This is a genomic window from Pirellulales bacterium, assembly GCA_033762255.1.
Classification (GTDB): domain Bacteria; phylum Planctomycetota; class Planctomycetia; order Pirellulales; family JALHPA01; genus JANRLT01.
The window spans coordinates 1-57671 of the sequence record JANRLT010000022.1 but is presented as its reverse complement, the minus strand read 5'-3'; the positions used below and the strand labels follow the sequence as shown (position 1 = coordinate 57671).

33 protein-coding genes (1 of these 33 running past the window's edge) are annotated in these 57671 nt (G+C 55.9%); 14 read left to right on the top strand and 19 right to left on the bottom strand.

Annotation, left to right across the window (positions count from 1 at the left end):
• Positions 1 to 371, bottom strand: partial view of a DUF1559 domain-containing protein gene (locus tag SFX18_07085; GenBank protein MDX1962898.1) — the beginning only. It extends 586 nt beyond the left edge of the window; 371 of the gene's 957 nt are visible here — the first part of the coding sequence; it begins with the start codon at positions 369 to 371; its stop codon lies beyond the left edge, outside the window.
• A 530-nt stretch (positions 372 to 901) separates the two neighbouring features.
• On the opposite strand from SFX18_07085, the gene SFX18_07080 reads away from it, so the two are divergent.
• Positions 902 to 9577: a DNRLRE domain-containing protein gene (locus SFX18_07080; protein MDX1962897.1), complete on the top strand. Its 8676-nt coding sequence runs from the start codon at positions 902 to 904 to the stop codon at positions 9575 to 9577.
• A 90-nt stretch (positions 9578 to 9667) separates the two neighbouring features.
• On the opposite strand, the gene SFX18_07075 is transcribed toward SFX18_07080, so the two are convergent.
• Positions 9668 to 10363, bottom strand: a complete 696-nt coding sequence (locus SFX18_07075) for a pirin family protein (protein MDX1962896.1) — start codon at positions 10361 to 10363, stop codon at positions 9668 to 9670.
• 225 nt (positions 10364 to 10588) lie between these two features.
• On the opposite strand from SFX18_07075, the gene deoC reads away from it, so the two are divergent.
• Positions 10589 to 11314, top strand: coding sequence for a deoxyribose-phosphate aldolase (deoC, locus tag SFX18_07070; protein ID MDX1962895.1), 726 nt, complete (start codon positions 10589 to 10591; stop codon positions 11312 to 11314).
• 37 nt (positions 11315 to 11351) lie between these two features.
• Here the strand turns inward: deoC and SFX18_07065 are convergent, their stop codons facing one another.
• The 4 genes from SFX18_07065 to SFX18_07050 all read right to left on the bottom strand — a co-directional run bounded on the left by SFX18_07065 (position 11352) and on the right by SFX18_07050 (position 16318).
• Entirely contained in the window at positions 11352 to 12152 is an 801-nt protein-coding gene (locus SFX18_07065) for a PPC domain-containing protein (GenBank protein MDX1962894.1), read from the bottom strand.
• Positions 12153 to 12215: 63 nt separating this feature from the next.
• Entirely contained in the window at positions 12216 to 13559 is a 1344-nt protein-coding gene (locus tag SFX18_07060) for a DUF1501 domain-containing protein (protein MDX1962893.1), read from the bottom strand.
• A 26-nt stretch (positions 13560 to 13585) separates the two neighbouring features.
• The gene (locus tag SFX18_07055) at positions 13586 to 15874 is read right to left on the bottom strand and encodes a DUF1549 domain-containing protein (protein ID MDX1962892.1); all 2289 of its coding nucleotides are present in this window, start codon (positions 15872 to 15874) and stop codon (positions 13586 to 13588) included.
• A gap of 204 nt (positions 15875 to 16078) precedes the next feature.
• Positions 16079 to 16318 carry a hypothetical protein gene (locus SFX18_07050; protein ID MDX1962891.1) on the bottom strand — a complete coding sequence of 80 codons (240 nt, stop codon included), beginning with the start codon at positions 16316 to 16318 and terminating at the stop codon, positions 16079 to 16081.
• A 337-nt stretch (positions 16319 to 16655) separates the two neighbouring features.
• Between SFX18_07050 and SFX18_07045 the strand changes: the two genes are divergently transcribed.
• From SFX18_07045 to SFX18_07015, 7 genes are all read left to right on the top strand, one after another.
• Positions 16656 to 16955: a hypothetical protein gene (locus SFX18_07045; protein MDX1962890.1), complete on the top strand. Its 300-nt coding sequence runs from the start codon at positions 16656 to 16658 to the stop codon at positions 16953 to 16955.
• A 79-nt stretch (positions 16956 to 17034) separates the two neighbouring features.
• Complete coding sequence (locus SFX18_07040) at positions 17035 to 17523, top strand: hypothetical protein (protein MDX1962889.1); 489 nt, start codon at positions 17035 to 17037, stop codon at positions 17521 to 17523.
• 6 nt (positions 17524 to 17529) lie between these two features.
• On the top strand, positions 17530 to 17982 hold the full coding sequence (locus tag SFX18_07035) for a DUF421 domain-containing protein (GenBank protein MDX1962888.1): 453 nt from the start codon (positions 17530 to 17532) through the stop codon (positions 17980 to 17982).
• A 353-nt stretch (positions 17983 to 18335) separates the two neighbouring features.
• A complete protein-coding gene (locus SFX18_07030; protein MDX1962887.1) occupies positions 18336 to 19634 on the top strand; it encodes a PEP-CTERM sorting domain-containing protein in 1299 nt (432 codons plus the stop codon).
• A gap of 249 nt (positions 19635 to 19883) precedes the next feature.
• Positions 19884 to 20519, top strand: coding sequence for a uracil phosphoribosyltransferase (gene upp, locus SFX18_07025; protein MDX1962886.1), 636 nt, complete (start codon positions 19884 to 19886; stop codon positions 20517 to 20519).
• A 232-nt stretch (positions 20520 to 20751) separates the two neighbouring features.
• A complete protein-coding gene (locus SFX18_07020) occupies positions 20752 to 21672 on the top strand; it encodes an HD domain-containing protein (protein MDX1962885.1) in 921 nt (306 codons plus the stop codon).
• Between the two features lie 7 nt (positions 21673 to 21679).
• On the top strand, positions 21680 to 22063 hold the full coding sequence (locus SFX18_07015) for a PilZ domain-containing protein (protein MDX1962884.1): 384 nt from the start codon (positions 21680 to 21682) through the stop codon (positions 22061 to 22063).
• Here SFX18_07015 and SFX18_07010 read toward each other — a convergent pair.
• A complete protein-coding gene (locus tag SFX18_07010) occupies positions 22015 to 24039 on the bottom strand; it encodes a phospho-sugar mutase (GenBank protein ID MDX1962883.1) in 2025 nt (674 codons plus the stop codon). The genes SFX18_07015 and SFX18_07010 overlap by 49 nt on opposite strands.
• Positions 24040 to 24378: 339 nt before the next feature.
• Between SFX18_07010 and SFX18_07005 the strand changes: the two genes are divergently transcribed.
• Positions 24379 to 26199, top strand: a complete 1821-nt coding sequence (locus SFX18_07005; protein MDX1962882.1) for a nucleoside transporter C-terminal domain-containing protein — start codon at positions 24379 to 24381, stop codon at positions 26197 to 26199.
• Positions 26200 to 26217: 18 nt separating this feature from the next.
• Here the strand turns inward: SFX18_07005 and cdd are convergent, their stop codons facing one another.
• The 6 genes from cdd to SFX18_06975 form a co-directional block, all read right to left on the bottom strand.
• Entirely contained in the window at positions 26218 to 26622 is a 405-nt protein-coding gene (gene cdd, locus SFX18_07000; GenBank protein ID MDX1962881.1) for a cytidine deaminase, read from the bottom strand.
• A 63-nt stretch (positions 26623 to 26685) separates the two neighbouring features.
• Positions 26686 to 27984 carry a glutamate-1-semialdehyde 2,1-aminomutase gene (gene hemL / locus SFX18_06995; GenBank protein MDX1962880.1) on the bottom strand — a complete coding sequence of 433 codons (1299 nt, stop codon included), beginning with the start codon at positions 27982 to 27984 and terminating at the stop codon, positions 26686 to 26688.
• A 45-nt stretch (positions 27985 to 28029) separates the two neighbouring features.
• A complete protein-coding gene (hemB, locus tag SFX18_06990; protein MDX1962879.1) occupies positions 28030 to 29043 on the bottom strand; it encodes a porphobilinogen synthase in 1014 nt (337 codons plus the stop codon).
• Positions 29044 to 29048: 5 nt separating this feature from the next.
• Positions 29049 to 30971, bottom strand: a complete 1923-nt coding sequence (locus SFX18_06985) for a serine/threonine-protein kinase (protein ID MDX1962878.1) — start codon at positions 30969 to 30971, stop codon at positions 29049 to 29051.
• Between the two features lie 204 nt (positions 30972 to 31175).
• Positions 31176 to 31916 carry a hypothetical protein gene (locus tag SFX18_06980; GenBank protein ID MDX1962877.1) on the bottom strand — a complete coding sequence of 247 codons (741 nt, stop codon included), beginning with the start codon at positions 31914 to 31916 and terminating at the stop codon, positions 31176 to 31178.
• 370 nt (positions 31917 to 32286) lie between these two features.
• On the bottom strand, positions 32287 to 41118 hold the full coding sequence (locus SFX18_06975) for an MG2 domain-containing protein (protein ID MDX1962876.1): 8832 nt from the start codon (positions 41116 to 41118) through the stop codon (positions 32287 to 32289).
• 570 nt (positions 41119 to 41688) lie between these two features.
• On the opposite strand from SFX18_06975, the gene SFX18_06970 reads away from it, so the two are divergent.
• The 3 genes from SFX18_06970 to SFX18_06960 all read left to right on the top strand — a co-directional run bounded on the left by SFX18_06970 (position 41689) and on the right by SFX18_06960 (position 44664).
• A complete protein-coding gene (locus SFX18_06970; GenBank protein ID MDX1962875.1) occupies positions 41689 to 42702 on the top strand; it encodes a redoxin family protein in 1014 nt (337 codons plus the stop codon).
• Positions 42703 to 42941: 239 nt separating this feature from the next.
• Positions 42942 to 43754 (top strand): DUF4105 domain-containing protein, encoded by an 813-nt coding sequence (locus tag SFX18_06965; protein MDX1962874.1) that lies wholly within the window; start codon positions 42942 to 42944, stop codon positions 43752 to 43754.
• A gap of 253 nt (positions 43755 to 44007) precedes the next feature.
• On the top strand, positions 44008 to 44664 hold the full coding sequence (locus tag SFX18_06960) for a DUF1080 domain-containing protein (GenBank protein ID MDX1962873.1): 657 nt from the start codon (positions 44008 to 44010) through the stop codon (positions 44662 to 44664).
• A gap of 1 nt (position 44665) precedes the next feature.
• Here the strand turns inward: SFX18_06960 and SFX18_06955 are convergent, their stop codons facing one another.
• The gene (locus SFX18_06955) at positions 44666 to 45505 is read right to left on the bottom strand and encodes a purine-nucleoside phosphorylase (GenBank protein MDX1962872.1); all 840 of its coding nucleotides are present in this window, start codon (positions 45503 to 45505) and stop codon (positions 44666 to 44668) included.
• Positions 45506 to 45634: 129 nt separating this feature from the next.
• Between SFX18_06955 and SFX18_06950 the strand changes: the two genes are divergently transcribed.
• Positions 45635 to 45949: a DUF971 domain-containing protein gene (locus tag SFX18_06950; GenBank protein ID MDX1962871.1), complete on the top strand. Its 315-nt coding sequence runs from the start codon at positions 45635 to 45637 to the stop codon at positions 45947 to 45949.
• A 124-nt stretch (positions 45950 to 46073) separates the two neighbouring features.
• On the opposite strand, the gene SFX18_06945 is transcribed toward SFX18_06950, so the two are convergent.
• The 5 genes from SFX18_06945 to SFX18_06925 all read right to left on the bottom strand — a co-directional run.
• Positions 46074 to 47702 carry a M20/M25/M40 family metallo-hydrolase gene (locus tag SFX18_06945; GenBank protein MDX1962870.1) on the bottom strand — a complete coding sequence of 543 codons (1629 nt, stop codon included), beginning with the start codon at positions 47700 to 47702 and terminating at the stop codon, positions 46074 to 46076.
• Positions 47703 to 47786: 84 nt separating this feature from the next.
• On the bottom strand, positions 47787 to 53963 hold the full coding sequence (locus tag SFX18_06940; protein MDX1962869.1) for an amino acid adenylation domain-containing protein: 6177 nt from the start codon (positions 53961 to 53963) through the stop codon (positions 47787 to 47789).
• A 198-nt stretch (positions 53964 to 54161) separates the two neighbouring features.
• Positions 54162 to 55706 carry a hypothetical protein gene (locus SFX18_06935; protein MDX1962868.1) on the bottom strand — a complete coding sequence of 515 codons (1545 nt, stop codon included), beginning with the start codon at positions 55704 to 55706 and terminating at the stop codon, positions 54162 to 54164.
• Between the two features lie 126 nt (positions 55707 to 55832).
• Positions 55833 to 57176, bottom strand: a complete 1344-nt coding sequence (locus SFX18_06930) for a glycosyltransferase family 4 protein (protein MDX1962867.1) — start codon at positions 57174 to 57176, stop codon at positions 55833 to 55835.
• Positions 57173 to 57671 (bottom strand): hypothetical protein (locus tag SFX18_06925; GenBank protein ID MDX1962866.1); only part of this gene is annotated, 499 nt, incomplete at its 5' end. The genes SFX18_06925 and SFX18_06930, both read right to left, overlap by 4 nt.

Below are 57671 nucleotides of genomic sequence, written 5' to 3'. Positions count from 1 at the left end.
TCGACATCGGTGGCGCGGCGGTTGGCGGCATCATTCCAGTTCACTTTAAAGTTATAAATTTTGGCGATATTGGATTCTTCGATATATTGCAGCATCAACGTGTGAAAACTGGTGTCCCGGAGGTTTGGTCGCAGCGTGGCGTTGTACTCTAAGTACGCAGGGGGTAAGGCTTTATGGATGCCCATGTAGTTGTGGCAGGCCAAGCCGAGTTGCCGCATGTTATTGATGCAACTGCTGCGGCGAGCGGCCTCGCGGGCGGACTGGATCGCGGGTAAGAGCAGCGCGACTAAGATGCCGATAATGGCGATGACAACTAATAGTTCGACCAGAGTAAAGCCACGCTTCGTGCGAGTGCTAAAAATCAAATTCATGGATTCCAATCCCGGGGGGCTAATAAACAAAAACGCTCCTACACAAATGATAGGAGTATTGCAGCGAAATGTCAGTGTGACTTGAGTTTGCCAACTCGATTTACGCAGAAGAATTTTAACCAGCCAATGTGTCGTTTGATTTGAGATAGTGTTAGGCTTGTGTGAATAATTACAAAATCTGGATCACTGCAGTTTTAGGCTCTTCAAAAAAATTAACAAAGCTATTTAAATTCGCATCAATGTTAAACTGCGCAGGCTAAAATTGCGTTAAACGGCGGAAATCCGCAAAAACATCATCGCGCTACTCACGCTTATTTAACAGTAATCAAATCGAATTGACATTCAGCTTTTAGCGTATCTTAACAATTCGCCATTAAACTTACTCTCACCGGTAGAGGTAAACCGGCTCGTCATGTCAATGGTTTATCGCGAATCTTTTCGCAGTAGATGATTGGCTGGATTCTTGGAGCAGTTACATCGGTTTTTTAACAGAGAATTTGCGCGCTTTCTACTTACTTAAGGATGACTTCATGGTGACCCGCACACTGGCTCGTTTGTTCGCCCGTAACCGTCAAACCGCCAACCTTCGTCACGGATCGACACGTTCTCAAGAGACTTTGCACCCGGCTCGGCAGGCTTTAAGCCGCAAAATTTCGCTGGAAAACCTGGAGGAACGCTTTGCCCTGTCAACCACCAGCACGTTCCAGGAAGGGGTGGATGGCTATATGGGGACGGCGGATACGCAGCTTTTGCAAGCCAACGCGGCCGCTCCCCAGGGTGCCACTGCTGGTATTTTGATTGACTTTACGGACGCTAATGCAAATAACGCCGGACATGGGTTGCTGCGATTTGACAATATCTTTGGCAATGGCGCGGGACAAGTTCCGCTCGGTTCTAGAATCATCTCCGCCCGTGTTGAATTCACAACTTTCAACGGTGGTGACGGCGGCCAGCTTTATCGGGTGTTAAACGCTTGGGATGAATCCACCGCGACTTGGGATTCCTTTACCGATGGCCTCGCCAATGACGGTATCGAGCTTAATACCGTCTCTTTTGCCCATGTGGGGAATGCCAGCCGCAACGCCGACGCCCCCAATGGCGTCGTTTATCCCGCCTTTGTCACCGAAGATGTCCAGGCCTGGTCGGATGGCACCGCCAATCACGGTTGGGGATTTATCCCCTGGGCCAGCGGCACCGACGGTTGGGAATTTCGTACCAAAGAGCATGGCACGGTTACCCAACGACCCCGCTTGGTCGTGGAATGGGAGCCAGCCGGGACCAACTTTATCACATTCCAAAATGGTGTTGGGGGCTACCAGGGAACCCAAGACACCTGGATTCAGCAAAATGTCCCCGCAGCGTTTACGGCGGGAACGCAGACCACCACCATTTTCTCGGATTTTACCGAACCAAATGCCAACGCCAATCATCAGCTTCTGATCCGTTTTGACAATATTTTTGGCAATGGCCCCAACCAAATTCCTTATGGTTCGACCATTAATGGCGCCAGCATGATGTTGCGCAGCTTTGGCAGCAACGCGGCGGGTGACGGCGGCACATTTCACCGGATGAAAATCGACTGGAATCAACTGACAGCCACGTACAACTCCCTGGGTGGCGGAGTCAACATCGACGGGGTAGAAGCGGAAACCGCTTTCAATACCCAAGCCGGCGTGGTCGCCCGCAATCCTAATTCTCAGGCTGGATTTCAACAGTTTGACATCTTGACGGACTTGCAAGCCTGGTCGAATGGCACACCCAATTACGGTTGGGTGATCAATCCCTGGGTGGATGGCACGGATGGTTGGGGGATCGAGCCTTCGGAGACGACTTTAGCGGCTTCGCAGCCCAAGTTATACATTTCGTTCACTCCCCCCGCAGCACCAGCCGGCACCACGCTTGATTTTAATAGCGGAGCGGTGACCTACAGCGCTGGAGCGGGACAAAACAACACCCTGGCGATCAGTTCGGATGGAACAACCTACACCCTTGCCGATTCCCAGCCAATCACGCTAACCGCCGCCGCGATCACCGCGGGTTGGACGGGAAGCGGCACCAACATCGTTACCGGTCCCGTGGCGGGCGTCACCAGCCTGAGTATCGATACCAATGACGGGGATGACGCCGTCACGCTTAATAGCGCGAGCAACACACTGTCGATTGCCGGCGGCGGCCAAGCGGGTGACACCTTTACCCTGGCCAACACCCTGAATCTGGCGGCCAATGTCACCATTTCCGAATTCAACAGCATCACCCGGACCGGTGCCGCCAGCTTTAATTTGGGTTCGGCCACATTGTCGCTGCAAGGTACGGGCATCGGTAGCAGCGGCTCACCCATTCTGTCTGCCGCGGGCAAATTGATCCTGACCGGCGGAGCAAATAGTGTGTTTGTTACCGAGGCGGACGGCGCGGACCTTACCGCGGTAGTCACCAATGATGGCAATTTAACCGTCTTAAATAGCGCGGGGACATTGCGGTTGGTTGGTCAAACCAGCGTGAACGGGGATGGCATGGTGGTGGGGGGGGATGCCGTGATCACCAGCAATGATGCCTTGGAATTAGCCCTCGACGCGGCGATTGCCATGTTTGATACCAGTTCCACGCTGACCCTGAATGCCAATGCCGACGGAATTGGCTCCGAGGGTTTCTTGCAAGGCGCCCAATATCAGGGGACAGCCGCCAATACCCAGGTTACCGTGTCAAATATTACCTCACGCAGCACCAGCGCCAACGCGGTGACGATCAATGTCAATACTGCTGGCGGCGGCACGGGCAACGCGGTCCTGGCTAATGCCACCGTCGCGGGGGGGGGGTATAATGTGCAAAGCAATAACGGTTCCATCTTGTGGAATCCCGCGATCGATGTCCCTGGTCGGACCGCAGGAAGCATCAACTTTATCACTTCCCGGTTGCTCTCGTTAAAGAATAGCCCGACTGGCAATGGCTCGATCGGGACACTGGCCGCTCCCATCCAAACCAACAGCGCGACCGAGGCGACCTCCGCCGCGGATTACCTGGCGGGCACGGGGGGTATCTTTATTCAAGAATGGAATGACGCAGATCTGACGATTGGTTCGGCCGGGGCAATCGCCGCTGGTGGCGATATCCAGATTTACCTCTCAGATGCCAATGGCCACAATTTGAGCATCAATGGTCCAGTCTATACGCCAAATGGCAATATCCGGCTCCAGGCCGATGACACCTTGAATGTGAATGCCGTCATTGGCAAGCCGGATGCCCTTTCTGGCAGCGTGACCAGCGGCACGATCACCATCGAAGCGAATTTGGACGGAGTTTCGGACGGACACCGCCTGGATATGACCAACTCCCCCGGTGTGTTCACGACTAATAACACCGCGAACGCAGTTACTCTGTCCCTCTCCGCGACTTCCGTCAGCAGCAACTTTAGCGCGATTATTATCAGCAATGTGGAAGTCGGCAACGGTGGCACGATCACGATCAACGCCGCGGCGGGTACCAACCCGGCCCGCGCGGGAAGTATCCTCAATGCCAGCATGGTCAACACGCTGAATGCCGGAGCGACGGGGACCGTGATCCTCAACGGCGGCGGCGGTGGTTCCGGTGGTTCCATTGGCGATAATCTGAACAGCATTCGCACAACCGCTGGCACGATTATTGCCACCACCACCCAGGATGGCATTTACATCACGGAAACGGACGGTGCGGATCTGACGGTCAATACCTCGGTTCCAGGTGGTTCAACGATTTCCGTTCCTTCGGTCGTCGTCAATAACCTATCGGGGCTGTTGCGAGTCACTGGTCCGTCGGCCAATGACAGCTTCACCGGCAGCGTGTTTTTCTTGCAAAGCCCGGGGGGAATTGAACTTGCCGCCCAGGTGGGAGATGCCAATAGCGGCCCGATCATTCTGGACGCCATGTCCGGCGATGTCTTTGCCTCCGCCCCGTGGAACATCCTCAATAATACCGTCACCGTGACGGATGGAAATGTTGTTCAGCTTGGCCCCACGACCACGCTGGGCGGAGGGATTCTGGTCTCGGCCACTGGTTTTGAAGTTGGTTCCGGCGAAAGCCTTCTGGGCTTTGGAACGGTGAGCGGGCCGTTGAGCATTCTTGCCGGAGGTACTGTTGCCCCCGGTCTTTCCCCCATTGGGTTGATCACCGACGATTTGACCCTGACCGCGGGTTCCACGGCCAGTTTTGACCTGAATGGCGTCACGGCCGGTAGCTTATACGACCAAATCAATACCGACAATTTCACCTTGGGTGGGGCGACGCTGGCACTAACGCTGGGCTATATGCCGACGTTGGGCGACTCGTTTACCTTGATTAATAACATGGGGACGGTTAGCGGCACCTTTGCCCAAGGGTCGAGCATCATCCTGGACACCTACTTCTTTACCATCAATTACGCCGGTGGCGATGGTAATGACGTGGTCTTAACCTATACCAAGACCGTGCCGGTCGTGGACGTGGTCAATGTCTTCCCCGATCCGCGTAATAGCTCGGTCGCGTCGATCCAGGTCAACTTTACCGAGGCGGTGAATGGCTTTGACATCAGTGATTTGACGCTTACCCGCAATTCATTGCCGGTATCGCTGACAGGAGTCACCGTTACCACCTCTAATAATATTAACTGGACGATCAACAACCTGACGGTGCCGACCAATCTGGATGGCAGCTACGTCCTAACGGTCACTGCCAATGGCACGATTGTCAGCCAGGATGATAATACCCCGCTGGCCGCCAGTGGTAACGAAGATTGGGTCAAGTCTGCCAGTGTCAATGCCGCTCCGGTCCTCGATAACACCGGGAACATGAGTCTGGGCGCAATCAACGAGGATACTATTTCCAATAGCGGCTCGCTGGTGTCGGCTATTATCAGCAGTGCGGGTGGCGATCGCATCACGGACCTGGATGGCGACCCCGAAGGGATTGCCGTGATTGGCGTTAGCAACTCCAACGGCGCCTGGGAATACTCGCTGGATAACGGAGCGACCTGGGCCAGCTTGGCGGGAGTGACGGCAAATTCCGCCCGCTTGTTGGCGTCGGACGCCACGACACGCGTGCGGTTTATCCCCAGCCCAAATTACAATGGTACCGTTTCCACGGGTTTGACCTTCCGCGCGTGGGATCAAAGCCAGGGTGTCAATGGCGATTTGTTTGATGCCTCGCTCAGTGGCTTTACCACTCCGTTTAGCGTGGCGACAGAAACTGCCAGCATCACTGTTACCCCCACCTTTGACAATCCGCTGATCAACAATTCGATCTTCTTGCAAGGGTTTAACGGCTACACCGGCACGGTGGACACGGTGATCCAAGCCGCCAACCCAACCGCCGACAACAGCGCCGCGACCACGCTCAGCGTCTCGCCGACCTCGGGTACTCAGCAAACGACGTTGCTCCGTTACGAGAATCTGTTCGGCAACGGGCCGGGCCAGATTCCGTTTGGTGCAAAAATCATTGATGCCTACTTAACACTGAACTCCACTGCAGCCAACCTGGGGGGACAACTGCACCGCATGGTTAGCAGCTGGTCCGCCACGGATAACTGGAACACATTTGGCGGAAACGGCATCCAAAATAACAATGTCGAGGCCCGCACGGCGTTTAATTCGTTTGCTGGCAGTGCCGCTGGCGGGGCGGGTGTCAATGCTGGTCAGGCAAATTTTGGCGTGCGGGATGACCTGCAAGCCTGGTCGAATGGCGAAACCAATAATGGTTGGGCTTTCTTGCCAATTTCACCCAATCCCTACACCTGGAGCCTGGATTCCTCCGAGGCGGCTATTGTGGGTAATCGCCCGCAACTGGTAGTCACCTGGATCACTCCCGGCACCCAAACGCTGGTGTTGCAGCAAAATGTGAATGGCTACACTGCCGGCTTTGACACCCAGGTATCGCAGAATGCCCCGGATGCCGATGCATCCAATGCCCAAACGATCCTGATTGACTTTACCGATGGGGGCAATAACGCCGCGCACGGAATTATTAAGTATGGCGATTTGGTGGGGAACGCGATCAATCAGATTCCCGCTGGTTCGACAATTCTAGGCGCCAGTTTGATGCTGTTTTCCAATTCAGGTAACTCCCGCGGTGATGGTGGACGGTTCTTCCGCTTGAACACCGACTTTGGGTTAAATCCAACCTGGAATACCACCGTTGAGGGTATTGATCCAGCAACCGAAACCACTGGCATTTACAGTGACCAGGCGGGACAAGCGGCTCTCTCCCCCAATGAACAGTCCGCCCGCAATTACTACAACGTCACTAACGATGTTCAGGCTTGGGTGAATGGCGAAGCCAACAATGGTTGGGGTATTGTTCCCTGGGCGGGTGGCAGCGATGGTTGGATCTTTAATAGTATGAATGCCACCACGGCGGACACCCGTCCGGAATTAACGATTTTCTACTTGCCACCTTCGGCCACGGCGGTTGCCGCGACGCTGGATGTGGTGGACGGTGTCCTGGCGTACTCCGCTGGAACGGGCTTTGCCAACAATGTTGTCATCAATGCGGCAAGCGGGGTCTACACGATCAGCGACAGTGGCGAGCCGATCACCCTGACCGCCGCCGCGATTGCCAACGGCTGGACATTGTCCGATGCCAACACCGCGACCGGGCCTTCTAGCAGCGTCAACCTGCTCAAGGTCAACACGGGAGACGGCGTGGATTCCGTCACGCTGCAAGCGATCGAGGATTCCTTGCAAATTGTCGGCGGCGGGCAACTAGGCGACTCACTCACCATCCTGGGCAATACGACCGCAGCCGGTGGCGAGGTTTCCATCAACAGCTTTTCCACCGTTACCCAAACCGCCGGCACCTTGATTAATGTGGGGAATGGCTTTGTGGATATCCGGGCGGGAGCGATCGGCACCAGCACGGACCCCATTCGCACACAGGCGGGGGCGATCACGGCCTTGGCTGGTGAAGGGGGAGCTTACGTCACCGAGTTGGATGGAGCCAGTATTCGCGGTTTGGCCATTGGAACGGGAGATGTCTCCTTTACCAATTTGTCTGGTATCTTGGCCGTCGACAGTGCCCTGCAGACCTACCAGGGAAATATTTTCCTAAGTAGCGATGACGGGATTGTGGTGAACGCCGATATCGGTAACTTGAGTATGTTGGGAACCATTACCATCAACGCCAACACCGATAATACCGGAGCCGAAGGCTACAGCCAAAGCCCGGTGGCAACCGTTTCCACGGATAACACGACCAATGCGGCGATCACGATTACGGTTGGCGGCGCGGGTGATGCCCGGTTGGCCCGGATGTCCACCGGCGGCGGTGTTTCCCCCAGCGTGGGCCGTCTGACCGTGAATGCCGGAGGTTCGATCCTGTTGGCCGAAGGCATTCCCACGCCGGATCGCCTCCTGACAAACTCCACCACCATCCGCGCCGCCGAGTTCTACCTGACCAGCGGCGCCAATGGCTCCATCGGAACGGTATCCAGTCCGCTCCCGTTGGATGCGGCGATTTCCATCAATCCCCAAACCGAGTTGGTGCATGGCCTGTACGGCACCGCGGGGACCGGCGGGTTATATGTGAATGCCTGGGGACCGAATGATTTCGCCGTGTTCAATGCCACCGCCACAGGTGGCGGGGTGACAGTGATGACCACTAACTCCACCGGCCATGATCTGACGATCCGCGGGCCGGTGACCACCCAAGGTCCGGGCGCGATTATCTTGCAGGCTGATGACAGCGTGTTCATTTACAGCGCTATTGGGGGTGCGGGCTTTGCCGGTACAGTCCAGATCGACACCAATTTAGATGGCGTCAGCACGGGCCATCAATTACTCATGGATCCCGCCAGCAGCATCACGACTAGCAACACCACCGCCAACGCAGTGTTGCTGACTGTCTCTGCCGAAGGGAATAGCCAAATTGTGCTCAACAATGTCACCACTGGCGATGGCGGCACGGTAACGGTGGATCCTTTGGCCCGAACCAGCGCCAGCCGGGCTGGCGGCATCACGATGCAACCGGGAGCCGTGGTCAATGTCGGCAGCGGCACCGTGGTATTGCTGGCCGATGAAAATAACATCGGCAGCCCCACCCAGCCGGTTCGCACCCAGGCGGGCACGGTTGTGGCGACCAACATTAATGGTGGCATCTACTTGAGCGAAGTGGATGGCGCGAGCTTTACCGCTAATACCACCAGCGGCAACGCGACCCATGACATTGTGATTACCAATGACGCCGGCGTCCTGCGGATTGGTGGAGCCACTGGTACGGACAGCGGCGCGCCGATCAGTCTGACTAGCGCAGGGGGAGTCACCCTCAGTGCCAATATCACCGATATCGACAGCGGGTCGCTGACCATTGCCGCCGCCGCGGGCGTCACGGTCGATGGCACGGTCTCTATCGCGAAAAACGTCAACCTGGTAGATACCGATCCCCTGCCCTTGGTTGACACCCGCGATGTCACGATCACCGTTGGCTCTGGCCTGACGGTAAATGGTTTGCGTGGCGACGCGCTTTCGTTATTGGGAAATGCCAGCCGCTTGACAATCCGTGAAAACGGCTTGGCCAACGGCCTGTTGGTGTTGAATAGCCTGGCGATGAGCGGCGAAAGCCTGATTGACCTGAACGATAACGATTTGGTCTTGAATTATGATCCGTTGGGGACCAACCCCACGGGTGATATTACGGCCTTTATCGATAACTATTACTCGTTTGGCCTTATCGCCACCGGCAGCGGTGTGCCCGTCATCGGCAGCACCACAGTCGACAACTCTGGAGGCGGCCGGATCATCATTGCGGTGGATAACGCCAACAGCCAGTTCGGCGACGTTGGTAATCCCTTCTACGATCTGACCTTGGGTAATTCGACCTTTGGAACCGGATTTAATCAAACGATTATCCGCTTTACCTATCCGGGCGATTATAACCTCGATGGCCAGGTCGATGGAGCCGATTACACCGTGGTTGATTCCTTCTTGGGATCCACCACGCCGGGCCTCTCCGGTGGATGGACTCTGGGCGATGGGGATTTTGACGGATTGGTCACACCAGCTGACTACCTGCCCATCGACTCGAACTTTGGTTCGGGCGTGGGGAATCCGCTGGCCGCCGGGGATGTGATCGCCTTGTTTAGCGAAAGCGATGTTGAAAGCCTGGTGGGAGCGGATGTTCTGGCCGGAGCCGTTTGGCATCAGGCGGAAGAATCCACCACCAAGTCAGCCCGCGGACTCGCCGTGGCGGACTTCTTTGGCGAGTTCTAAACAATACTCCCCGATTGTTGCATTTGCCAATCGATTTCATTGTCATTGAATCCCGTTCCACTAACGCCCGGAGTTCTCCGGGCGTTTTTTTTATGCCAGATCAAACAGCAGCGCTTGGGCGGGTTGGACACATGTTAGACTTAGTCGCGCCGGTCCCGCTCCATACAAGGCATCGCCGGCTGCCAGCATCTGGCCGTTCACGGTGATTTCGCCCGTGGCCACATGTAGCCACAAGTGTCGAGACTCGTTGAGAGAATGGAAAACTTCTTGACCGGTATTCAATTTGCCGATCCACAAATCGGCGTCCTGGTGAATCAAGATCGACCCCGCGCGGCCATCCGCGCTGGCGACCAGCCGCAACGTTCCGGGTTGTTGATCCGTTAATGACATTTCCGCATAGCGGGGAGCGACTCCACGGGTGTCGGGCTTGATCCAAATTTGGAGCAAGTGCGTCGGCGTGGCGGGATTGGGGTTAAATTCACTGTGGAGGATTCCCGTTCCCGCCGCCATGTACTGCACGTCTCCCGCGCGCAAGATTCGCCCATTCCCCAGGGAATCGCGGTGTTCCAGTTCTCCCTCCAGCATGTAGGTAATGATTTCCATGTCGCGGTGGGGATGTTGTCCAAAGCCCTGTCCGGGCATAATCCAGTCATCATTGATAACGCGCAGATGGCGGTAGCCGGTCCATTGGGGATCGTGGTAATCGGCAAAGCTAAACGTGTGAAAAGACTCCAGCCAACCATGCTGAACATGGCCGCGCGCGTTCGATTTTCTAACCTGAAACATAAGGCTTATCCAGGGGGAAAACAGAAAGATTGGCATTCAATCCACTGAAATCAATCATTCGGAGGCAAAGCGCGAAAATCAAGCGATGCACAAAATCATCCCCCATCCCCGCTTGACACCTTGAAATTGCCCTGTCCAATGGTGAGATCCCTGCGGTTTCCCCGCATTTGCCTAAAATCGCGGGGAAGCGCTATAAAGATAATTCCCTGGCGTAGAGTTAAAACCATGTCGTGGACATACGCGGAAATCGCCAAGTTGATCGATCATGCCCTATTGACCCCCGCGTTAAAAGAGGAGCAATTAGACGCGGGCTGTCGTCTGGCGCTCGATTATGATGTGGCTAGCGTCTGCATTTTGCCCTATGCCGTTACCCGCTGCGCGAACATTTTGCGCGGCGGCACGGTGCGGGTAAGCACGGTGATTGGCTTTCCCCACGGGGGACAACATGCCTCGGTCAAGCTGGCCGAGGCCCGCCAGGCCCTGGCCGATGGCTGCGAGGAACTGGATGTGGTCATCAATATCAGCCAGGCGGTCAGCGAGCGCTGGAATTATTTGACGGCGGAATTAGCCCCCATCATTCAGACCACCCACGACGCGGGCCAAAAAGTAAAAGTCATTTTTGAAAATTGCTATCTCACCGACGCGCACAAACGCGAATTGTGCAAAATCTGCTCGGATTTGGGCGCGGATTGGGTAAAGACCTCGACGGGATTCGGCAGCGGCGGCGCCACGCTGGACGATTTGCGGCTGATGCGGGCTTATGCCGCCCCGCATGTGCAGATAAAAGCGGCCGGGGGACTGCGCGACCTGGACATGGTCCTAGCCGCGCGGGAATTGGGCGCGACCCGCTGCGGCACGAGCCGGACGGCGGAAATCCTAGATGAATGCCGCAAAAGGCTGAATTTGACCCCGTTGGCGGCAACCACCAGCGCTCCCGCCGGGGGGTATTAGGGACTTGCCGCCAGGGTAAATGGAACGGGGCTAATGATTACTCCGCCCGCAAACTTAGCACATAGTCGTGTATATTGCTTCCCAAATCGTTGGCGTCAATCACCGATAAATAATAAACGCCATCCGTCGCGACCGTATACTCCAACCGCGGATCGCGCGTCCCCGGGGCATCGTCATTGACGACCAGGATCCGCCCGCGGTCATCAAAGAGGGTCAAATGGGCATCCAAGGGAGAACCGCGCCTAGCGGCACTAAGTTCTAGCACATATTTCTTTCCACTCATGAGTTGAAGGCGAAACACGTCCACATCGCGCGGAGCATCGATTTTTCCCACAACCACTTGATCAAGTGGCAAATCCTGGGCGTCTTTAAATCCCCCGGCCGGTTCCCGTTGTTCCAAATATTTCTCACGCGGGATCACTTGTGTTTGATAGGTGGCCTCTCCCTGATCCGTAACCACGGTTAAGGGGATTTCCCCGGCATCAAGAGGGGCGGAAAGCTGCAATTCCAGCTCGACGAATGAATCTCCCGCGACGGACGCTTCGACATCTTGTGGCGGTTTAGAAGCCTCAGCCTTTACTAGTTTTACCGTGACGCCGCCCTGCGCGGACTTTACTTCTTTGCAGGATTGCAGCCGTTGTCCGCGCAAAATCAACATGCCTTGATAGTCATGCGGAATCGCCAATGGTACGGACAGCTTCAACTCTGGGGGTTTGGGGGCTTTGTCTTTGTCCGGAGTTTCTTCCGCCCCCAAGGGGGCCGCCGCTAGGCATACGCCAACTAGTCCGCTTCCCAGCCAGCGGCACATCGGTAACAAAAAAGGCGAGTTGGCCGCCATAATGGCTCCTGGGGGTGGTGGTTAGAAAATTAAAAATGAATCAAGGCAATGACATGGACCTGACTAAACAAACAGTTCCCGCACAAATTCCCCTTTATCTAGAATGGGAATGATCCGTCCATCCGGCGTGGTCAGTTCGATATCGGGGTTGATGCCCAGGGCCGTTAAAATAGTATGGGCCACATCCGCCGGGGCGATAGGCTGTTCCAGGACTTGCGATCCGGTGCGGTCGGTCTGGCCGATAATTTTGCCCCGCGCGATCCCCGCCCCCGCGAACAACAGCGATGCCGCCGGTCCCCAGTGGTCGCGCCCCGCGTCTTTGTTAATTTTGGGTGTTCGGCCAAACTCACCCATGCACACGACCAGGGTGTCTTTGAGCAGGCCGCGCTGGTCCAGATCTTCAATCAAGGCGGAAAAGCCGCGGTCAAACTCCGGGAGTTTGTTGTCAAGATTTTCAAAGATTTTGCCGTGGTGGTCCCAGCCGCCATAGTTCACGGTGGCAAAGCGAATGTTGTGCTCGATCAAGCGCCGAGCCAAGAGGCAGCTTTGGCCAAAAGTGTTGCGGCCATATCGATCACGCAGGGTTTCATCCTCGCTTTTGATATCAAATGCCTTTTTGGCCTCGGGCGTTAAGACCATGTTGGCTGCGCGTCTGCGAAACTCATCATAAGTGGCGATTTGATCATTTCCCTCGACTTGGCGTTGCAGGCTATCAACCGCGGCAAGCAGTGATTCACGCCGTTCCAGGCGCGTCCCGGCGGCGTTTCCCGCGGGACTGAGGTCGCGGACCTGGAAATTTTGGTTGTTTGGGTCCCCCGTGGCAAAGGATTCATACCGCCCCCCCAGGAACGCGCTTTTTCCCAGTTCCCATGTAAAGGACGGGTTTTTCGGGATGGCCATATAGGGGGGGAGCACGCCGCGAAAGCCCAATTGCTGCGAAACGACCGCGCCAATGGCGGGAAAGTCGCCAAAAGGGGAGCCAAAACGCCCCGATAGCACCCAATTGGTGGCGGTCTCGTGATGGTCGTTATGATGCGCGCCGCTGCGTACCAGCGTCAGCCGGTCCATGACATCCGCCATTTTCGGTAGTAATTCGCAAATGGACAGACCGGGGATCTTGGTGGGTATAGAGCCGTATTTGCCGCGGATTTCCGCGGGAGCGCCGGGCTTCATATCAAAGGTGTCGTGGTGGGATAGCCCTCCGCCTAAAAACACTAAAATGACGCTTTTAGCGCGGGGCGCGCTAGGCGTTCCCTGGATATGGGCTTCTTGGGCGCAGGCCTCCAACTTTAAAATGTCCGCCAACCCCAGGCCCAACATACCTAGGCCCCCCACGCGCATAAAGTCCCGTCGCGTGGTTCCAGAGCAGAACGATCGCTTATCCCGGCCAAGATAAAAATCAAGCATGGTCGACCGCCAGAAGGCTAAGGTTGTTAGTGATTAAAGGAAAACTCTTTGCTATTTAGCAGAGCCCAAAACAGGTCTTGAAAAAATTCGGTTTTGTTATGGGAGGACTGTCTTACCTGCCTAAGTTTTTTCATTTCCGCCCCCTCCGGAAATCGTGACAGCGTGTGCAGGTATAGTTCTTCGATCATGGCCTGTTCGGCGCTCTCCGGCAATTCTGATGTAGTTGTGCTGGCAGCGGCTGGGTCGCCGGGTGCCAGCAATTTTGCCAGCCGTCCCTCCCCCGCGGTCACTTTGTCCCATAGTTCCGGACCACATTGCAGATGCAAGAGCTGCGTCACGCTTAAATCATTTTTACGCTCGCATGCGCAGGCGGTCACGCGATCAGAACGACCAAATTGGCTGAGGAAATACGATTCGACTTTTGGCTCGGGTAATTGAATGGCCCGCAGGCCGCGCGGATAGCCAGCGAAATCCTGAGCTTGGTCGGTCGCCTGGCAGATTGCGTCAAAGAGAACTTCCGCTGGTAAGCGCCGCGCCGCATAGTGTGAGTAAAACTTGGAATCGGCCGCGTTGCCCGGGAGGGTTCGCGAGGATAACTGATAAGCGCGGGAATTCGCCATCTCCCGCAGGAGCGCCTTTACATCGTAGTTGTGCGAGATAAAAAAGTCCGTCAGGGCATGCATTAATTCGGGGTGGCTGGGAGGATTGCTGGCCCGCAGGTCATCCACGGGTTCCACTAATCCCGTCCCATACATATGTCGCCACAGGCGATTGACCATGGCCGAGGCAAATTGCTCTTTGCCAGCACCGGTGATCCATTTTGCTAGATTCTCCCGCGGGTCCAGCTTATCCCCCATCTCCGCCGGTTGGCGATCCAAGGTTTGCGGCGGCATCATTTTGCCGGTGCGCGGTTGGCGGGCCGCTATTTTTTGATTTTTATCCTGCCATTCAAATGTAAGCTCTGTTGCCCCCGCGCGGCTGTTTTCCCGTTTTAGTTTTAACGAGGCAAAGAATGCGGCAAAGTGGTAGTAGTCATCCTGTGTGTAACGCTCGAGCGGATGATTATGGCATTGAGCGCAGCCAATCCGCGTTCCCAAGAACGCCTGGGCGACGCTGGCGACCACTTCAGATTCGTCCGCGCGTTGTTTTTCACCGACCGTAACCACAAAGTACCCCACGGCAGGATGCTCATCCGCGCTTCCCTGGCTGGTTAGAACCTCCCGCGCCAGTTGATCCCAGGGGGTGTTGTCCGCGACCTTTTGGCGTATCCAGGCCTGAAATCGGCGGACATCCTTGGCCCCGCGAACATCATGGTCACGTTCGCGGCGATTTTGCAACAGATCGGCATAAAACAACGTCCAATAGTCAATGTATTCCGGTCGTGCCAATAATTGATCAATTAACTGTTCCCGCTTGTTGGTCGAGGGGTTTTGTATAAATTGGCGGACTTCCGCTGCCGTGGGCAACGTGCCAATCAGATCCAGATAAACGCGGCGCATAAATTCCACATCGGTGGCGTCGGGCGAAGCCGGTATTCGTAGCGCTGACAGCTTTTTAAAGATCCATTCATCGATAAATCCCGCGGGGGTCGGCATGGTGGCGGTATCAGCCTGGGTGTCAGCAACACCCGGCATGGGCACGGTCATGACGCAGGTCTCCACCTGCGTCATAAAATGCGCCCGAATGCTGGTCTCGCCGGGACGCACCGCTGTTAATAGCCCGGTCGGCTGAATATCGATGACATTTCCATCATTGCTAAAAAATTGCGTGAGCCAGGTAACGTCGCGCACGGTGTTATCCGTGTAGCGTGCCTGTACCCGAATTTGCCGTTGATCACCCACGTTCAGGATTTGTGGTCCCGGGGTAAGTTCCAAGGAACTGACTTGAGGCTCGTTGCCGGTTAAGGAAGGCGCGCCGGCGGCGATCCATTGTTTGAGCAGATCATAGCCGGGGGAGTCAACGGGCAATAGCGCGCCGCCGCCATGCGGAACTTGACCGCTGGCCTTGCGTAACAGCAAACTTTGCTCCGGAGCCGCCAAATTGATTCGCCGTCCGCGTGATTCCTTGACCAAGCGTTCCCAATCCCAATCGGGGGCATACCCCCGCAGTGATAGCTTAAAGCCGTTGCGACCGTCATTTTTGCCGTGGCAGGCTCCTTGGTTGCAGCTAGCTTTGGTTAATAGCGGGACGATATCATTGGCAAAGGAAGGAGGTTCCGCGGCGAATACGGTCCCCGCGATCAATACGGTAAATAGGAATAAGCCATAGCGGATACAGTTGCGGTGACAGCACAAAAATGCAAAAGCTGCGCGCATAGGTGCAAATGACCAAAAGTGGGACACAACAGTCACGATAGTTGCCGTGGGCAATAAGCGGGGCAACCAAAAAGGTGGGAAGAACCGAGGTTTGGCATGTCAACCATCAACCGCGGGCCTCAATAGATTATGCCCGATCCCCTGGCCTAAAAGCAAGCAGAAATTCTAAAGAAATATTTTCCAAAAAAGCGATTGTTTGCTGAATTATCCGGATCGTTTTTTGCGAGCCGCTTTTCGTTTTGTGGTGCCTTTTGTGGAAATTTTAGGCTTGCCATAGCCTCCTCCGCCTGGTTTTTCACCCCCCTGGCTGGTTTTATTCACGGTTGCCCAGGCTCTGCTTTTGGCGGTTTTTTTGCCAACACCCCGTTTGGCATAGGACTCGGCAATATGCTCGGCTTGGCGCTTTTGTTTATCAGTGTACTTGTCTTTTGAACCGCGCGGCATGATTTGTCTCCTTAATGTTTGTAAGAAAATGTGCAGTTATCATGCCAGCTTTAAAACGATAGAAAGATCATCCACCGATAACAAGGGAAAGGCCGTACCAAATAATAAAAGTGGCTAGTTTATGAACTAAGCGGTTTGAATTTGTCCACAACCCTCGCGGACGTTATTCAACAATTTATTCAAAGAACGTTAATTGCAAGATTCATGCGCGCTCCATGAGGCTGCGGCACAAAAAATGCAGGTGGCTTATTGGCACGTTCCGCCATCGGTCGAATTTCCAAACTCACCAAAACACGTTCGCCATTAACGCACGCCATTATTTTAAGGAGTACTCAGCATGTCACCCACATCCACTCGCAACGCCGGTACAAACTGGTCGGGAATATCCGGCAATGAGCCTTCCCGCCATGAACATCGCGAAGGACAGGTCGCGCGCACCATTGAACAGCAAACAGCCAAATTGCCATCCGACCTTTTTTTGTGGGCGGCCACGGCCTCCATTGGCACATCATTGGTTTTACAATTATGCGGCCGTCGTCAAGCCAGCGTATTTGTGGGCCAATGGGCTCCGACTTTTTTAATTTTGGGTTTATATAACAAGCTGGTCAAAGTCGCGGGAACCGACGCGGCATCATAAGTGCCCCCCTCATGGGAATCACCCAATAACTCCGGCGGATGCCAGAGACCCCTGAGCTGGCATTCGCTGGAGATTTTTTATGGATACATTGGACTTGGAGCAGCCGAAAAAGTTGCAGTGGCAAAAAATGGAGTTTTATGTCTTTCGGGGCGCTTGGTTGATATTTAGCTTGGCACTTTTGGCGGGTTTGGCGGGGGGATTTGGTCAAGGGTGGATTTCCGGGGCAACGGCACGGGGTAAATCCGCGACGATTGAATATGACTGGCTAGCCCGGTATGCCGCCCCCGCAAAACTTCAGATATTTCTGGGTGACTTGGAACACCAAGAAACCTGCGAACTTGCGCTGGCAAATAATTTTATACGAGGGGTTGAAATTGATGAATTCAAGCCGCAACCCTTGCGAACCAGGGTGGGGGAAGACCGTGTAACTTTCGTATTTGCAACGGATGGCGCTGACAAAATTGCCATTACTTGCGATTACCAACACCAGCAAGCGGGTTGGCACGAATCTCTTATTTGGCCCGATGGCGATGAACCCTTACGTTTACGGCAATGGGTCTATCCATAAATCGCCATGGACACAATTATTCGCGGCACCGTGGTTTATCTATTTGTGTTTGTCATTTTTCGCGTGGCGGGAAAGCGTACGCTGTCGCAAGCGACTGTCTTTGACTTGGTACTGGTTCTCCTTATTAGTGAAACCACACAACAAGCCATGGTGGGAAGCGATCATTCCCTCACAAACAGTATATTACTAATTATGACGTTGGTGGGTTGGGATGTGGCTTTGTCCCTCGTTAAATTTTATTTACCGGTGACCGAACCGCTTTTGGATGGCAACGCCCTCATTTTGCTCAAAGATGGCAAACTGCAAGAGGATCGTTTACGCCTGGAACTAATTCATCCGGACGATATTTTAGAGGCGGCGCGGAATCAATTAGGTTTAGAAAACCTATCCCAAGTTAAGATGGCGGTCCTGGAGAAAGGGGGCAAAATCAGCATTGTGCCGTGGGAAAAGAAAGTTTGATGGGAGCGCTTCTTTAAATACCCTGCAACTTTAGCGGCAAAATGGTTTGTGATTAATTGAGTTGCTATTAAATTCTAATGAACAAATGCCAGGAAATTACTGGCCTCTTATTATTTTATTTTCTAAATAACACAAAGATTTATGCGCCAAATTGTTGTGCTCTTGTCAAGGGGTGGGTACATTGCAATCAACAGTAATGCGGGAAAACGCAAATCTTTGGTATTAAGTAGTTACACGCCTCCAAAAATACGTTTCTGTGATTGCTGATTAGCACTAATGTGGGTCTGTGCGGCAAGGGCCAAGCCACATCGACCATTCTTTGCCTGGCCCTGTTCCTGAAAGGAGCGAGTCTAATGAATCGCAAGCTGAAACAATTGATTCGTGTTGCGCCGTTGGTCTCTTTGCTGTATGCCGGTCCTGTTTTGGCGACCATTCCCTACACCCCGGTCATGCTGCCGCCGGGTGCCTTTCCAGCCGTGGGCAAGGGAGTGATTGACCCCGCCTTGGTCTTTGGCAAGGAATATTCCCACGATATTGACTTAAACATTGCCCCGATCCCGGACCCGGAACAAGTCATTGCCTGGGATGGTATCGGCGGGGTGCTGGATGGGGTCGATTTTAGCGGGACGCGCGGGCCGAACTTTCCCCGGGAACAAGAAGTTGACGCCCTGGGAAACAGCGGTGACGCCCTCTACACCGAGCTTTTGCAGTTTACCCCGCGTGGGGTCATTTATCCCGATCGCGCGCATTTGATTTTTTCGATTGATGACACCGTCGCACGTTATATTGCAACGCCCACGGCGGGACGGATTTTGGAAAAACCCTCGACCATTCCTCTGATTCCGTTTTCCGGTCCGGTGTTGTTGACCAATGGTAATGTGATTGGTGGTTCCGGGGACATCTCGGTCGAGGAATCCGGTGCGTTTAATGGCTTTGCCATTCAACACGTTTGGGCTCCCGCCCCGCGAGTCAACGGCATGCCCGTTCCGCGCGATGTGGATGGCCTGGAGGTTTGGGGGCCAGAGCCGGGGGTTACCGCCGACTCGGACAAGTACTCTCTCGATGTTGATGTGCTAGGAGGCGCGGGAGCATCGGTCTTTAGTTATGATCTGGCCGCGACCAGCGTCCCCTACATCAGCCATGCGGCCGTGGTTTCCGCGGTCGAGGCTCTCTTGGGACCTGTTCCCACCACCGCGATGGATAGCCATGGCGATAACCTGATCTGGCGTGAAGCGGTCAATCTGGACGCGCTGATGGTCCGGGATATTGTCGGCACCAACATGCGGTTTGAAAGCGAATCCGATCCCGCTGGCAACGCTGGAATTAGCGATAGCATCATCTTTAGCATCCGCCAGATGCCCGATCCCGCCGATCCCGATGGGTATTACGCGACCGGCAGCGAGATCTTTTGGATGACGGCCAGCGGTGGTTCCGGATTTTTATTCCATGGCGGGCATTTGTGGGATCATGCTTATGCCCTTTCGGATTTGGGTCTTGCTGGTTTGGGGCCCAACGAACGGGCTTATATTGACATCAATGCCCTGGAAGCCATTGGCGAGGTCGTTATTCCCGAACCCTCCACCTACGTGCTGTTAGGCCTGGGTGCCGTAGCCGCTTTGGCTTGGCGTCGGCGGGCTGTGCGGATGGCCTAACCGCTGATTCTTCTTTATTGAAAAAATTAAATTCGTCATCGCCACGAATTCCCTCAGGGTTGGCCTTTTTGGCTAACCCTGATTTTATTTGGGGATGAATGCCTTAAATTCATCAGCCCGACAAATACAACCCCATACCCGTAAAAATTTATAAAATTACGCTGTTCGGAGGCATGCCTACCATCTACATTCAGATTGTATGAATGAAAATTTCAAATTCTTTGGATTGCCCTGGCGAATGGAAGTTTTATGCAGGAACATGTCTCTTGTGCCACGCATCCGCTTATCCAGCATCATCTGGCCAACTTGCGCGACCAATCCACTCCCCCCGCCGAGTTTCGCCGGCTCATTCAACGTTTGTCGGTGTTGTTGGCTTATGAGGCCACCCAAGATTTGCCGCTCACCACGGTTTCGGTGCAAACACCCCTGACGATGACCCAGGGGGCGGTTCTGCGGCAACGGATCGGCCTGGTCCCCATCTTGCGCGCGGGATTGGGCATGGTGGATGGCATCTTAAATCTCATTCCCGACGCCGAGGTCTGGCATTTGGGGGTTTACCGGGATGAAGCCACCGCCCAACCCGTGCAATACTATAGTAAACTGCCGGCGAGCCAACCGGTGGATTTGGCGTTGGTGGTGGATCCGATGTTGGCCACGGGGGGATCGGCGGTGGCGGCTTTGCAAATTCTCAAAAAATGGAATGTGCCGCGGCTAAAACTTTTGGCGATTATCGCGGCCCAGGATGGCATCAATCACGTGCGGGATCAACTCCCCGAGGTCGACATTCATGTCTGCGCCATCGATCCGGAATTAAACGACCATAAATATATCGTGCCGGGGCTGGGAGACGCCGGAGACCGGATTTTTCACACCATCCAACGGTAAAACCGGTTGCCGCTCGCTCATGCGACCCACGCGCGGGAAATGCCTATCATGCCGATTTTGCGGAAGGCAGACAGTAAGGTTTTGGCGAAAAAAATTCGCACGCAGCAATTTTGTAAGTTATGTTTCCGTAGTTGATTTACAGAACTGTGGAAACATTCCTAACTTGCCTGCCACGCGCCTTTTGCGCCGCGCGGCAAGCGAATTCCCTGCGTTGGCTACCGGGCAGGTTGCCATGATACCGATTCGCCTTGCGGCATTATTTCCACCCACGGCGATTCAGGTCAACCTTTATCTGGTTCGTCATGGGCGACGACAATTGTATTGTCGCCCTGATTCTCCCCCCAGCCGATCTGATCTGCTGACTTTGCAGCGATCGGGAATACTTTCGCTCTACACGACTGCCGAGGAAGCTAGCGTACTACATGGCCAATTTGAAGATATGTTGGCTACCAAGGCCAGTATGCCGCCGGAAGTCCATTTTGCCATTGCCCGCGAGGTGGCCAAGGCGGGTTTTTCCAAAGCCTGGAAATCACCCGGTACGGAAAGCATGTTGCGGGAAAGTGCGGGATTGGCCGACGCCATCTTGGATGCATGCGACAACCAGCGGGAAAGTGCCGCGTTTGTTCGTTCACTCTTGCTGCATGATGGGGATACTTTTACCCATGTTACCAATGTTAGTGTTTATGCGGTGATTTTGTTGAAACGCCTTGGTATTAGCGATAAATCACATTTAACCGCGCTGGCCCAGGGAGCTTTATTGCACGATCTGGGTAAACGCCTGATTCACCAGGATTTGCTAAAAAAACCGGGGCGGTTGTCATCCACCGAGCGCGAATTATTGATGAACCATCCACGGTGGGGATTTGAAGAGGTCTGCGCTAATCCCAACCTGGACAAGGACCAATTGTTGATGATTTACCATCATCACGAAAAGCCCGACGGATCGGGTTATCCCGTGGGTCTGCGGGATCGGGAAATCCATTGGACCGCTCGAATCTGCGCGATTGTGGATGTGTTTGACGCGTTAACCGCGCAAAGACCCTATCGCCGCCCCTTATCGATCGAGCAGGCCATCACCCACCAATCCAGCCAATCGGCCTCGCAGTTTGATCCAGAGTATTTGGATTGCTGGATCAAGACTATTCGCAACTAGGGAACATATGCGGGAACAAGCCGTTCAACGCGTTTTGCCACCGTGGCCCTTGGATGAATTCTTGTCCAAGCAAGGCATCACCGTATCAAAATACGATGATCGCCGCCAATATGCGCGACTCTATTTTCGCCAACCAGTGACATTGGAAGTGACCGGTGGGCTGCCGTCGATTCCGCGGGAGAATGACAGCATACCGACCTATTGTTGTGATATTTCACGAGGTGGAATTGCGTTTCTTAGTCCCATCGAGTTGTACCCGCGAGAGACCGCAATCCTATGGCTGGGAAATTTAGGAAAGAAAAATGTGCGCATCGCCCGGTGTCGGCGATTGGCGGCGAATTGCTATGAAGTGGGGGGAACCTTCATGGAACGGGAGCCTTGGACCTCGTAGGTTGAAATCACCCGATTCACGTAATCTCGCAGTTCGGATTCCATGTTCTCTAGCCGCTGGCTCAAGTTGACCTTGGCAGCGGGCAAATCCGTCAATTCACCTGGTGGGAGGGTGGCAAACAGGTAAAACTTTAGTTTAGGCTCGGTCCCGCTGGGGCGAATTGCAATCCGCGTTCCCGGGTTGCCCGATTCCAGGACAAGCATATTCGCGCGGGGGCCGGTGAACGACTCGTCGCTGGCATCCGTGCCGGCGATTTTATCGGCAAAGCGCGTCAATATACCCGTTTGATAGTCGCGAATCGTCGCCACGGATTGCCCGGCCAACCGGTCGGGAGGCTCCGTTCGAAACGCGGAGAGCACCACCTCCATCAGTTGCATGCCCGCCGCTCCCGGCAGTGTGTAGGCAAACGACCGTTCAAGATGCAGACCCACGCGCAAGTACAATTCGTCCAAGGCCGCGACCAGGGACTTGCCCTGATTTTTGAGTGCGGCGGCAAACTCGGCGAGTAGTAACGCGGCCACCGCCGCGTCCTTGTCACGAATGTAAGTTCCCGCCAAGTACCCATGCGCTTCTTCCGTCCCCAGCAGAAAATGTTCGGGGCCATAGTGATCGATTGCCTGGCCAATCCACTTAAACCCGGTCAACACATCACCCACGGCTTGGATGCCATAGTCGGCGGCCAGGCTGGCCAGCAAGTCGCTGGTGACCAGGGTTTTGACCACAAAATCACGCGGACTCAGCTTGCCCTGCGCGCGACGGCGCGCCAGCAGCCACTCTCCCAAAAGTCCGCCTATTTGATTCCCGGTCAAATAAGTCCAGTCATTCGCGGAACAGGCATCCCTCCGCGCGAGAGCCCCCAAGCGATCGGCATCGGGGTCGCTGGCCAGGATCAGATCCGCGCTGATCCGCCTGGCGGTGGGAAGCAGATCATCAAAGATGGCGGGGTTTTCCGGATTAGCCACGTGCCCCCGCACATGGGGAAAGTCGCCATCCGGCGCGGCGTGGGGTTGGTAAACTTCTAGGTCCGTAAATCCCGCCTGCTGTAACACCGGCGCGACGGAGGTCAACCCAACGCCATGCAGCGGCGTGTACAAGATTTTGAGCTGCGCGCGAATCCGGGGGGAGAGCCGCAAGTCTGGGTAATTGCCGGAGGTGGGACCGATTTCCAGATTTTCCGGCGAGGCCAACGCCAGCACCGCCTGCTGATAGCCTCGGTCCATGCTTGCTTGCACCAGGGTAATTCGACCTTGGGCAAGGCCTGTGTCAAAATCCAAGCGTGGAATCTCCACGACTTGGTTGACAAAGGCGATCAGCAATTCATCAAATGGGGGGCGTATTTGCGCGCCGTCCGGTCCAAAGACCTTGATCGCGTTATCGGTGGGGGGATTATGGCTGGCGCTTATCATGACGCCCGCCTGGCAACGGAGCGCGCGGACGGTGAATGCCAATTCGGGCGTTGCGCGAAAATCTTCTAAAAACGCCACCTGTAATCCCGCGGCTGCCAGAATTTCCGCGCACAAACGGGCAAAGTCGCGCGAGCGGTGCCGCGTATCATAACCAATAGCCACGCCGGGGGGGGCCGTCGGAGAATAAAAAACACCTCCTAGCGGCGCGGATTCCCCCGCCGCCGCTAGGCGCGCTTCGGCAGACAACGACAATAGATAATCGGCTAACCCACGCGCGCTTTCTCCGATGGTCCGGTCGTTGATGGCGTTGGGGCCAACGGGATACATCGTTCCCCGGCGTCCCGCGGTTCCAAACGGAATTGTGGTCCAAAATGCCGCCTCCAACTCAGCATATGAATCATTTGCTAATAGTTTCTGAATCTGTGGCACATATTCGGCATAGCGCGGCTCGGTAAGCCATTGCCGCAAATGGGCGATACTGCCCGGGCTAAGCAAATTTCGCTCCGCGGCAAGTTGTAGTTGGTCGGCAAAATGATGGCTGGGTATCACGGCAATAGGTGACGCGTCCAAAGAGTGGGTGGAAAAACTGGCGGCAAAAAACAGCCCCGCTTAAAAATAATTGTTTGTTGATCCTGAATCCCTGGATACTCCCCTGCCATCTGCTACGATAGCGGCAAGGGGAAAGGCTGATTAGAGGGGCAGAGAACTAACTGGTCCTGTGGGTCCCCCCTGGATTGCGACTCGCGTTTGCTGGTGGTCCCGGTGAGCGCGTTAATTTGCCACATCTTTTCGCTTGTCCGTTTGTTGTAGCAAACTTGGCTGGTCCCGGAAATAACGACTTCCCGGTGGTTCGCGCGGGCAAATTTGCCTGGCGCGGGCACTGGCAACTTCTTTTAATGAGTAATTCCCATGCAATCGCCTCAACTGATTAGCCTTGGCGGGTTGTTTTTGATGTTGTTTCTGGCATGGCTTCTCAGCGCTAATAAGACACGCGTCGATTTGCGTTTGGTGATTCTGGGCGTGCTGTTGCAGTTGGCGATAGGCTATATCGTGCTCAATACCGCGCAAGGATACCATTTTTTCAATATTTTAGGTAATTGCATTGTCGTGGTTCTGGATAATGTCGACGCGGGGGCGGAATTTGTGTTCGGTCCACGATTTCACGAGTTTCATTTTGCCTTTAAGGTATTGCCTACCATCATTTTCATCTCGTCGCTGATGTCCATTCTGTACTATCTGGGCGTCATGCAGGCGGTGGTCAAGCTGATCGCCTTTGTGATGCAAAAAACGCTAGGGACATCCGGGGCGGAAAGCCTATCCGCTGCGGCGAATATCTTTGTCGGCCAGACCGAAGCTCCGCTGTTGGTCAAACCGTACCTAAAAATGATGACCCAGTCGGAACTAATGGCGGTGATGGTGGGGGGATTTGCCACGATAGCCGGCGGAGTCATGGCCGCGTTTATTGGCATGGGCATCAGCGCCTTGCATCTGCTGACGGCATCGCTGTTGTCCGCTCCGGCGGGACTTGTGATAGCGAAAATTATGCAGCCGGAAGTCGAGGAACCGCTAACGCGCGGCACGCTGGATGTCCAATTAGAACCGAGCGGCGAAAATATCCTGCACGCCGCGACCAATGGCGCGCGGGATGGGCTGCTATTGGCCCTGAATGTGGCGGCCATGCTGATCGCATTTATGGCGCTGATTTCGCTGGCCAATGACCTGGTCTATTTGGTCGGCACCTATTTTCATGCAGAAAATGTCTGGACGATCGAGCAGGGACTCGGTTATATATTTGCTCCGCTAGCCTGGTGCATGGGGATCGAATGGAAGGACTGCGAAAAAGTCGGTTCGCTGCTGGGTATTCGCGTCCTCTTGTCCGAGCTAAACGCCTACGCCCTGCTTAGCGAATGGATTCCCCGCGATTTCAGCAAACCCAATCTTGACGAGAAATCCCTGGTGATTGGAATTCGTTCGCAGATTATCGCCACTTACGCCCTGTGCGGCTTTTCCACCTTTGCCTCGATCGGTATTCAAATCGGGGGGCTGGGGGCGCTGGCGCCCAATCGGCAAAAGGACTTTGCCCGCCTGGCGTTCCGGGCGATGTTAGGGGGCAACCTGGCATCCTTTATGACCGCCTGCGTGGCTGGCATATTTCTCAGCACCAACTCCGAGGTATTAAAAGAACAAATCATTCATGACCGGGCCCAAGCGGTGGAAAATCAGGCGTTCCAACTACGACGGGACAAGGCCTTGGAAAAAGCCGCGCGCGAGTTAATGCCCCAGATACACCCGGAAGATGCCGCCAATCAAGGCGCGGATGACGATGAAGATGAGGAGAGCGGCGATCCGGCAAATTCTGATTCGGCTACCCCGGCAGGGAATGATCAACAGCCAAATCCCGCTAATGCCAGCAAAAACCCCTCCACCCCGGAGAATTCTACCCCAGCAACGGATTCTGTCCCCAAGAGTCAAGAGAGGGATCAATCCAGTGAATCCCCGTCTTCCACTCCGGGGATAAACAGTCCGGCGACATCTTCTGCCCAGCCGGCGGATCAGCCCGCCGCTGACGCGCCTGGTACGGTAACGCAACCTGAGGCGAACCCAAAAGCGGCGACGGGAGATAACTCCCCGGCAGCCGTGGATCCCGGTTTGGACACGGCCGCGCCCTCCGCCAATACGTCCGCGGGCGATGCAACGTCGGCCACCACCGAGGAGCCGCCTTCCAAGTAAATCCCAGATTAAAAATGCCTATTCCTGGAAATTTGCCGCCGAAAATTGCATCGGCAGCAAGAGGCCCAGGTTCGTGTCCACCCAAGTGTCGGACGTGGTATCCACCAAGATGATGGGCAATTGAGGGGCAAACTCGGCTAGCACCTGGCGGCAAGCTCCGCAGGGGGCGGCTCCTCCCGCGGTGGCAATGGCGATCGCGGTAAAGATTCGTAAGCCAACCGCATTGGCGGCGCAGACCGCCGCGCGTTCCGCGCAAATGGTTAAGCCGTACGATGCATTCTCGACATTTGCCCCGGTGATGATTTGGCCATTCGCGCAGAGAATCGCGGCGCCGACCTGAAAATGGGAATACGGGGCGTAGGCATTTGTCCCCGCGGCGATGGCGGCCCGGGTCAGTCGATGGTGGTCAACTTCGGAGAGCATCATGATGAATAAGTGTTAAATTTCCAGGCCGCGCCGCACTCTCACGGGATCAAGGTGAATAAATCAAGGAATATTCACCGCCACCACCGCCAGAGCCTCGCGCGCGGCTTCGATGGTGTATTCGATATCCCGCGCGCTGTGGGCGGCGGAGACAAATAGAGCCTCGTACTGGCTGCAGGGCAAATACACCCCGCGTTCGATCATCTCCCAAAAAAACCGCGCATACCGATCCGTGCGGCACGAGGCGGCAACGGACCAATCTGTTACGGGGCGGTCAATAAAAAATAGCGTGAGCATGCTTCCCACGCGGGCCACGCGATGCGGCAGCTTTGCCTCGGTGGCGGCGTCAGCCAGTCCTTGGGCCAGTCGCGCGCTTTCCCGCTCTAGTTTTTCATAAGGAGGATCGGCCCGTAAAAGACTGAGTGTGGCTATTCCCGCCGCCATTGCCAAGGGATTACCACTGAGGGTTCCCGCCTGAAACACTTTGCCCGCTGGCAATACGTGATTCATTAGGTCCGCCCGGCCCCCATAGGCCCCTACTGGCAGCCCCCCGCCAATAATCTTTCCCAACGTCGTCAGGTCGGGCTTTATACCGTACAACTCTTGTGCTCCCCCATACGCCAGGCGAAAACCGGTCATGACCTCGTCGAATATCAAAAGCGCGCCGGTTTTTTCCGTCCCATCGCGCAGTTCGTGTAAAAATTCCGCTGTCGGTGCCACCAGGCCCATGTTTCCCACGACCGGTTCCACGATAACCGCGGCGATTTGACTTCCCCTGCTGGTCAATGTCTGCCGCAGAGCTTCGGCGTCATTATAGGGCAGCACCAACGTATCGGCGGTGGTACCCGCAGTGACACCGGGGGAATTTGGCACGCCCAGCGTAGCGGCGGCGCTGCCGGCGGCTACCAAGAGGCTATCAACATGGCCGTGATAGCAGCCAGAGAACTTGATAATTCCCGCGCGCCCCGTGGCGCCGCGCGCCAGGCGGATTGCGCTCATGGTCGCCTCGGTGCCGGAATTGACAAAGCGGACTTTTTCGATTCCCGGGACCGCCTCGATCACCAGTTCCGCCAGTTCCGTCTCGGCCAGGGTGGGAGCTCCGTAGCTGGTTCCCCGCGCGGCGGCTGAGCATATGGCGTCCTGCACCGCCGGATGGGCGTGGCCGACGATCATGGGTCCCCACGAGCCGATATAATCGATATAGCGGTTGCCATCGATATCCCAAAGCGCCGACCCCTGGGCGCGTTCAATGAACAGCGGTTCCCCCCCCACGGCTCCAAAGGCCCGCGCGGGACTATTGACGCCGCCAGGGATGACGTGTTGCGCGCGGGAAAAAGCGATATGGCTGCGAGTGCGGGACATGAAAGTCTATGATTTGCCAAAAAAATGATAATTAAGGGTAAGATGTCACACAGTTGATTCGGCCAACCACCGCGCCGCTTGTTTGGCCCAATAGGTAATCAAGATGCCCGCTCCCGCGCGCCGCAGCGCGGTTAGGCTTTCGAGCGCGCAAGCCCGTTCGTCCAGCCAACCAGCCCTGGCCGCCGCGCACACGCTGCTGTATTCGCCCGAAACGTGGTAAGCGGCTAGCGGGACACCGGGAAAATGACGGGATAATAAAGCTAGAATATCCAAGTAGGGGAGTCCCGGTTTGACCATCAGCATGTCCGCCCCTTCCCGCAGGTCCAGTTCCGCCTCGCGCACGGCTTGGCCTGGCTGGGCCGCCGGGGACATTTGGTAACCGCGGCGATCCCCCAGCATGGGGGCGCTTTCCGCCGCAACGCGAAACGGTCCATAAAACGCGCTGGCATATTTTACCGCGTAACTCAAAATGGGTATGTGGCTAAATCCGGAACTGTCCAAGGCAGCGCGAATGACGCCCACCATGCCATCCACCATGCCGCTGGGGGCAATGACGTCCACTCCCGCCCGCGCATGGCAAACCGCCTGCCGCGCCAGTAATTCCAGCGTGGCATCATTATCCATGTCCCAGCGTCCGTGGGTATCCTTGAGAATGCCGCAGTGGCCATGATCGGTATATTCGCAGCAGCACAAATCGGTAATGACCGGCAAATCCGGCGCGGCCTCCTTGATACGGGCGATGGCCGTCGGTACCGGACCATGGGCATCCCAGGCGGAGCTCCCTTCGGCGTCCTTGGTGGCGGGAATCCCAAATAACAACACCCCCCCCAGGCCAAGTTGCGCGGCGGCTCGGGCCTCCTCGGCGATCAAATCCGGAGAAAGCTGCGCATGTCCGGGAAGCGGAGGGATTTCTTGACGGAGATTGGCTCCGGCGCGCACAAACAAGGGCAAAACCAAATTGCGGGGGTGCAGGCGGACATCCGCGGTCAGGTCGCGCAGTCCAGGATGCTGCCGCAAGCGGCGTAAGCGGGTCACGGGATAACCAAAATCGGCGGGCATAAATGTTACTGTTGTGAATTCTTTTTATCCGCTGTGGTAGTACCCGTCTCGGCCGAGGGTAACGTCACTGGCGGGGAAACGGTTTCTGGGCCGCCGGGGCCTGTCTTTAAGGGGGGGAGTCGGTCCAGCAATTCCTCCGCTTGGCGCACAAAGGATATCGCCCAGGGACGGTTTTTATACAAGGTGATAAGCCCCGCGCAGATTTCGGCCGCTTGATCGGGTTGGGTAACGCTCATTTGACGGGCTGCGGCCAATCGCGCCTGCAACATTATGACGTACTCGGCAATGATCGTTCGCTCTTCTTCTTGGAGGGTGGTGATTTGCCGGTTAATCAACTCCAGGCATTGCCGCTCTTCGGCGGTGGGTTGGGGTAACGTACCGTACAATTGCCGAATTGCCCGCAATTCGGCCAGGGCGAATTCGGGCTGGGTATTCATGGTTTGAAGTATCAGTAAATAATCGCGGATCAGCGGGCTGAGCTGTTCCTCCCGGGCCATCCTGCGCGAACGAATCAAAAATCGCTTTTCCGCGCGGAATAAATCCAGTTCTTCCTGCCACTTTTTAACTTGGGCAAGGCGGGGATCGTCCGGAAACCGTTGTAAGAACTGGGTCAGCAAGGATTCTTGCTCCAGCAGATCGCCGGAATTATCCGAATGGGCCGCCAAGGAGATCCGCTCAAACAGTTGATCCGCCGAGAGGGGGCGCATGATCCAGCCAATCATTCCCAAGAGCAAGAGGAGCGCTCCCCCCAGGGCCAGGCTTTGCAGAAAGAAGTTGCGCCGGTCGGTCGCCAACGCGTGTTGGCGGCGTCGCTGTTCTTCTTCTTCGACGGTAGTAAAGCGGTTGATCAGCGCCGCGGGAGCGGGTTGCGCTACACCTTCGACAAAGGTGCCGTATCCCTGCGCCGGTCGGCCGATTGTTTTTTCATCCAGGATCGCGGTGGCGTCCGTGGGAGAGACCGGCCGCTTGGGGGGTAATTCGGTTGCGGCATCCGCCAGACGAGTCGGCTGCTGCGAGTCAATTTCCCCTTGCGGATCACCCGGCAGTGTCTCGGAATGCGAAATCGAAAAACCGATGGCCGGAGATTCATTTTCGCGTTGTGAACGGGCCAAGAGGCCATGCTCCATCGCGGCCAATTCCCGCGCCAAAAGTCCCGCATTCGCCGCGCGCGCGGCGGGGGCTTTGCTGAGCAACCGGGCAATAATATCCGCCAACGCGGCCGGCACATCCTGGGCGTATTGAGTGGCGCGGGGAGCCTCGGCAAAACGCTGCATTTGCAAAACTTCGGGGAGTGATTTAGCCCGGAATGGTGGCCGACCCGCCAGCATAGCAAACAGCACCCCCCCCAGGCTGTAAAGATCCGACTGGTAAGTGACGGGTTTTCCCTCGGCCTGCTCCGGGGACATGTATTCCGCCGTACCAATCAACCCGCCGTCGCTGGTAAGATTCATCCCCCCGAACAACCGCGCAATGCCAAAATCCGTCAGTTTAATATCGCCATCGGGAGTTAACAAAATATTCGCCGGCTTAAGATCGCGGTGGATGATCCCGTGATCATGGGCCAGCTTGAGAGCGCGGCTGAGCTTGATGCCCGCCTGGGTGGTTTCGCGCCAGGTAAATCGGCGGCCGTTTTGCAGTTCGTCCTCCAGGTTAGAACCGCTGACCAATTCCATGGCATAGTACAAAATCCCCTGATGCTCGCCAAAACCGTACAACCGTACAACCTGCGGATGGCGCAGCTTTTTGAGGGTTTCGATCTCCACGGCAAAACGGTCGCGAAATCCCTCTTCATCGGCCAGGGCGGGATTTAGCACTTTGATCGCCGCTGATTCGCCTGTTTGGGTGTTGACCGCTTCGTACACGGTCCCCATGCCGCCGCGGCCCAGGCGTTTGCCGATTTTGTACGGTCCCAAATGTTCAAATTGCATGGCTGGCCACACGGAACGATGTGTCGTAAGCCATTATTTTAGCATGATTGACTGGAAAAGGGCAGCAGACCGGGACAAAGGCCGGGAAACGTCGGCAAGCCCGCGGATCGCACAAAAAAAACGCCCGGCCACCGGGGGTTAAAACGGCTGGCCGGGCAGATAAAAATTATTGTCAATCAAGCTGCCGGAGGGACAGGTGGTGGGTTAGGCCCGCCGCATCCGCCATGCCACAAAGGGGAGCAAGAGTCCCAGTGCGGCGTAGACGCCAGGTTCTGGCACAACGCCGGGAACATTGCTGCCGGGCGTTGTGTTAAAGGAAAAACTGACATCCTTGATCGAGGATGCCGACGTGACCCCCGGGACATTCAGCAAGAATGTGGCGGAACCGCCAAAGAATGGATTGTGGGTGGCGCCGGTAATGGAGTTATTGGCATCCACGTACAAGTTTTCTGGGCTCTTGGGGGGACCGATGATGCCGTGCTTCTTTTGTCCCGCGACCGTCAGCCGATCAAGATGTAAATATGTCCCCACCGTGTTCAGGTTCCAGTCAATCAAGGCGCCGGTGCGGGCCATGACGGGCCCATCGGCATAACTGCCGCCATTGGCAATGGAACGTTCAACCGCCGTAATCGAGTCGATGGTGCCGCTGTTTTGGCCGGTTGTCACCAAAAACTGGAGGTCGTAAATGACCTGCTTGACGCTGTTGGGGTCGGCCTGCAAATTTTCGATGAGGATCGAGATGCTGTCGGTGGAGGTGGTAAAGGTGGCGCGGGCTTTGACAGGCTCGCCATCGATGTTTGCCAGCGGGAGCGTGTCAAACTGAATGATGGCCGCGCTGGCCGATGATAGGGTAACCCCGCCCAGCAACAGTGCCGCCGTAACTGTCGAGCGCAGGCACTGGGACAAAAATGACACAACCAGGGGTGTCAAAGAGGTGCGATTCATGATGGTCGAGTTCATTAGCGGGGCCAATCGGGGTTAGGAGAAATAAAAATTTAAAAATGCAAATACAGGTTGGATAGACGATGAAAGGTTAGATGCCCGGAAGGATTCGCTTCAATATTTAGAGTACAAGGTCAGTTTGTGAAGCGATTTAGCGTTGTTGTGACTGTCTGCGTAATGCACATTCAAGCTTTAAGTTAAATTGTTAATTACCTTTGCAAAAAATGCAACGGTTATGAGAATTAGATGGAAAAAAACATAATATGCAGTAAGCTGCTGGCAATAAAAAATGCCGCGATTTACGCAAATCGCGGCAATGGGTGCATGAGATTCGTGCGGCAAACACTTTTTTGCGGGGTTGGGGGCGTTTGGCCTAAAACGCCTTCCCCGCCTTGACCGCCGCGGGGGCGGGAGCCTTGTAATTGTTGTCCAGGACTTCTTTTTGGCGTTGTTGTAGCATTTCATTCCCCCGCTGCAGTTGCTCAATCAACAAGCCATCCTTACCGGGTGCCGAGCCGGGTGGTTGGGCGGCGGGATCGGCAGCAGGCGCAGCCTCTGCTTGATTAGGTTGCGCGGGGGGCGGTCCCAATTCAGTCGTGCCACGGAAAAACGCGTACCTGCCATCGCTGGCCTGGGCAATCACGGTGCTGGTCCCCGCGATATTATCCGCGATAAAGACCCCGCGCAAATCGCTTTCACCGCTGACAAAGTCCGCGTTCCGGCTGCCAATGACCTTGGTCTGCACCTGATTCACGTATTCATCAGTCACGCGATTCTTTACCGTTACCCGCACGCGTCCCGCCCCGGCTTCTTCCTGCACATCCACGACCAGCGGACTAATCAGTACCAGCCCGCTGGCATGCAGATTTTCACCGCGACACACAACCAAATACGCCCCCTCCTCTTTTAGTGGCAACTGCAGTTGCCGTGTCAGGTCGCGATAATCCTTGCCATCGCCCAGTTCCAGGGTTTCGGCGTGACTGGGTTGGATGCCCGCCAGATTGATCTGGGTAATGCCTGCCAGATTTCGTTTTAGCAAGCTAAACTTCATTAGATCGATCTTATATACCTTGAGGTCCACCGCCGGAATGTTGCGGTAGGCCAGTTCCACCTGGACCGGTTCGGCCGGCTTGAGCGTGGTGACTTCCGGCAGTTTGATCTCCTTACGGGTAAAGTAGACGATGGCTTGCTTCGCATCGGCAAAGCGGTCCTCCACCTGCAGATACTGCGCGACGGCCTCTCCCGCCTGGCCCAGACTATGATAAACCTGGCCCAGGATGTAAATCGCCTGCCATTTGTTGGGGCTTTCGATTTCCTTGCCGGTGGCTTTGTCGATCCGTTTGGTCTCGGCCACTTTCTTGGCCATTTTGATCGCGGCCTGGTGTTCATGTTTGGCAAAGTGGCCGTAAGCCACAAGATACCAAAAGCTGTCCAAAAAGTCGCTTTGGGGATAACGGCCCGCGTATTGAGTCGCGCGGGTGATCAGTTCGGAGTAAGCCTGCAACTCTAATAGCGCGTTCGACAAGCTAAACGCCGCCTGATCGGCCGCGGGATCGTTGGGATGCATCGTCAAAAAGTTATCCAGCATCCCCAGCGCCTGCTGGATTAAGGTGACGCGGTTGATTTTCTTTTCCCGCAGTTTGGGATCATCCGCCGCGCGGGGGGCATAGGAATAGACCCGCTGGGCGAGCGCGTACTGCGTGGCGGCGACGTAAGGCTCCGGGGGGTACTCCGCCAATAGGCGTTGCATGACCTCCACACTGCGCAAAAATTCCCCCTGATTTTCCAAAAAGCCCGCGACCCCGTTTTCCCGCATAAAGCTGGCTTCCACGGTTGCGCGGTACAGCATAAAGCAGCGTTCGTACTCGCCCAGCTTTTCGTAGGCCGCGGCGACTTGCAAGATTTGTTCAAACGAGACATCCTCGTCGGGATAGCGCTCGCGGATCAGTTCAAAATAGCGGACGACATCGCCGGGGGGGCCGAGCTTGAGGTGGGCGGCAAACAGCAGCTTGACCGTTTCGCGGAAGGTGTCCGGGTTGAGGTTCCATTTGCTAAACAGTTCCGTCAAATGGGGCTGGGCGACGGCATAGTTTCCCTCGGCGGCAAAATGCCGACCGTATTCCAATAGTTCGCGCGGGGTAAAGCGATACTCGTCCCGACTGGCGGCACCCAGGGGGAGGACGGTGAGGGTTTTTTCCGGACCGACGGCCAGTTGATCCAGTTGATAAGAGTTGCGGACCAGCGTGGGTGCCGCGCGGTACTCGCCCGCCAGATAGCCATGCACGTCAAATTGGATTGTGCCAATATCGCGGCGGTTGCCAATATAAAACGTGATGGCTCCGGGGGAAATTTCGTACCGCTCAAAGCCTCCTTGCAGCGAAGTTTCAAACACGCTTACGCCGCTGGGAAGTGGTTCGGTCACGACCAGATATTCCAGTTGTTCGGCCGGTTGATCGGGAACTAGATTTTGGCGGTGAACCTCGAGCAAGATATGCCCTTTTTGACCAACGGGAAGCTGCGTGAGCGGATTGCGAAACGTGCTATACGTACCCTGCAAAACGTCAAATCCGCGCGGCACCTCGCGCCCATTGAGTTCCCGCGGGGCGGGCTCGTAGGTCCGCCGGACCAGCCAGTTTTTGGTGGTGTTTTGCAGTTCATTGGCCGGGACAAAGCCCGCCAGCACGGCCTGCGCCGTAAAGCGGCCCCGTCCGGTCAATTGCAATTGAATGTGTTGCTTGCCCGGCTTGAGCAGGCGGCGCGGCACGTCCAAAATTGCGGTTTCCGTGGTTTGATCAATGGTCAATTCTTGAATCAAAAAGTCGTTGACAAAAACCTTGAGCGTGTACTTTTCATTCTCAAATTGACGTTTGGCAAACCAGTCGCATACGGCTAGGGCGGCGGGACCGGTCGCTTTTTCCGGATTCCAGCGATGACCCGAGCGATTCGCCATGAGCCAATCGACCAATTCGCCTAGCTTCTTATCCTCGGGGGCGATCTTGGACCAGGCCAACGCTTGCAACGCCCGCAGTTCCGCGCCAGAGCAGTTCCAGGTCAAAATATCGCGCGGCGTGCCGCGGCGCGTGGGAAGGTCCACCAGCGCGGCTTCATTCGGGATGGCGGTGAGTAACTCATTCGCCACGGGAATCCGTTGCATCTCGGCAAAGGCCAGCGCTGTGTAGACCAGCGCGGTCGGGCTGAGCGCGGCCTTGTTGCGATGCAGGCGATTCGCCACGGCAAAGTCCCCCTGCCCCGCCACGGAAAGCGCGTGCAGGATCACGGCTTTGGTCTCGTAGTCGGTCTCGGCCAGATTGGTCTGCTGCGACTGTAAATAATTGCGAGTCGCCTCCAGCGTTTGATCGCTGATGAGATACCCCGCCTGGCGGGCCAGCGTGAGAGCCCAATACACCCGCGCCGTGGTAAATAAATGCCCGGGACCCGTTTGGCCCGACCAGGACCAACTGGCGTCGTCCCCCTGGGCGGAAATCAACTGGCTGATGCAGGAACGAATGCGGGCGTCGATCGCCTGTAATTGAGGCGAACCGGCGTCGCGGGTTTTGTTATAGAGCTTTTGTAGTGCCAGGGCCGCGAGCAGGTCGCTGGTGGCAATTTCCATGCTAGAAGCACTGCGCAGCACATCCAAATGGCAACTAACCGGCGTACCGAACAAAATATCAAGTAACCCCCGCTCGACAGAGGGGCCTAGAATGACTTGCAAATGCGGATTGCGCAGCGTGATTCCCGCAGGCGGCTCCACCCAGAGGCTGGTATCGCCACTGGCGGTTGTGCCGCTGGCGGATGAGAGCGTCACGCCATAAGGCAACAGCGGGACCACCCGGCGGAGCGTGTCCGTCAGTTCCGCAACCTGGGGTTGATTGGCGGGTGGATTATCGGCCTGAGGGGGAACATTATCGGCCACGGGTGCGTTGATCGTCAGTTCAAACGCCACCAGCACATTGGCCAGGGGATCGGTCGGTTCCTGGGTGGCATCAGTTTTGGCGGCTTCCGCTTTGGCGGCATCGGGTTTAGCGTTTTCAATTTTAGAGGTGTCAGTTTTAGGGGTGTCCGGCTGTTTTTCAGCATTTGCGTCCGGTTGCGCGTCATTCATGGGCAGTTTATCAGCGGGGGCTTCCGCAGCTTTCGCGGACAGCGGCGGATTGACCGGCCGTTGCAATTTGATACGGAACGGAACTTCGTGAATTCCCTTCGCCATCACAGCGAGGGTTTTGCGCTCCTCTGTCAGTTTGCCGCCGATGATCGTGCGCAGCGTGACCGTCAAATCTCCTTTTTCCACGGCGTCGTTATGCACGACGGCTAGCACGTCCACCTCATCGCCGTCGGTAAACGCGGCGGGGAGCTTGAGTTCGCCAAAGAGGTCTTTCTTGACCGTCAGTTCGGCGGTTGCTTCACCCGCCAGGGTTTCCAGTGTGACCCCGCGCGCCGTCAAGCTCCAGGCGGTCGCCTGATCGGGCATGGTAATGGTTAGGCGAGCGAGCCCGTTTTCATCGGTCAGGATTTGTGGATTCCAGTAACCAGTTTCCTGCGAGCCGCTGGAATTCATGACCAAATTTCCGCCGGCGGCAACCTTGCGGCAAAGTTCGTCCACCATCGCCACGGTAAAGTTTTTGCCCAGGGAGTTGGAAATGTTGAGATTCCATTGTTCACCGGTGCTGGGGTTGCACATCATCAAGTCGCGGTTCCCCATGCGAATGTTATTATAAAAATTCGCGGTGTTGGTTTCGGAAAGGGCTTTGCCCCGGTTGGAGCCGTCATAAATGGCGGGGAGATCCTGATTAAAGCTTAATTCGCTCCAATCGGATGCGTTTGCCGTTTGATGATCTGTATCTGGGGGGATTGTTCTTGTGACAATGTTGTTGACTAAGCTATCAAAATCTTCCTGAGTTGCCGCACCTCCCCGCGGAGCGGAGTTCGCGGCGAGAGAGCTAAATTCCTGAATAGATACCTGGTTTTGGCTTCCGCCCTGAGCCGGCTGTCCGCCGCCTGCACCTCCCGCAGTCCATCCTCGATACGGACCGACATGAAAATTAAAGCCAGAAGTGCCATTAGATTCCGCGTTTGCCGATTGCTGCAATTGCTGGTTTTGTGGGACTTCACCCCCACTGTAATAACCAAACGGGTCTCCGCGGCTTTCAAGAGCTGTTTCACTATTCGTATCGCGAATCGCGCCTAATTCGCTCAAATCGACGTTCCTCTCATCGGCACTCCAGGTCAAAATTGCGTCAAACGGCACCCCCGCCGCGCGGCGGGCTTCTTCTTCAGCGGCTAGTTCCCGCCGCTCCACTTCGGCCAACAGTTGCCGGTTGATCGCCCGTGTGGCGGGACGATACCGAAACTGAATACTGGAACCCGTGCGAAAAGCCGATGTCCGCCGCGCCCCGCCAAATGCCTCCACGATTGGCCCCATGGGCATGGCAAATTGGTCCAACAGCGACTTTTCGATCATGCCCAGGCTGAGTTCCGCCGCCAGCGGATTTCCGAGGGCGTCGGTGGTTTTGATGACCAGTTCGACCTCCTCGCCGGGACGAATTGGCCCCATGGCGTTCCCTTTGCGCTGGGTTTCCAATGACACCCGTAATTTACGCTGCACGTCAAAGGCATTGCGGGCCTCATGAAAGCGCCGCACCAGCTTGGGTTTTTTAGCGGGGAGCGGGACGGCACCGGCGGCAGCTTTTACCGCCTCTTTGGCGGCGGGGCTGGCTTCGTCAGTCTCCAACGCGGTTGCTTCTTCGTCCGGCAAGTCGTGCATCACAGCGACGGCCAGTTCAAAATTTGGAGCCAACTTGGCCGTCAAGGGCAAGGGAAACTGATTCACGCCGGTTTTTAGCTCAACCAACCGATGGTCCAAAATCTTGGCCCCGTCAAACGTCACTAACGCCAGCACCGGTTCGTCCCGCCAGTGGATCTGCACGCTGGCTTGCTCTCCCACCTCCAATGTGTGCTTATCGGCCAAAATCCGCAGCCGAGTGGTGTCGGATTCATCGGATATCGTTACGGCCCCCTGCCCGCTGATCGTGTTATCAAAGCGGTCCGTCCCCTCCGCCCGTAGGATGTACGTGCCGCCATCGTCCAGTTTGAGCGTCTGGCGGGCGATGCCTGTCGCGGCATCGGTTTTAACCTTGTGCTGGCTGATTTCCTGTTCGCCGACAATCCCGTTGACCACGGTTTGTTTCAAAACTCGCAGGGTCAACTCTTGGGCGAGGGGCTTATTTTCGGCATCCAAGGCCTTGATCGTGGCTTCCCAGGTTTCACCGCCGATAAAATCGGGGCGCGTCGTGGTGACCGCCACGGAAAAGCCGGTGTTCGACAGGAAGAAGTTTTGGGTGATGGCGATGTTCCGTTCGGGCAGGCTGACCTGCAGCGGCAGGACCTGGGACTCGCGAAAATCACGGGTCGGGAACGTAAAGGGGACTTCACCGCTGTCGTTGGTGCGACCGGTGACCACTTTGCCATTGGCCAGTTGATAGCGCAATTCCTTGCCCACAACCGGTGCCCCGTAATAGTAACGGGCGACGAGTTTACCGGTGATTTCCTCTCCCCGATAAAAGATGCGACGGTCGGTCTCGACTAGTAGTTGAATCGGCTCGATCTTGTAGTCGCGCACTCGAAAGACGCCGGGAAAGACGCGCTTATCCACGTCGGTCACCAGGATGCGATATTCCCCGCTGGGACTGGTGGCAGGGAGTGTAAAAAGCCCCCGTAAACCGCCAAATTTGCTCAATTGCACTTCCTCGGTCCAAATAGGACGATTGCGCGGGTCAAAGACTTCGATCTTGCACTTTTTATCCGTGGGGACTTGGTATTCGTCATTGGCCGCGTGGCGAATGACCCCCCGAATATGCACCACCTGACCAGCGCGGTACGCGGGCCGGTCTGAATAGATGTAGCCAATATCCGTCAGCGAGCGGCCCACTTCCAGCCCTTGTAAATTGATGGCATTGGACGCGGTATGCGGTCCGCTGGTGACAAATGCGCGGACCAAGTTCGCCTCGGCCAGTTGATTAAACTGACCCCGGAAAATCCCCTCGTCGTCGGTGGTCCCTTCGGCAAACACGGTCTGCCCGTTGCTTAGCAGGACTTTGGCTTTTGGCCACGGTTTGCCCGTGCGCATATTTTGGGCAAAAACCAGCACTTCGTCGCGGCTGCTTTTGACAATGATGTCCAGGTCGCTTTGCAGGACCAGCGTGGTCGCCTCCAGCGTGGGGCTGCTAATGGTCACGGCCATCGCCCCGGCCACCCCCCCCTGCGCGGCGTCTTTCGCGGCATTGTCCAGCGACGGCAGGGGGACCTCCACCTCGTTTTGCCGTAACTCATATTGGGCGTAATCGGGAATATTAAATTCAAACGTTTTGTCAGGATCGATCAGCGCGATATCCAGCCCCTCGATACCGCCAATCAGATGCATCTTGCGGAAGTAAGTTTCCAGATCGATCCGGTAGCAACGAACCGTGATTTGCGGGATATTGCGGGTTTGCAGCATGACGCGCGGGCTTTCGGTCGTGCGGTAAATCCGCGCGGTGGCGACTTGCAAGAATTTGGACGTCAGCCGCGCTAGGGCATATTTAGCCTGATTGACGGCGCTTCCCCAGGTCACTTTTTTATATTCCTCAAGCGCGCGTTCCAGCTTTTTAAGCTTGGTCTCGGTAATGATCGCGATCTGTAGTTGCGCCTGCGAGGCTTCTTCCGATTGGGGGTATTTACTGACCAGTTTGCGCCATTCGGTGATCGCCTGTTCCCACTGGTGGTCCTCTTGGTGCATTTGCCCAAATCGCAGCATGATCAGCGGAATGCGGGAATCCAACGGATACTTGGCTAAAAACTCGTTCCACAACTGCCGCGCGCTATCATGCTTCTTTGCGTTAAAATCCTCTTGCGCGATCAAAAATTCGGTGTTAATAATGTTTTGCTGCACTTCCTGCCAGGCGGCATGGGCCGAATGCTTGGCCAGATAATCCCGCCACGCTGCCAGGGCCTGTGCGAATAGCTTTTGCGAAGCCAGCGCCTGGCCAAGAAGTTTGCGCGCGTCGGCTAATTCTTCTTTGCCTTCGTACTGCTTATCCGCCAAAAACTTTTCCAAAACACGCTGCGCGTCCGGGGACCGGCCTTGATTTAGATAACTATTGGCAATTTGCAGATGCGCGGCGGGAGCTTTGGCATGGGTGGGGTATTGCTTAATAAATTTTTCCAAGGCTGCAACACCCAATTCTAGATCTTCCTTGCCGCTGGGATTGGGAATGCCAAAAGTCTGCGCGAGGGTAAATGCCGCCAACGGCAATAGTTCGTGCTTATCACCGGGGTAAATGGCCAGCAAATCCTGCCATACGCGGCGGGCCTCCACCGGTTGGCCACTGGCCAAGTGCGCCTCGCCCAGGCGATAGCGGGCTTCGATATCGCGGTCCCGCTGGGCGGGGGTCATTTTTGCCGCGGGGCGCTGTTCGCCGCTGCCATGCTTTTGCAAAAATGCCTGGTAATGATTGATCGCTTCGGGCAAATTGGCCAGCAACTGATAGCAACGCGCGATGCGCAATTCCAAAAGTGCCACAGTCTCGGGTTGTGGACCGACCAGCAATGCCTGCTGATAAAACTCCAGCGCCTTTTGATAATTGGGTTGTTGGGCAATTTCATCCTTGGGTTGAAAATAAGCGTGGGCAAATTCCAGGTAAATATCAGCGATCTCTTGTTTGCGGTCGAGGGAGAGCAGCCGCTGCGCCTCGAGCCGATAAATTTTTTCGGCGTTCAAAAAGTCCCCCTGCCGCGCAAAGGCTGCCCCTTTGGCAAAGCGGGCCCGCTGTGCCCAGGGGCTGCGCGGAAAATCCTTGATCAGGTTATCCAGCACTGTAACAGCGTCCGCGTATTTTTCACTGAGGTGCAGCGCGCGCGCTTTCATAAAAAGCAAGTAATCACGCTGCATCGTGGCGGCGGTATCCGCCGCCGCGGGAGGAGTAGCTTGATCAGCCGCGGCGGGGGGAGCGGCTGGAGCGGCCTCTGCCTGGGCCAGGGCTGCGTCGATAAGTTGAATAGCGGCGGCGTAATCTCGATCCTGGAATTTCTGGCTTATCTCGGCGGAAAGTTTGAATTCACGCAGCTTAGGGGTGTTCTGCTCATTTTGCGAATTGGCTGACGTGGCGTTACCGGATTTTGTGGTTGCCGGATTGTCTGCTTCTTGAGCCTTGGCGATGGGCAACATCATTGCAACCAGAGCGGTGGCTAAAAGAAACCTCACCCACAACTGCCGCGAACATTGCCGGACAAGATGGCCTGTAACTCGCATAAGTGAACTCCCTCAATGCAAAAGTAGCGTTGGCGATGGGCAAAAAGCGGGAAAGATTTACGGCTATTGTGGCACTAACTGGCTGTAATTTGCCAAAGCACTCACCGCGGGTCGAAAAGTTAGGCAAAAAAATCCATTTTGTGCCGACGCACGGTAAAAAAGCATCCCGTCAACAAACAGTTTAAGGAGCTGAGTGACAATAGTCTGCTTAAATTTGACGTGGCACTAGAAGTAAAAGTTCCCGCCAATTCCCCTCAACAGCCATATTTTACTGTAAATCCCAGGATTTTGGTGTCACAATAATGTAACAAATACAGAGCCGTAAAAATCCCAAGTGAATCTTATTCCCCCGTTAAATGAAATTAGTCCACCGTCATTTAGATTGGTCTGGGAATCATCAAATTTGCTTTACAAGCCGCAGTCACGCAGCGTATGATGCGATCTTGCGGTTTTCTTTACATTAGCAATTCTTGTAGGGGAGTTGTCGCGATGCCAGCTTGCATTCCCAGGGGTTTTTGGCCCTGCTTGGTACTGATTTGCGGTTGTTTGTTTTCGGCAGTCCCCGGCTGGGCCCAGGAGACGGCAATTGAATTCCCCAAGTTGTGGCTCAACACCAGTCCCTTGACGATGGAAGGTCTAAAGGGGAAAGTCGTGGTTTTGTATTTTTATGAAGAAGATTGCCCCAAATGCAAAGGAGCCTGGCCCAATCGGCTGCAACAGGCAGACAAGTATCGTGATAAGCCGGTCTTGTTTGTGGCGGTCAATTCCGGCAACGCGCCAGCGGCGGTGGCCGGATATTTAAAGGAAGTCGGCGTCAAGTGGCCGGCCATTGTTGATCTGGATCGCAGTTATGAAAAGTCGCTGCTAAATTCTGAAATCAGTTTGCAAAATATCTACCAGTGTCGGGTGATTACTCCGAATGGCGGGGTCATTCCCGCCGACCCTAACAATTTGACCGCGGTTGTGGATGGCCTGGTGGGCGAGGCTAAATGGAAAATCGATCCCGCCGGGATTGCCGCCGAACTAAAACCCCTCTGGCTGAGCCTGGAAGTTGGCAATATGCCCGAGGCGGTCGCCCGATTTAATCTAGCCCGCAAGCAGGCAAAAAAAGAAGCTGACAAATCGGCCCTTAAACCGCTGGGGGAGATCATCTTGAATGACTTTAATCAGCAGTTTACCGCGGCAAAGGAGGATTATCAGGCCGGAAATAAATGGCCCGCTTACAAGGCTTTGATGGGATTGGGACGCGACTTTCAAGGTTTGGATGAAGCCCAAGCGGCGGTCACGATGGCTAATAAGATGAAAAAGGAGAAAGAAATTCAAAAAGAATTGAGTGCCCAGAAAAAATTCGAGGAATATATGAAGCAACTCAACGCACCCAGCCAAGCGTCCAATTCCCGGGGACTCAAGGGGATGGAGGCGCTCGCCCGTGACTTTGCCGATACCGAGGCTGGCCAAGAGGCCCAAAAAGGATTGGATAAGCTGAAGATGGGGGGCATGTAAAATTGAAATGGCTCGCCTAATTGTCTGCTAGCATGTCCATGCCGCTCCCCCACTGCATTCTCTGCTAGCAAGAGTTGGCTTGGAAAAATCGCCACGTTTTGTTATTTATTTGCCGCTGAATCATTATTAAAAAGCTATTCCTGCTTTGGAATGGTTTGTCCCGGTTGGCGGTAAATTTAGTGCAAAGCAGTTTGTTTTATCCCACGGCTAGACCGCGTTCCCAGCCCGCGCCCTGCTACATGGGTCGTGGAATAGTGCTGTGGTTGTGCTATTTCTTAACTGTCTGCGGTTGCAAAGCCCTGGTTCCCAGCAATGAGCGCGCCTGGGTCCCCGCGTTGTCGCAACTGGCCACGGCCGATTTTCAAGGGGACTTGGTCACGGTTCATAATATTCGCAACGCTCGGTTCACGCAGCCGGATGAAAGCCGGATTGAGCTGGAGTATTATGATGCGACGTTTGACCTGCGCAAACTGGATACGGTGGATCTGATCGTGGTGCCCTTCGCCGACCTGCCGGACCTGGCCCATGTGATGGTCAGTTTTGGCTTTGGCGGTGAGCGGTATGTCTGTATTTCGGCGGAAGTGCGGATCGAGGCGACCGAGACCTATGATCCGCTGAAAGCGCTCTTTAACCAGTATGAACTGCAATACGTGGTGGGGGACGAGCGCGATCTGATCAATTTGCGGACGACGGCGCGGCTGGTGGATGTGTATTTGTATCCGACCAAAGCCACTCCCGCACAAGCCCGCAAAATGTTTGAAAATATGCTGCGGCGAGCGAATCAACTGGCCGATGAGCCGGAATTTTATAACACGTTGACCAATAACTGCACCACCAATATTGTCCGACATGTCAATGAGTTGCGCCCGAACCTCATTCGCTATGGGACCGAAACGCTGTTGCCCGCGCATTCGCCGCGACTGGCCTATGATTTGGGCCTGATTGACAATCGTCGTCCCTTTGCCGAAGTCCAGGCTTCCGCCCGGATCAATGAATTGGCGTATCGGCACCGGCATGATGAGGATTTTTCGCAAAAAATTCGCCGACGGTAGCGAAAATTATTCATCTCTTTCCGTACGCTGCCAAAATTTCAGTCAGAATGGTAACCGCTAAACGTCTGGCTTTTTTTTAGGAAACAACGAAATTCTCTCTCGTCAGTTGAGTTCGGCACTATCTCCATAGCGCTTTGCGTGGGAAAAACACTTTGGTAATTCTGTAAAAAATGCTTGCGGGGGATGATTGCAGCGGGCATGATACAGCCAGAGCTTGGTCTGCTTTCCTGGTTTAAATTCAAAGGGTTGATTTATGCGCTCTGTCGCTTTGTTCCTGTGCCTGTGTCTCCTGGCAAGGGGGTCCGCGCTGGTCGTGAACGCCGCCGAACCGGAATGGAAAAGTCTGTTTGACGGCAAAACACTCAAGGACTGGAAGGCTCCGGATTTTGGCGCTCAGGGCGAAGTGGAGGTCAAAGATGGGCAATTGCTGCTCAATTTTGGCAATGGCGCGACGGGGGCGACGTACACGGCGGATTTTCCCAAGGCCAATTATGAAATCGCCCTTTCCGCCATGCGGGTCGAAGGGAACGACTTTTTTTGCGGACTGACTTTTCCCGTCCAGGATAGCCCTTGCACGCTGATCATCGGCGGTTGGGGGGGAAATTTGGTGGGGCTCTCTAGCATCAACGGCTATGATGCGTCAGAGAATGACACATCCAGCCATCAAGAGCTAAAGTCGCAGACCTGGTATAAAATCCGCCTGCGGGTGTTGCCGGAACGGATCACCGCCTGGATCGATGACAAAGAGGTCGTCGACAAAGATATTCGCGGGGCCAAACTGTCCATCCGCAATGAAATGTTCCTTAGCAAGCCCCTGGGCCTGACCAGTTGGAAAACCACCGCCGCGCTTAAAGATATTCGTTACCGCCTGCTGAACGCGGAAGAGCAAAAAGAGGCACAACCAAAGTAAGTCACACCGTATCCACCGAATATCGTTTTAGTACCCCCCTTACGATCTTGGCCAGGTTTGGTCCCGCCTGGCTGGCCGCGGCCACGACATCCGCGCCATCGGTCTGGCAAAGTGCGTTCGGGTTGGCCACGTTGGTTACCGTGGATAGCGCCAGCACCCGCAGCCCTGCATGCACGGCGGTGATCGTCTCGGGCACCGTGGACATTCCCACCACATCCCCCCCGATTAGCCGCAGTAATCGATACTCCGCCGCCGTCTCATAATTCGGTCCCGTCAAGGAGACGTACACCCCGCGGTGCGCGACAAAGTTTTCCCGCCGGGCAATCTCCAACGCCAGCTCGATTAATCCGGGGTCATAAGGCCGACTCATGTCGGGAAACCGCGGGCCTAGGCGATCATCATTCACGCCAAACAGGGGGTTTTGTCCCAGCATCAGATTGATGTGATCCTCGATCAACATGATCTCGCCCGGACAATAGTGGGGGTTCAGTCCGCCGCTGGCGTTGCTAATAATTAATAGGGATATTCCCAGTTCCCGCATGACCCGCACGGGAAGGGTGATCTGTGATTGATCATACCCTTCGTAGGCGTGAAACCGCCCTTCCATCGTTACCACGGGGACCCCCTCGACCGTACCGCACACCAGTTGCCCTTTGTGTCCCATTGCCGTTGAACGAGGAAAATGGGGGATGGTTTCATACGGGATTTCCGCCTCAATGCGCATTTCACTGGTAAAATTTCCCAGACCGGTACCTAAAATGATCCCCGCGGTCGGGCGAGCTGGCCAGGCGGAACGGATAAACTGCGTGGCGGCGGCAATCTGTACGGCAAGCTGCTGCATTGTGATTATTGGGTGAGAAAGCTGCAAGAATTCCAATAAACGTGGTAGAATAACACATGCCCAGCGGATCAACAAGGAAGCCGCCACCACCAGATGGGGCGGTTCGATTAGAATGCACCAAGCCGCCATATGAATAACATACCCCCACCCCCCGCTCCAACACCCCCGTCGGATATCCAGGTTTTGCGCGCGGAACGGCAAATGCGGATTATCTGGGATCAAGCCGCCTGCCGCGAGTATGCCTTTTATGACTTGCGGATTGCCTGCCAATGCGCCGCCTGCGTGGATGAACATACGGGACGGCGGATATTAAATCCCGCTCTGGTTGATCCGCAAATCACAATCCAGGACGCCCAACTCGTGGGCAACTACGCCTTGCGCATCACGTGGTCCGACGGCCACAACACTGGGCTTTATACCTGGGACTTTTTGCGCAAACTGTAGATCATGTGGGCGTTAGCAGGAACGACCACCAGGGAGGGAAAAAGAGTGGCAAAAATCCCGGGGGAAACCCAGCGGCTGGCCTGCTCAACATAAACATGCGTTTTTTACAACGCGCCAGTGACATTTACGGCCAAGCGGTAACTTTTTTCAGCAGGAATTTTCCCGCGCGCTCGATTGTAAACTCTAATTCCGGCTGGTCGAGTTGCTTTTCAAACCAGTCCGAGCCCTCCACGGCCTGGTCATTTACGGCGTAAATTCGATCTCCGGCCTGGATCCCCGCCAGCGCCGCGGGCGAAAAAGGAATGACCCGGTTGATCAATAAGCTTTCCGGTTCCGCGCTATCCACGCGCCAAGTCAGTCCCCAGTGAACGGGATCGCCGACCAGGGTGATTACAACTGTTTGGGGCACGGCGGAGGGGGGGGGAGGGGTATCCGCCTTTGCCGCAGGTTCCTTAGTCGGTACGGGTAAGGGCGTCCACGTCACGGTCACCTCACGCGGCGCGGTAAAAACCTGCCGCAAAAAATCCTCAGTCGAGCTGATCGGCTCGCCGTTCCAGGTGTGCAGCACTCCTCCCGCGGTCAGACCCGCCTGCGCGGCGGGTCCCTTGGGAGCGACCTGGGCGATTGTTAAACCCCGGGAAAAATCACTATTTTCCTTCCAGCTAAGGCCCAGTCGACCCGGGAGCGGTGGCAGCGGGCGTTCCAGTTTAGCCTGCTGCGCGGGGCGTTCTTCGCGGGATTCGGAGCGAAACTCGCTGATTGGCAACTCATTGGCCAATTGCCATACGACCTCGGCCAGGTGTTCAGTGACGCGTTCCATACCTTTATAATTCAGCTTGTCCGTGTCATCGCTGGGGCGGTGGTAATCATCATGCAGGCCGGTATGCAGCATTACCACGGGAATTCCCGCGGCATAAAAGGGGTGATGGTCGCTGTCGGCTTTCATTTCCCAGGTAAAGTCGAGCAGCAGTTCTGCGTCGGCGGCTTGATTGGCCTGGCAGATCAATTTGCGCCAACCACGGGCGGTGCGAGTGCCATAAACTTCGACCCGGTCATCTCGCAGGCGGCCCACCATGTCGATATTGACGCTGGCTTTGAGGGCGCGTAAGGGAATTGTCGGATTAGCCAGCCAATGTTTTGACCCCAGCAAATTGATTTCCTCCCCATCCCAAAAGGCTAGCAAGATGGAGCGTCGCGGGGGCTGGGGAAGTTCCGCCAATCCCTGGACAACCTCCAGCACGCTGGCCACGCCGCTGGCGTTGTCATCGGCCCCGTTATGAATGTAGCCAATGGGGCCGTTGCTATTTTTGCGATTTCCATAGCCCACATGGTCATAATGCGCGCCTAATACCACATATTCGTCGCGCACCTCGGGGTCGGCGCCGGGTAGCACAGCCAGCACATTCCGCATTCCGCCGTCAAACGGCTGATCGTAACGCCCATCCGTTCCCGCGGGCCGCAGTTTGAGGCGCTGGCATTGCTGAATCAAATAGGAACTGGCGGCGCGTCCCCCGGCCGATCCGGCGTCGCGTCCCTCGAGGGCGTCATCCGCCAAAAAGTCAATCACGCCGCGCAACTCATCGGTTGTAATGGATTCACGCAAGAGGGTGCGTGCCTTGGCCACTGTATGCGATGCGTGGCGGGTCGCGGAGGGAGCCGCGGGATCCGCTCCTTGAGCGCAAAATTTTAGATTTTCTCCAGGACAAACAAACCATAACAACAACCAGCCAATGATCACAAGAATTCGTTGCATCCTGCACCAATACAAAAGTGTCGTCCGGCGTTGTGCCTGTTTTGCCGACAACCCTTGGGGGGAAAAAATTTCTAGTTGGCTTACCTATCCTACCGTTAAGGGGACCGCGTCGTGAACGGCAATTTCCGCGCTCTCTTCCGATTCCGGGCAATTGTGCGCGATTGCCAAGATCTCATGCAGCTTTTTGGCCAAGATTTGCAGGTTTTGTCCCTTAAAGAGATTTTCATGCGTGCCGGGAATCCGGTGCGTCGTAACGCCCGCGGGGACTAGATGCTCCCATCCCCAGGCCTGCGGGTCGTCGCCATGGATTCCTTGCCGCCACCCGGCTAGGAGCACCGTCACCGGTCCGTCATAGTGGACGGGGCGATACTTGGTCCAGGCCTCCCAGTGCGCCGCCGCCACATGCCGGCTGGCGGGGGTCAGGTCCATGCATTCCAGCGTATAGTCCAATGAACGCTCGTGAAAACCGTACTTCATCCGCCGCAAAAAGTTTTTTAGCCGTTTGGTAAAATACCGCGCCTTCAGGACCGCCTGGCCGGAAAATAAATAGCGCAGGTGAAACCAGATTCGTTTATGCAGCGGCTCCTCGCGCGCGTCCTCAAAACTGACATCGACCAATGTTAATGAACCTATGGATAAATCCCGCTCGCGTAACTGCTGGGCTAATTCATATGCCACCACTCCCCCAAATGAATATCCCAAAATGTGATACGGTCCCCGCGGCTGCAATCGCCGGATTTGCTCGGCATATTGGGCGGCAATTTGCGGCACCGTCGTCAGGGGGGGGCTTTTGCCGTCGCTTCCCTGGGGTTGTAATCCATAGATTGGCTGCGTATTGCCCATGATTCGCGACAGGGCAAAATAATCAACCAACCCCCCGCCAATTCCGGGCAAAACATACAATGGCGGCAGTTCCCCGCTTTCTTGAATCGGTAGCAGACAGTTCCAGCCAGCAGGAGCGTTCTTGTCCAGAATTAACCGGGTCAAACTGCGGGGAGTGGAACGTGTTAATAGCTCGCTGAGGGATAATTGCACGCCAAATTCCCGCTCTACGGCGGTAAACAGCCTAGCCGCCAACAACGAATCCCCGCCCAAGTCATAAAAATCATCCTCGGGTCGCAGATGGCGCTGTTGAAGCACTTGTCGCCAGACCCGCAACATTCGTCGTTCGTGATAATTCTGGCATTCCGGCGCGGCGCTCTCGCCGGGAAGCTTTGCCGTTAGTAAAGCGGATAGCGCCGCCCGGTCAACTTTGCCATTGGGCGTGAGAGGCAATTGACTGACGCGGGTGATCTGTTGCGGCAGCATGTAGACGGGCAAACGCGTTGCCAGGTCGCTTCTCGCCGCCGCGCAAAAGTCGGCATCCTTTTGGCCTGAATCCCCCTGGCCCGCCACAAATGCGTGCAAAAACAGGTCCCCCGCGCTATCGCGCAAGGCGAGCACTGCGGCCTGATTGATCGCGGGATTTTGTCGTAGGGCGGCCTCGACATCCCCTAATTCGATCCGGTGTCCCCGTATTTTTACCTGATCGTCGCGCCGGCCTTGGAACTGTAACTCGCCCGCATCATTCCAAAAGGCATAATCCCCGGTGCGATAAAGCAAATCTCCGGAATGCGGTTGCAAAGGGTTAGGGAGGAATTTTTCGGCGGTCAACTCGGGCTGGGACAGGTACCCCCGCGCCACGCACGCGCCCCCCAGGAAAAGTTCGCCCGGCACACCCGGGGGAAGCGGTTGCCTGCGCCGGTCCAGCACATAGGCCACGGTGTTGGCGATGGGGCGGCCAATGGGGGGAAGTTCCGGCCAAGTGGCGGGATCGCCCGTTAATTCCGCGGAAGTCACCACATGGCATTCGGTGGGGCCGTAATGATTCCACAATCGACAGCGTGGCAGCAGGGAAAAAAACTCACGCAAGCGGGGGGTGATTTTTAATTGCTCTCCCGCGGTAATGATTTGGGTTAAGTGGGGACAGGCGGAGACGCGCGGAAGTAAAGCCGCCGCCACATATTCTAAAGCGACAAATGGCAAAAACAGCCGCGCTATTTGATGGTCGCAAATCAATCCGGCTAACTGGGCAAAGTCGGACCGTTGGTCCTCTGAAACTGGGACGACCGTCCCCCCCGCGCACCAGGTGCCAAAGATCTCTTGAAAGGAAACATCAAAGCCCAGCGAGGCGAACTGCAGCGTCCGGGCTCCCACGGGCAATTCGGACTCTCCCACTTGCCATAATAACAAGTTGACCAATGCCCGGTGGGGCATGGCCACTCCCTTAGGCTCGCCCGTGGAACCCGAGGTAAACAGCACATAGGCTAGATTTTCGGGTCCGGCGGGACAGGGCAAGTACTCCGGCGTGGGAAGCGGCTCGGTCAATAGTTGGCCCACGTCCAACCAGACGCTTGGTGGCACAAACCGCGCTAAGGGCGAGCGGGAATCCCCCAGCACCAAAAATGGCCGGGCTATGTCCATGATTCGGCTGAGCCGCTCGGGTGGCAGGGCGGGATCCAGCGGCACATAAGCCCCTCCCGCCTGTAAAATGGCCAGAACGCAGATAAGCTGGGCGGGAGATCTTTCGCAGGAGAGTCCCACCAGCGTATCCGGCCGAACCCCGCGCTGTTGCAGCCGCGCGGCCAGGGCCATCGCGCGGGCGTATAGTTCGGCATAAGTAATGTCACATTCCGCGGAGTGGATCGCCGCCACCCGGGCGTGGCGACGGGCCTGATCGGCAAAAAGCTCCAACACATTTGCGCAGGCGGCGGCGGCGGTATTGCGCCAAGCGGGCCGCGGAGTCAGCGCGGATTGTTCCAGAGGGGTCAGCAAGGGCAAATCATGCCACACGGCATGGGGAGCCGCCACCATGTGCCGCAGGATTTGCAGCCACTGACCGCACATGCGCTGAATGCGCGCGGCGGTGAATAAATCATCGCGATATTCCCATACTCCGCTAATGGTGGCCAGGCTTTTTGCACCAGAAGGGTCGGGGATTTGCGAATCGTTGAATACCGTTGCGTCAGCCTGGCGCCGCGTCATCAAGCTGAGCAGCATTTCATATTTGGCGGTCTGGTTATGGATGGGCAATTCACGCAGGCTCCCCCCCGCTAGTTGCCAATAATTCGCGGGATCTTCCTCGAGTACGATCATCGCGGGAAATAGCGGATAGGCATGTGGCAAGTGCGCGCTGCCAAGATTTTTGATGATTGATTCAAAGGGATAATCCTGATTGGCCAAAGCCGCCGCCACGGTTCGCGCATTGCGAACCAGGAGGTCCAGCGCGCTTTCGCCGGTGGAGTGCCTACAGCGCAAGGGGAGCACGTGAATCAAATACCCCCACAAATCTGTCAGGCCGCTGCGCTGTCGACCCGCGCTGGGGGTCCCCAGGCAAAATTCGTCCTGTCCGCTGATCCGGGCCAATAAAATCTGCCAGGCCGTTAGCAGCACCGCGAATAATGAGGTGTTGGTCTGGCGGGCGAGTTGCTCCAGCCCCGCCGTTAAAGGGGCGTCAATGGTAAACCGGTGCGCAGCGCCGGTGTACGCGACCAACGTCGGGCGCGGCGCATCTGTCGGCAAGAGCAGATTTTCCGGTAGGTCGTGGAGGGTCGATTTCCAATATTCGGCCAGGTCGGCTTGCTGGTCAAATTTTGCCGTTTCCCGCTGCCATATCGCATAATCGGCATAGTGCAAGCGGCTAGGTGCGTCGACCAACGTCTGATCCTGGATCAATTCTTGATATAATTGGGACAATTCCCGGCCCAACATTCCCACGGTCCAGCCATCGCAATTGAGATGATGAATATTGATGGAGAGGATATATTCACGGGGAGCCAGCCGATAAACAGCAGCCCGCAGCAGCGGTCCCGCGGCGACATCAAAGCGAGCGCGGGCGTCGGCGGAAATAGCCTCGATAGCGGCTTGACGGGCGTCCGGCAAAGCAGCGGAGGACAAATCCACCAGCGGGATTTGCAAGTCAACTTGGGATAACACCCGCTGCCGCACCTCGTGACCGCCAGTATTGACATAAACCGTTCGTAAAATTTCATGCCGCTGGACAATTTGCGCAAGCGCGGTTTGCCACGCGCTAACCCGCAGTTCCCCGTGAAATTCCCAGGCCAGGGGCACATTGTAGCACGGACTATCCCCCGCCAATTGATCGGCCAGCCAAAGCTGTCGCTGCGGATAACTGACCGGGTAGCTGGGTTGGGACTTTGTCCGCGGCACGATATAGTCCGCGCAACGCGTCTTTGGGCTAGCCTGCGCCGCCTGGCTGGCGGCAATTTTTACCAGATTGTGCAACGTGGCATCAGGCCCCAGCGGCCAGACCGGCGACAAGGTTACGCCCGTGGTTTGTGCCACTTTTAGCACAAGTTCCACCGCGCGTAGTGAATCTCCCCCACAACGCAAAAAGCCCGCATCGTCATCTGTTTGTGACTGGCCCAGCGCTTTGTTCCAAAGGGGGAGCAATTTTTGCCGCCAGACTAACTCTTGCGGGGAATAACGGGGCGCGGCGTCGGGAGCAGTCTGGGTTGTCGCGTCGAATTTGTCGTTTGCCGCCTGTCCGTTAGCAGACAATTCTGGTGTAGGGAGGGCCTGGCGATCAACTTTGCCATTGGCTGTGAGGGGCCAATTGTTGACGAGGACATAACTGGCGGGAAGCATATACGCGGGCAATGTGGTGGCCAACTCCGCCGCCAAGTCGGATTCCGCGATGACCAAACCGCCGTCCTGTGTCCCTAGCGTGGTCCGGGGTTGATAGTAAGCCGCCAAATAAGGGACCGGTCCACGGTCTCGGCGAGCCACCACCACCGCCTCGGCAATCTGCGGATGCCGCCGTAGGGCGGTTTCTATCTCTCCTAATTCGATGCGGTATCCACCGATTTTTACCTGTTGGTCGGCCCGGCCTAAAAACTCAATCGTACCGTCGGGAAAATACCGGCCCAGATCGCCTGTTTTATAAAGTTTGCCGTCGCCCGCATGTTGCAGATGATCCGGGATGAACCGCTCGGCGGTCAAATCAGGCCGCCCGGCGTATCCACGGGCCACGCCTGGCCCACCAATGTGGATTTCGCCGGTGACTCCCGCTGGACACATTTGCCCCGTCCCGTCCAATACGTACATTTGTTGGCCCGGCAAGGCGCGGCCGTAGGGGATGCTGGGGCGGGTCGAATCCACCTGCTCGATGGGATGATAAATGGACCAGATGCTTCCTTCGGTCGCGCCTCCCAGGCTGACCAAACGCGTCCGCGGTTGAATTGCCCGCCAGCGATCGGGTAGCGAGGGAGGAATCCAATCGCCGCTGAGGAGCGCCTCTCGCAAGGTGGCGGTCTGGGCGCGAGAGGCTGCAATATCGCCGCCGCACCAAGTGGCCAGCATTTCAAAGAGCGCGGGGACGGAATTCCACAGGGTGATACGCTGGCTCGCGATTAATTCCAGCCAGTGGCGGGGGTCCCGTTCTTTGCCCGACTCGGGAAAAACCACCCCTCCCCCGGCGGCTAACAGTCCAAAAATATCATAGACCGATAAATCAAAGCTAAAGGACGAGACCGCCAAGACCCGGTCCGCGGCCGTCACGCTTAAAAGCCGATTGATGACCGGTATGGTGGTTTGTGCCATGCCATGTTCAATCTGCACGCCCTTGGGCCGTCCCGTCGATCCCGAGGTAAAGATCACATAGGCAAGTTGGCGGGTGGCGACGCGGGAAGGATGGAAAAGTGCCTGAGTAGCGTGTTCAACTCCGCTAGGGGAATCGTCACCCGCGAGTAATTCCGTCAATGATATCCAGCCGGGAGCGACTGTTTGATTATCATTCGTGCCAGCCGCAGTTGATGTTGAACTATCCAGTGATGGTTTTGCCGTCCAGGGGGCACATTTTTGCCGCAACTCTTCGTCACCTAGGACCAAGGAGGCCTTGGCGTCCTCCAGCATGCCGGTAAGACGCAGTTCTGGATAACTATTGTCCAAGGGAACATAGGCCCCCCCCGCTGCCAAGATACCCAACAGTCCCGCGGTCATGTGCAGGGGATCGCGCGCGCCGATGGCGACGGTTGCTTCCGGAGCCACGCCCCGTGTGCGTAACCGCGCGGCAATAGCCAAGGCCTGGCCCGCTAAACGTCCATAGGTAATTTGACGAGGACCTTGGATCAGGGCCACGCGATTTGGGTGACAGGCGGCCTGCGCAAAAAATCCGCCATGCAATAGCCCTTCTGGGGGAGGGGGTGGTTCGTCCGGCTGGACCACGGACAAATTCGGCGAATAATCAGCTTTCCCGGACATTGAATTACGAATCTGTGAAGCCTGGCACTCCTCGATAGTCGGAGAGCGGCTTCTTTGATAAAGGGAAATGCTCGACCAGATGAATGAAATTTATTGCGTGACCCCGATGGATAGCGGCTTCCATCCGCAAACAGCGCTGGCCAAGTGGTTGGTAACGCCGCCGCGAGATGGGTGCTATGATGAATCCAGATAAACTGGCTAGACGCCGCCACCCACCGGTTCCAGACGTGAATTGATGCCGATATGCGCCAGGGATTTCTCGTCCTGCGGGCGCGGGTTAACTACCTGCGCGGGATCCGGGGGAAGGCGATAGTTGGCCGGTTGTTGGTCGCGGGCATAAGCGGCCAATGCCGCCAAGAAACAGCCCATCACCCCCGCCAATCCCAGGATTAACTTGGTGCGCGGGCTGGAGGGGGTGTAACTAATGTCCGACGGCATAATGTTGATATTGGAAATGCTTTCCTCGGCCAGCGCCTGGTCAATCCGGGCTTGCTCGGCAAAATTTGTGTATCGCCGCAGATTTTCGGTGTTAATCGATAACTCGCGTTCCAAGTCGGATAAATCAACTTCGTGCGAATTTAGTTTGGCCAATTGCGCCCGGACCTGGCCCAGTTGTTCCGCCAGCATTTGCACCTTGGCGGCCACGCCGTCCCGTTGTGCCTGCTGGGCGAGTTGCTGGACTTCCAGTTGTTGAAATGACTCATTCAAACCGCGGGTAATTTGCGGTTCATTTTTTTCGCTGGCCAGTTGTTTTTGTGCCTGTGAAATTTGCTCCCGGATTTGCACGATCTGGACGTTATCCGGGTCCAATTTTGACAACAGTTCTTTTTCCCGCAATTGCAAGGCGTACAATTGTTGCCGCATTCCCTCGACCGCTGATTGCGGCGAACCCGAAACTTCGGCCAATACCACGGTAGGCTCCATTTCGGCTAGTATTTTTTCGCGGCTCTGGATTTCCCGCTCTAATGTCGCCATGGTGGCCTGGGCCTGGTGGTATTCTGTTTCTAACCCGCCAATCCTTTCCAGTAATATTTCCCGTTCTTTGGCAAACAGGGACATGCTTCGCGCATTTTTAAAGTCGCGTAGTTTTTCTTGAATGACGTCCACCTTGCCGCTAAAATCGCGCACTTGCTGATCAAAAAATTCCAGCGATCCCTCAGTCCGGTTGACTTCCATGTGCTTGCGCTGACCAAGGTTGAGTATCGTGGAGAGTATCTTTTGGGCGATGATGGGATCCTTGGCCGTGTAAGCCACATGCACCACATTGGATTTTTTGACGATGCTGACTTCGAGATTTTCAATCAGCGTGCGGATGGCTTCGTCCCGTAAATTATATACCGGCTTGAGATAAAACTGCGCGGCAGGATCGCCGGGGGTGGCGTTGACCACGGTTTCTCCCCCATCCTCTAAAATTTCATGCAGATCCGGATAAGCATCAACCACTTGCGCCAGCAAAAATCGGCTAATTAATAATTCATTGATGGAGTTGATTTCCGTCTCGCGGGTCTCGGTGATATTGGCCACCTTGCCGGTGGTGACCGTGGGATCCAGCGAGATCGTCTCGCGACCCAGTCGAATATACAAATCCGCCGTGGCGGTATATTTTTTCTTGATAAAATACAACCCTGTCGCGGTCGCCAATAATATTCCGCCCAAGATGGCCACAAATAACAACTTTTGCCGCCAGATTGATCCCAGCAAGGCCCACGGTGTCAGGGATTGGGTGAGCGTTGGAGCAGCCATAATATCACGTAAAAAGTCAAAAGGTGTTTAACCCGTACAATCAGTTTAATCAGGGTAAAATGCGGAAGTAAGTCATGAAGCGGCGGAAAACCCCGTAATCAGGGATTTTTGTCGTTTTTTCCAGGCTTAGCCGGTAAAAAGGGCCTCTTCCGGCACCTCCCCGCCCGGCGTGCGGATCGGGGTGTTGCGCGGATTCATTATCTCCCCTGCTTCCCCGGGGCTAGCCCATTCATCTTTTCTGGCTTGCAAAATTTGCTGGTAATAACTCTCTAGCCGCGCCCCATGCAGTTTTAGCGAGGGAGGATTTGCCCAAAAGCGGTCGTACGCCAGTCGACCGGCGGCCGCGACCGTATGGCCAGAGTCCAGACCGCGCAACTTGGCCTGCAAATCCTCTAAATTGCCGCTCTTAAACCACCAGCCCGTTTCATTGTCAGCGACAAACTCGCGGGCGGCGCAGGCATCCGACACGACCGTGGGGACTCCTTGCGCGGCGGCTTCCAGTACGACCAGGCCCTGGGTCTCGTACCAGACACTGGGAAAGACCAACGCCCGTGCCATACGCAAACGTTGCTGCACCGCCTCGGTTGGTAACTGACCCGTTAACTTGGCCGCCGGATAGATCCGGGCGATCTCATCCGCCAAGGGGCCCGTGCCAATAAATGTTACCGGCAAATTGAGGTTTGCCGCCGCTTGGGCCAATAAAAGCGGCGCCTTTTCAGGAACCAAGCGGCCAATAAAGAGCAACTCGGCATTTTGTGCGGGCTGGCTGGAGGGGCCGGGAGGAACCAAAATGGGATTGGGGATTTGCGTGAATTGCGCGTCCGCCGGCAGATGCGGGCGCAAAATATCCAAACTGAGATTGGATAAATACACAAAGTGACGCAACCTTGTTGGTATTTTACCCCGCCACTGCTGCACCATTTGGCGGAGCAGCCGAAAGGCCTTATGGGAGATACCCCGGGCGTCACAATTGGTCGTCAGGCATTTCCAACCCAACGGCTCAAGCGTACAAATTTCTTGCCTGGGAAAATTATAAAATCCGCCATTGGGACAAGCTAAAAAATAATCATGCAGGGTTACCACGAGTGACAGGCGGGCATTCAATGCCGCTGCCAGGGGGCTACTGGATAATGCATGGGTCCAGGAATGCGCATGCACGATTGTTTCGGCTGGATCCAGCCGCTCAAAGAGCGCTGTGGCATGTCGGGCGGCGGTACGATTCCACAACCCCTGGCCGAGCGCGGTGGAGACGCCCCCGCTTAGCAAATCCGGCTGATCCAAACATTCCAGCAAGAATCTTCCACCAGAGGGACTTTCTCCAGGGGGCATGATCGTGGGATCCACGGGTCCCGCCGCGCAAAAGCCCAGCACCTCGTGCCCGCGTTCCACTAGTTCGCGGGCGCTGGCCCAGGCGACACGTTCGGCCCCTCCTTTTTCGTAGCCATAATCGGCGATTAGGATGATTTTCATCGAGCCTCCGCGAATGTACGGGGGGCTAGCCAGTCCTCGACGGAAATGCCGCTGAGTTCGGCAAACAGCTCCAGGTCCGGGGCAAAATAATCTTGCAGCCGGGCGCGCAATTCCGACGATAGCGGCTGTCGCGGCGCGGGCTGGTTGATCATCCAATTTTTAAGATTCTTGAGCGGTTGGGTCCAGGGAGAGCGACCCAGTCGTACCATCCATCTGGCGGGTCCTCGGAGCCAGGCGGGGGGATTGATGAAAAACCGCGCAAGAGTTGGATTGCGGCGGCGGAGGGCTTCATTATGTTTGGGAAAATCGACGCGGCCATCATCGGGAAGATCCAAAAAGCCCAGCACCTGGCGATAAACAGTGCCCGGATCGGAGGCAAAGTCCTCAAATTTTAAAAGTAGCAGTTGCTCGCGGGGAAAGTAACGCAGGCACCGTGCTAGCTGAGTGCCGTATTTGGCGATCTCGGCGTATTGCAGCAACTTTGGCTCGCGACAA

What these genes read in the sequence shown, in the direction of transcription:
- SFX18_07035 (MDX1962888.1), top strand. Translation starts at nt 17,530, where the DNA reads ATGGACACAATTATTCGCGGCACCGTGGTTTATCTATTTGTGTTTGTC.
- SFX18_07055 (MDX1962892.1), bottom strand. Translation starts at nt 15,874, where the DNA reads ATGCGCGCAGCTTTTGCATTTTTGTGCTGTCACCGCAACTGTATCCGC.
- SFX18_07040 (MDX1962889.1), top strand. Translation starts at nt 17,035, where the DNA reads ATGGATACATTGGACTTGGAGCAGCCGAAAAAGTTGCAGTGGCAAAAA.
- SFX18_07045 (MDX1962890.1), top strand. Translation starts at nt 16,656, where the DNA reads ATGTCACCCACATCCACTCGCAACGCCGGTACAAACTGGTCGGGAATA.
- SFX18_07015 (MDX1962884.1), top strand. Translation starts at nt 21,680, where the DNA reads ATGCGGGAACAAGCCGTTCAACGCGTTTTGCCACCGTGGCCCTTGGAT.
- SFX18_06955 (MDX1962872.1), bottom strand. Translation starts at nt 45,505, where the DNA reads ATGCAGCAGCTTGCCGTACAGATTGCCGCCGCCACGCAGTTTATCCGT.
- SFX18_06985 (MDX1962878.1), bottom strand. Translation starts at nt 30,971, where the DNA reads ATGCAATTTGAACATTTGGGACCGTACAAAATCGGCAAACGCCTGGGC.
- SFX18_06930 (MDX1962867.1), bottom strand. Translation starts at nt 57,176, where the DNA reads ATGAAAATCATCCTAATCGCCGATTATGGCTACGAAAAAGGAGGGGCC.
- upp (MDX1962886.1), top strand. Translation starts at nt 19,884, where the DNA reads ATGCAGGAACATGTCTCTTGTGCCACGCATCCGCTTATCCAGCATCAT.
- SFX18_06965 (MDX1962874.1), top strand. Translation starts at nt 42,942, where the DNA reads ATGGGTCGTGGAATAGTGCTGTGGTTGTGCTATTTCTTAACTGTCTGC.
- SFX18_06960 (MDX1962873.1), top strand. Translation starts at nt 44,008, where the DNA reads ATGCGCTCTGTCGCTTTGTTCCTGTGCCTGTGTCTCCTGGCAAGGGGG.
- SFX18_06945 (MDX1962870.1), bottom strand. Translation starts at nt 47,702, where the DNA reads ATGCAACGAATTCTTGTGATCATTGGCTGGTTGTTGTTATGGTTTGTT.
- hemL (MDX1962880.1), bottom strand. Translation starts at nt 27,984, where the DNA reads ATGTCCCGCACTCGCAGCCATATCGCTTTTTCCCGCGCGCAACACGTC.
- SFX18_07060 (MDX1962893.1), bottom strand. Translation starts at nt 13,559, where the DNA reads ATGCTTGATTTTTATCTTGGCCGGGATAAGCGATCGTTCTGCTCTGGA.
- SFX18_06970 (MDX1962875.1), top strand. Translation starts at nt 41,689, where the DNA reads ATGCCAGCTTGCATTCCCAGGGGTTTTTGGCCCTGCTTGGTACTGATT.
- SFX18_07005 (MDX1962882.1), top strand. Translation starts at nt 24,379, where the DNA reads ATGCAATCGCCTCAACTGATTAGCCTTGGCGGGTTGTTTTTGATGTTG.
- hemB (MDX1962879.1), bottom strand. Translation starts at nt 29,043, where the DNA reads ATGCCCGCCGATTTTGGTTATCCCGTGACCCGCTTACGCCGCTTGCGG.
- SFX18_07065 (MDX1962894.1), bottom strand. Translation starts at nt 12,152, where the DNA reads ATGGCGGCCAACTCGCCTTTTTTGTTACCGATGTGCCGCTGGCTGGGA.
- SFX18_07080 (MDX1962897.1), top strand. Translation starts at nt 902, where the DNA reads ATGGTGACCCGCACACTGGCTCGTTTGTTCGCCCGTAACCGTCAAACC.
- SFX18_06935 (MDX1962868.1), bottom strand. Translation starts at nt 55,706, where the DNA reads ATGGCTGCTCCAACGCTCACCCAATCCCTGACACCGTGGGCCTTGCTG.
- deoC (MDX1962895.1), top strand. Translation starts at nt 10,589, where the DNA reads ATGTCGTGGACATACGCGGAAATCGCCAAGTTGATCGATCATGCCCTA.
- SFX18_06950 (MDX1962871.1), top strand. Translation starts at nt 45,635, where the DNA reads ATGAATAACATACCCCCACCCCCCGCTCCAACACCCCCGTCGGATATC.
- SFX18_07030 (MDX1962887.1), top strand. Translation starts at nt 18,336, where the DNA reads ATGAATCGCAAGCTGAAACAATTGATTCGTGTTGCGCCGTTGGTCTCT.
- SFX18_07075 (MDX1962896.1), bottom strand. Translation starts at nt 10,363, where the DNA reads ATGTTTCAGGTTAGAAAATCGAACGCGCGCGGCCATGTTCAGCATGGT.
- SFX18_07050 (MDX1962891.1), bottom strand. Translation starts at nt 16,318, where the DNA reads ATGCCGCGCGGTTCAAAAGACAAGTACACTGATAAACAAAAGCGCCAA.
- SFX18_06980 (MDX1962877.1), bottom strand. Translation starts at nt 31,916, where the DNA reads ATGAATCGCACCTCTTTGACACCCCTGGTTGTGTCATTTTTGTCCCAG.
- SFX18_06940 (MDX1962869.1), bottom strand. Translation starts at nt 53,963, where the DNA reads ATGTCCGGGAAAGCTGATTATTCGCCGAATTTGTCCGTGGTCCAGCCG.
- SFX18_07020 (MDX1962885.1), top strand. Translation starts at nt 20,752, where the DNA reads ATGATACCGATTCGCCTTGCGGCATTATTTCCACCCACGGCGATTCAG.
- cdd (MDX1962881.1), bottom strand. Translation starts at nt 26,622, where the DNA reads ATGCTCTCCGAAGTTGACCACCATCGACTGACCCGGGCCGCCATCGCC.
- SFX18_06975 (MDX1962876.1), bottom strand. Translation starts at nt 41,118, where the DNA reads ATGATGTTGCCCATCGCCAAGGCTCAAGAAGCAGACAATCCGGCAACC.